The organism is Bradyrhizobium sp. GW821-FHT13H06 (assembly GCF_058803975.1).
Genome location: NZ_JBXAPN010000002.1, coordinates 899812 through 956489, shown reverse-complemented (window position 1 = coordinate 956489; position 56678 = coordinate 899812). Strand labels below are relative to the sequence as shown.

Genomic DNA, 56678 nt, shown 5'->3' with positions numbered 1-56678 from the left:
TCGGCCGGCCCGATGCGACCGATGTCGAGGTCGAGCGCGCCGCCGAGCTCGCGCATGCCGCCGAGTTCATCCGCCGCCTGCCCGAAGGTTTCGAGACGGCGCTCGGCGAGCGCGGCGTGACGCTTTCCGGCGGCCAGCGCCAGCGCATCGCGATCGCGCGCGCCATCCTGCGCGATGCGCCGCTGCTGCTGCTGGACGAGGCCACCTCCGCGCTCGACGCCGAAAGCGAGACGCTGGTGCAGACCGCGCTGGAAGAGCTGATGCGCCACCGCACCACGCTGGTGATCGCGCATCGCCTCGCAACCGTGCTGTCCTGCGACCGCATTCTGGTGATGGACCAGGGCCGGATCGTCGAGCAGGGCACGCATGCCGAGCTCGTGGCGGCGAACGGACTCTATGCGAGGCTGGCGCGGTTGCAGTTCGAGGGGGCGTAGAGGGTCAACGCTGGAGAGAACGCCTACGGCTTCCATTCCATCTTCAGCACCGGCCGGCCCGAGGTCGGGTTCACGTCGTCGCCGGCATGGGCAAAGCCGTTGCGCTCGTAGAAGCGGATGGCGCGGGCATTGTCCTTGTTGACGAGCAGCGTGATTCCTCCCGGCGAGAGGCGCTTGGCCTCATCCACCAGCAGCCGCGCTGCATCCGAGCCCCAATGCTCCGGATCGACCACGAGCTGGTCGAGATAGCCTTCGCCATCGATCGTGACGAAACCGGTCAACGCACCGTCCTGCTCCGCCACCGCGATCGAGGCCTTCGGCACCAGGTCCTTGCGCCAGCGCTCGCGCCACCATTCCAACCGGGCCGCGAAGTCGATCTGCGGATAGGCCTGCTGCCAGGTGCGATGCCAGAGCTCGATCGCAGCGGCCTCGTCCTCGGGGCGGTAGGGGCGAAGGTGGATCATGAGGTCGTCATGCCCGGGCTTGTCCCGGGCATCCACGAGCGGCGGCGCACGCGGAAGCAAATACGTGGATGGCCGGGACAAGCCCGGCCATGACGGTGTGGTAAGTATCGCGCGGCCCTCACCACTACCGCTCCGTCAGCTTCAGCTCGATGCGGCGGTTGCGCTTGTAGGCCTCCTCGGTGTTGCCGGGATCGAGCGGCTGGAATTCGCCGAAGCCGGCCGCGACGAGACGCTGGGCGGGCACGCCGAGCGAGATCAGATACTGCACCACCGAGATCGAGCGGGCCGCGGACAGGTCCCAGTTCGACTTGAAGTTCGGGCCGTTGACCGGACGCACATCGGTATGGCCGTCGACGCGCAGCACCCAGGGGATCTCGCTCGGGATCTTCTTGTCGAGCTCGATCAGCGCAGTCGCCAGCGTGTCGAGCTCGGCGCGGCCCTCGGGCAGCAGCGTCGCCTGGCCGGTATCGAAGAACACTTCGGACTGGAACACGAAACGGTCGCCGACGATGCGGATGTCGGGGCGGTTGCCGAGGATGGCGCGCAGGCGGCCGAAGAATTCGGAGCGGTAGCGCGACAATTCCTGCACGCGCTGCGCCAGGGCAACGTTCAGGCGAGAGCCCAGATCGGCAATTCGATTTTGCGATTCCTTGTCGCGCTTCTCGCTGGCATCCAGCGCCTCTTCCAGGGCCGCCAATTGCCGGCGCAGCGCGCTGATCTGCTGGTTCAAGACCTCGATCTGCGCCAGGGCCCGCGCCGAGACAGCCTTCTCCGAGTCCAGCGCCTTGCCGAGTTCGGCGGACTTGCCTTGCGCGTCGTTGCCGGCGGCGGCAAGGCCGTCATAGAGACCCTTGATGCGGTCGCGCTCGGACTCGGCCGAGGCGAGGCCCGCCTTCAATTGCGAGACCTGGTCGTCGAGGCTGAGCTTGCCGAGCTTTTCCAGCGACAGGAGCTCGTTGAGCTGGGCGATCTTGGCGTTGAGCTGCTCCAGCGCCTTGTCCTTGCCGGTGACCTCCTGCGACAGGAAGAACTGTACGACCAGAAACACCGACAGCAGGAACACGATCGACAGCACCAGCGTCGACAGCGCATCGACGAAGCCGGGCCAGTAGTTGAAAGCGCCTTCGCTGCGGCGGCCGCGCGCTAGAGCCATGTCCGTTGATCTCCACTCTCGTGTCCCGGACGCGCTGCGTGCAACGCTGCTGCGCAGAGCCGGGACCCACTATCGTTCAGAGGATTCTGGGCCCGGGCTCAGCAGCGCATCACTGCGTGCTGCGCCGCGTCCGGGGCACGAGACCCTCCACTTTACTCTCAACTCTTCTCGGGCTGACGCGCGATGCGCTCCAGCAGGCGCCGGATCTCGCGGTTCTGCTCGCCCTGGCCGTCGGCCCATTCGCGGATCATCTGCTGCTCGGTGCGCATGTGCGAGACCAGCGCCTGGATCGCTTCGGCAAGGCTCGCCATCGCCGCCGTTGTGCCGCGGCTGGCGCTGCCTTCCTCGAACACGGAGCGCAGCCGTTCGACCGCGGCCTGGAGCTCGCCGCTGGCGACGCCGCCGCCGCCTGCCGCAACGGGCGCTTCGCCGCTGCCATATTCGCGCACGGTGGTGGCGAGCCAGTCTTCGAGGTCCGTGTAGAAGCGGTTCTGCGCCTGGCTCGATTGCAGGTCGAGGAAGCCGAGGATCAGGGAGCCGGCGAGGCCGAACAGCGAGCTGGAGAACGAGATCCCCATGCCGCTGAGCGGGGCGGCGAGGCCCTCCTTGAGCGTGTCGAACAGCGAGCCGGCATCGCCGCCGACCTTGAGCCCGTCGATCACCTTGCCGACCGAGCCGACCGTCTCGATCAGGCCCCAGAAGGTGCCGAGCAGGCCGAGGAAGACAAGGAGGCCGGTCATGTAGCGCGAGATGTCGCGGGCCTCGTCGAGGCGCGTCGCGATGGAATCGAGCAAATGCCGCATCGTGGTCTGGGTGATGGTCATCCGCCCGGAGCGCTCGCCGCCGAGGATCGCCGCCATCGGCGCCAGCAGCTTCGGGTGCCGGGCCGGCGCCAGGCCGGGGTCGGCGATGCGGAAATTGTTGACCCAGGAGACTTCGGGATAGAGCCGGATGACCTGGCGGAAGGCCAGCACGATGCCGATGAACAGCACCGCCCCGATCAGCGCATTGAGCCCGGGATTGGCGAAGAAAGCCTGGATGATCTGCTTGTAGAGCACCACGCCAACCAGCGTGCACAGCACCAGGAAGACCAGCATCCGCACCAGGAAGACGCTGGGCGAGGACAGTTTCGTGTACTCGATATCCAAGGTGGAGCGGGAAGTGCCAGACGGCATGGCCGGTATCATCCGTTACGTAAGCTTGCTTGCGGTGCGCACTATGGCACAGCGCCCGCCCAAAAAAAGCGCCGGATGCGCCAATTTCGGGGACAGCTCGGGGAACCCGGACCGTAAGCGGCGCTTTGATGAGCAGGTATCTGCAGAAGCTCGCCATTCGGGAGGTGCATGAGCGTCGTTTCCGCGATCATCGGGAGTGCCGAACACGTGCCGCTGCCGGACGTGGTCGTCCGTGCCGCGATCCAGCGCTTGTGCTCCCGCACGGCGAGCCGCCTGTCCGCGCTGGGCGCCGCCGATGACGCCGCCTTCGCCGGGCGGATGATGCTGCGGCCGATTGCCGAGGGCGCGGGGCCCCGGCATGACGAGGCGCCTGCTTGCTTCTTCGCCGAAGTGCTCGGCCCCAACCGCAAATTCTCCTCCTGCTTCTACAAGACCGACGCGAGCACCTTGCGGGAGGCGGAGGAGGAGGCGCTGCGCCAAACCGTCGAGCATGCCGGTCTTGCCGACGGCCAGACCATCCTCGAGCTCGGTTGCGGCTGGGGCTCGCTGTCGCTGTGGATGGCGCGGCAGTTTCCCCATGCAAAGGTGACGGTGGTGTCGGGCTCGCAGGCGCAGCGCGCTCATGTCGAGGAGGAGGCGCGGCGCCGCGGACTCCTGAACCTGCGCGCGGTCACCGCGGACATGAACGTGTTCGCGCCCGAAGGCCAGTTCGACCGCATCGTCTCAGTCGAGATGTTCGGGCAGATAACGAACTGGCGCAAGCTGATGACACGGGTGCGGTCATGGCTGGCGTCGGAGGGGCGGTTCTTCATGCAGGTCGCCACCCATCGCTCGGGCTCGCAGCTGTTCGACCGGCTCGATCGCAACGACTGGATCGCGCAGCACGTCTTCACGGGCGGGCTGATGCCGAGCCATCACCTCGTCAGGCAATTCGACGATATCCTTGCGATCGAGAAGGAATGGTGCTGGAGCGGTACGCATTACCAGCGCACCGCCAACGACTGGCTCGCCAATTTCGATGCGCATCGCGGCCCCATCGAGGCGTCCTCGCGCAGGGTCTACGGCGAGGAGACTGCTCCTTGCATGCGTCGCTGGCGCTGGTTCCTCCTCGCAACATCCGGCCTGTTCGGCTACGCCGGTGGAACCGAATGGGGAATCAGCCATTATCGGATGAAGGCCGCGGAGTGATTGCGGTGTTCGGTCGCAGCACGCGGCGGTGGAACTGGATTCACAATCAGGTGAGTCGCTAAAAGGCAGCTGAAGTCAACGGGTTACGTCGTGTGACAATGAGCCGCCTGCAACACGCGTTGCGTCGCAGCAAGTCCATTCTATTTTGAGGCCATCGGCGCGCGAAAGGAGTCCAGGACGGGCCCACGGAGCGTGATCAGTATCAACAACATCGGGGCACCACATTTCATGTCAGGACTTCGCGCGCGATCGGCATGCGTTGCATTGATGCTCGCGGCCCTTGCGCCGCTCCTTGGTGCTTGCGACGAATCCAGCTCCGCCGTATCCGCCGCCCAGCCGGCCGCCCCTGACGTGAGCGTCGTCGTCGTCAAGCCGCAGCCGCGCGCCGTGGTGCGCGAACTGCCGGGCCGCATCGCGCCGACGCGTGTCTCCGACGTGCGGCCGCGCGTGTCCGGCATCGTGGTCCAGCGTCTGTTCCGCCAGGGCAGCGAGGTGAAGGCAGGCGATCCGCTCTACCGCATCGATCCGCGTCCGTTCGAGGTCGAGGTGATGGCCAACGAGGCCGCGCTTGCCAAGGCCGACGCGGCATTGATGCAGGCCAAACAGCAGGCGCATCGCATCGCCACCCTCACCAAGGATCGCGCTGCCCCGGAAGCCGAGAACGAGAAGGCGATCGCGGCCGAACGCCAGGCCCATGCCGAGGTCGAGGGCCGCAAGGCCGAGCTCGCGCGGGCCAAGCTCAATCTCGACTATGCCACCGTGCGCGCGCCGATCGACGGCGTGGTCGGTGCGGCGCTGGTCAGCGAGGGCGCGCTCGCCGTGCAGAACGAGACCAATCTCGCCACCATCCAGCAGCTCGATCCGATCTATGCCGACTTCACCCAGTCGGTGAATGAACTCAACCAGCTCCGCCGTGCCTTCGAGACCGGCGACCTCGATCGCATCGCCGCCGATGCCGCCAAGGTGCGCCTGGTGCTCGACGACAACACCATCTATTCGCTCGACGGCAAGCTGCTGTTCTCCGACGCCAAGGTCGACGCCCACACCGGGCAGGTGACGTTGCGCGGCGAGTTCCCCAATCCCAGGCGCGAACTGCTGCCGGGCATGTATGTCCGGGTCCGCATCGACCAGGGTCTCGATTCCGACGCGATCGCGGTGCCGCAGCAGGCGGTCCAGCGCAATGGCGGCGGCGGCAGCGAGGTGTTCGTCGTCAAGGACGACAACCACATCGTGGTCCAGCCGGTGCGCACGGGATCGGTGCAGGACGGACTCTGGTTCGTCACCGAAGGCCTGAAGGCCGGTGACAAGGTCGTGGTCGAAGGCTTCCAGAAGTTCGCGGCCGGCGACAAGGTCAAGCCGCAACCCTGGTCGGAGGTGGAAGCGACCGCGGACAACCGGCACGCCCAGCAGCTCACGCGGTAACGCGCTATGCCGAGCTTTTTCATCGACAGGCCGATCTTCGCCTGGGTGGTCGCGCTGTTCATCTGCCTGATCGGCGCGATCGCGGTGCCGCTGCTGCCGATCGCGCAATATCCGATCATCGCGCCGCCCTCGATCTCGATCTCGACCAGTTATCCCGGTGCGTCGCCCGAAAACCTCTACAACAGCGTCACGCGGCTGATCGAGGAGGAGCTCAACGGCGCCTCCGGCATTCTCAATTTCGAATCGACCAGCGACTCGCTCGGCCAGGTCGAGATCATCGCCAATTTCCAGCCCGGCACCGATACCAACGACGCCTCGGTGGAAGTCCAGAACCGCATCAAGCGCGTCGAGGCGCGCCTGCCGCGCGCGGTGATGCAGCAGGGCATCCTGATCGAGGAAGCCTCCAGCGCGGTGCTTCAGATCATCACGCTGAGTTCGACCGACGGCAGCCTGGATGAGGTCGGCCTCGGCGACTTCATGATCCGCAACGTGCTGGGTGAGATCCGCCGCATTCCCGGCGTCGGTCGCGCCACGCTGTACTCGACCGAGCGCAGCTTGCGCGTCTGGGTCGATCCGGCCAGGCTCGTCGGCTACGGGCTGACCGCCGACGACGTCAACAAGGCGATCTCCGCGCAGAACGCGCAGGTCGCCTCGGGCAGCATCGGCGCCGAGCCGTCGACGTCCAGCCAGCGCACCTCGACGCTGGTGCTGGTCAAGGGGCAACTCTCCTCGCCTGACGAATTCGGCGCCATCATCCTGCGCGCCAATGCCGACGGCTCGACCGTGCGCCTGCGCGATGTCGCGCGCGTCGAGGTCGGCGGGCTCAGCTACCAGTTCAACACGCGCCTCAACGGCAAGCCGACTGCGGGTCTGTCGGTGCTGATGTCGCCGACCGGCAATGCGCTGGCGACCGCGAGCGCGGTCGAAGCGAAGATGAAGGAGCTGTCGCGCTTCTTCCCGGCCAACATCACCTACGAGATCCCCTACAACATCACGCCCGTGGTCGAGGCCTCGATCAAGAAGGTGCTGACGACGCTGGTGGAAGCCGTGGTGCTGGTGTTCGTGGTGATGTTCCTGTTTCTGCAGAACATCCGCTACACCATCATTCCGACCATCGTGGTGCCGGTGGCGCTCTTAGGCGCCTGTTCCACGCTGCTGCTCGCCGGCTACTCCATCAACATGCTGTCGATGTTCGGCATGGTACTTGCGGTCGGCATCCTCGTCGACGACGCCATCGTCGTGGTCGAGAACGTCGAACGCATCATGGCCGAGGAAGGCCTGCCGCCGAAGGAAGCCACGCGCAAGGCGATGTCGCAGATCACCGGCGCCATCATCGGCATCACCTTGGTGCTCATGGCGGTGTTCGTGCCGATGGCGTTCTTCCCGGGCTCGGTCGGCATCATCTACCGCCAGTTCTCCGTCACCATGGTCGCCGCGATCGGCTTCTCCGCCTTCCTCGCGCTGTCGCTGACGCCGGCGCTGTGTGCGACCCTGCTCAAGCCTGTCGCCAAGGGGCACGGTCATTCCAGCAATTTCGTGTTCGGCTGGTTCAATCACATGCTGGAGGCCGCGCGGTTCCGCTACGCGAATACGGTCGGCTTCTCGCTGAAGCGCACCGGACGCCTGATGCTGGTCTATGCCGCGCTGCTGGTCGGCCTGTCCTGGGCCTTCGTCAGCCTGCCCGGTGGCTTCCTGCCCGTCGACGACCAGGGCTTCGTCACCACCGACGTGCAGACGCCGTCGGATTCGTCCTACGCCCGCACCGAGGCCGTGATCGAGAAGGTCGAGAAATATCTTGCCGCGCGGCCGGGAGTCAAAGACGTCACCTTCCTCACGGGCTTCAGCTTCTCCGGCCAGGGCATGAACACCGCGCAGGCCTTCATCACGCTGAAGGACTGGTCGGAGCGCGGTCCCAAGGATTCCGCCGCGGCGATCGTCAACGACATCAACCGCGACCTCTCATCGATCCGCGACGCAAAGATCTCGGCGCTGCAGCCGCCGCCGATCGACAATCTCGGCAACTCCTCCGGCTTCTCGTTCCGCCTTCAGGACCGCGGCCAGAAGGGCTATTCGGCCTTGATGCGCGCTGCCGACCAGCTGATCGCGGCGGCCAATGCGAGCCCGGTGCTTCAGAAGGTCTACATCGAAGGCCTGCCCGAGGCAGGCGTGGTCAATCTCATGATCGACCGCGAGAAGGCCGGCGCCTTCGGCGTCACCTTCGAGGACATCAACAACACGATCTCGACCAATCTCGGCTCGAACTACATCAACGACTTCCCGAACCGCGGCCGCATGCAGCGCGTCGTCGTGCAGGCCGACGCGCGCGACCGCATGCGGACCGAGGACATCCTCAACTACAACGTCAAGAACAGCCGCGGCCAGCTGGTGCCGTTCTCGTCCTTTGCCACGGTGGAATGGGCACGCGGTCCGACGCAGATCGCCGGCTTCAACTATTATCCGGCGGTGCGCATCTCCGGCGAAGCGAAACCCGGCTTCACCTCGGGCGATGCGATCGCCGAGATGGAGCGGCTCGCCGACAGATTGCCGCGCGGCTTCGGCTATGAATGGACCGGACAATCGCTCCAGGAAAAGCTGTCGGGCTCGCAGGCGCCGTTCCTGCTGGCGCTCTCGGTGTTCGTGGTGTTCCTGTGTCTGGCTGCGCTGTACGAGAGCTGGACCATTCCGCTCGCGGTGCTGCTGACCGTGCCGCTCGGCATCGTCGGCGCCGTGGTCGCCGCCATGCTGCGCGGCCTGCCCAACGACGTCTACTTCACCGTCGGCCTCATCACCATCATCGGCCTCGCCGCGAAGGACGCGATCCTGATCATCGAGTTCGCGAAGGATCTGCGGAAGGAAGGCAAGCCGCTGGTGGAAGCCACCATCGAGGCCTGCCGCCTGCGCTTCCGCCCGATCCTGATGACCGGCCTCGCCTTCATCTGCGGCGTGCTGCCGATGGCGATCGCGCATGGCGCCGGCGGCGCCAGCCAGCAGGCGCTGGGCAGCATCGTGATGGGCGGCATGATCGCGGTGGTGATCCTGGCGCTCCTGATGGTGCCGGTGTTCTTCGTCTCGGTGCAGCGCGTGCTGGGCGGGGACCGGGAGCCGGCGGCGGCGAAGGAACATGAGGCCTACGGCCCGCCGGCGCGGGCGCATACCGGGCACTGACAGTTCTTTCCGTCATTCCGGGGCGCGCGTAGCGCGAACTATGATGCGCAATTGCGCATCTGAGAATCCATCGGGCCGCAATCACAGTCGATGAATGGATTCCGGGCTCGCCCCCAGTGGCGCGTCCCGGAATGACGGCGGAGTGTGGAGCGCGAGCTCCCGCCTTACGCCGCCTTCCTCAAGATCTTCACCAGCTCCCCGTGCACGAACTCATTGCCGCACACCACGTGCCCGGTCACCAGCGGATCGCCAGGGGTCTCGATGTCGCTCACCGTACCGCCCGCCTCGCGCACCATGATCTGGCCGGCGGCGATGTCCCAGGATTGCAGGTTGCGCTCCCAATAGCCGTCGAGGCGGCCGGCGGCGACGAAGGCGAGGTCGAGCGAAGCGGCGCCGAAGCGGCGCAGGCCCGCGACGCGATTCTGGATCGCGGTCATCTCGCGGCGGAATTCCTCATGGTCGCCGCGGCCGATATGGGGCAGGCCGCAGGCCACCACGCATTCGTTGAGCTGGCGGCGGCCGGCCACGCGCAGGCGCTGGTCGTTGAGGAAGGCGCCCTTGCCGCGCTCGGCGATGTAGAGCTCGTCATTGGCGGGGTTGTAGATCACGCCGGCGATGATCGTGCCCTCACGCGCGAGGCCGATCGAGATCGCGAATTGCGGGATGCCGTGCAGGAAGTTGGTGGTGCCGTCGAGCGGATCGACGATCCAGGTGTGGCTCTTGTCGGTGCCTTCGCGGGTGCCGCCCTCTTCGCCGATGAAGCCGTAGCCGGGCCTTGCCTTGGCGAGGTCCTGATAGAGGATCTCCTCGGCGCGCTTGTCGGCGAGCGAGACGAAATTCGCCGGCCCCTTCAGCGAGACCTGGAGATGCTCGATCTCGCCGAGATCGCGCTTGAGGCTGCGGCCGGCGCGGCGCGCGGCCTTGACCATGACGTTGATAGTGGCGGAATACAGCATGAGCTCTGGACTTGATCGGGGGCGGGGATCAGGGGCAGGGACGGAACGTCGCGCCTGTTTGAGGGATTGGGTGCCCTGCGAGGGCGCTTGCGTCAAGTCATTGCGTCAAGTCATTTGGTCCCGAGCCATTTCTTGGCGGCGGCCTCAGCCTTGGCCCGCTCCTCGGCCGGCAGATCGGATAGTTGCTTGTCGAGATCGGGGTCGCCCTTGCCGGCCGTTTTGGCCACCAGGTGCCATTTGAAGCCCTCGACCTTGTCCATGGGCGTACCCACGCCGTTGATCAGCACCCATGCCAGCCGGTTCTGCGCGATCGCGCTTCCCTGGCGGGACGCCTTGCGGAGCAACGCGACGGCCGCCGGCTGGTTCTTCGGCGTGCCGGTGCCGTTGAACATCGCGATCGCATATTCGACCTCGGCATCGACATTGTCGGCGAGCGAGGCGGCCTGGAGCAGCCGCACCGCGCGTTCCGGGTCCTTCGGCACACCGTTGCCTTCCTTGTAGAAGGTCGCGAGCGCGTATTGGGCCTCGGGCAGGCCTGCATCGGCGGCCTGGCGCAGCAGCTCCGCCGAGCGCTTGACGTCCTGCGGCAGTGTCTGGCCGTCCAGATAGAGCAAGGCGAGGTTATAGGCGGCCTTGGGCTCGCCGAGCTTGGCGGCGGAGGCCATCAGCTTGACCGCCTCGCCCTTGTCGACCGGGCCACCGCGGCCCGACATGCGCAGCATGGCGAGCGCGAACATCGCCTCGCGATCGCCGGAATCGGCGGCGCGCTTGTACCATTCGGCCGCCTTGGCGTAGTCGCGCCGGATGCCCATGGCGTTGGAATAGAGCTCGCCGAGCATGGTCATCGCCTTGGGATCGCCGGCTTGTGCACGGGTGGTGGCGAGCTCGAACGCGGTCTTGTACTGGCCGCGCTGGTAGGCGCCGTAGACCAGATCGACGTTGGGATCGTCGGTCGGCGGTGCGGGGATCACGGTCGCGGCCGGCTTGGGCGAGGGGGACGGCTTGGGGGAGGCCGAAGGTTTCGGCGCGGGAGCGGCCTCCTTCTTCTTGGTGATCGTGTGCGGCTTGGGCTTCTGCTTTTCGGCGGGAGCGCTCGGCGTTGCGGCCGGCGGCGTGATCTGGAGCTGCGCGGCCGCGGGCGCCGTGAGCAGCAGCGCGGCCAGCATGGTGATGTGCGGAAGCTTCATGTCGGGCGCTGGCCGTGCTCCTGACCCGCAGGATCCTGGCCCGCCGGCGCCGTCGCATGGGCCTTCTTGATCGCAGCGTCGGCCTCGACCAGCGCGGCCTTGGGCCCGCGCGGATCGTCCCAGATGAAGTCGCCGACCAGCACGAAATCGGCGCCGCTGGCGGCGAAATCGCGGGCCTCTTCCAGCGAATTGGCAAAGCCGACGCAGGGCGGCTCGAACAGCTCGGCCCACCAGTCCAGCCGTTCGGCGATGGCCTGGGATGACGGGCGCTGGCCTTTCTCGTCGGGCTCGCCGAACAGCACATAGTCGGCGCCCATCTCGCCCGCGCTCATGGAATCGTGCCGCGTGGCGAGCCCGCCGACGCCGGCGATGCGATCGGGCTTGAGCGAGGGCGCCGCCTCTTCCAGCGCGGCAAGACCGGTGAGGTGCGCGCCGTCGGCGCCGCCGCGCGCGACGATGTCAGGATGACCGTCGACGAGGAGGGCTGCGCCTGCCTTCTGCACCGGCGGTGCCAACGCCTTGATGCGCGAGATCATGGTGCGCTGGTCGGTCTCCTTCAGCCGCAGCAGCACGGCCGCGACATCGGCCGAAGCGAGCAGGCCCGGCAAATCGGCGACGAGCCTCGCAGGGTCCTCGACAATAGGCGTCGCGAGGTAGAGACGCGGCGCCGGGCGCGGCGGAGGCGGTTTGTTCGACAAGATCTACGCTGCCTTCTGTTCCAGGCTGCTTTGCCATTCGCCCTTGGAAGCAAGGCCGTTCATCCGCGCGCGATGGCTGAAGGCGCGCTGTCCGGCCGCGACGTTCCCGGCCTTGCCGGACCAGGCCTTCTGCGGCGCGGCCTGGAGCGCGCGGCCATAGGAGAAGGTCAGGCCCCAGGGCAGCGGGCCGAGCTTGTGCATGGCATTGAGATGCGCGGTCGCCTCTTCATCCGACTGGCCGCCGGAGAGGAAAGCGATGCCGGGCACGGCTGCGGGCACGCAGGCCTTGAGCAGCCGGATCGTCTTCTCCGCGACCTCCTCGACGGAGGCCTGATTCGGACACTTCTTGCCCGAGATTGCCATGTTCGGCTTCAGCACCATGCCTTCGAGCGCGACGCGCTGCACGCGCAACTCCTGGAACGTCTTGTTGAGGACGCGTTGCGTCACCTCATAGCAGCGGTCGATGTCGTGATCGCCGTCCATCAGCACTTCCGGCTCGACGATCGGCACGATCTGCGCGGCCTGGCACAGCGCGGCATAGCGCGCCAGCGCATGGGCGTTGACGCTGATCGCGGTCATCGAGGGGATGCCGCTGCCGATGTCGATCACTGCGCGCCATTTGGCAAAGCGCGCGCCGCGCGCGTAATATTTCTTCAGCCGCTCGGCGAGCTTGTCGAGCCCGACCGTGACGAGCTCGCCGGGGCACATCGGCAGGGCTTGCGTGCCCTCGTCGACCTTGATCCCCGGGATGGCGCCGCTCTGCTCGATCAGCCTGACCAGCGGCGTGCCGTCCTTGGCATCCTGCCAGATCGTCTCGTCATAGAGGATCACCCCGGAGATGTACTGGCTCATGGCGTCCTTGGCGCGAAACAGCATCTCGCGATAGTCGCGGCGGTTCTCTTCCGTCGATTCCACGCCGATGGCGTCGAAGCGCTTCTTGATGGTGCCGGAGGATTCGTCCGCGGCAAGGATGCCCTTGCCTGATACGACCATGGCGGTGGCGATCCTGTTGAGCTCAGTCAGATTCATCGAGAGGTCCTCCCAAATCGATTCTGCCCTTGCCCGCAAAAATAGACCGTTCTCGGGCAATTGCCGAGTTAACGTTCGTCGCAGGGCAAAAGCGGGGAGGCTGGGTCTTCGCCTCGCCCCGCTTGCGGGGAGAGGCCGGATCTTGCGCGTAGCGTGAAATCCGGGTGAGGGGGCTCTCCGCGAGTTCGACTGCTACCGTTCCCGGGGAGACGCCCCCTCACCCCGACCCTCTCCCCGCAAGCGGGGCGAGGGGGAAGATGGGGCGGCGTCTGCCTTACGCCACCTTCGCGATCGCTTACGCCACCTTGGGGTCGAGCTCGCCCTTGGCGTAGCGCTTGGCCATCTCGGCGGTGGTCAGCACCTTCTTGACCTTGGAGGCCTGGCCGGCGGTATTGAACTCCTGAAGGCGCTGCTTGCACAGCTTGGTCATCGCTTCCATCGCCGGCTTCAAATATTTGCGCGGATCGAACTCTTCCGGATTGTCCTTGAGCACCTTGCGGATCTGGCCGGTCATCGCCATGCGGTTGTCGGTGTCGATGTTGATCTTGCGTACGCCGTTCTTGATGCCGCGCTGGATCTCGGCAACAGGCACGCCCCAGGTCGGCTTCATCTTGCCGCCATAGGCGTTGATGATGTCCTGGAGATCCTGAGGCACCGACGAGGAGCCGTGCATGACGAGATGGGTGTTCGGCAGCTTGCGGTGGATCTCCTCGATCACGTTCATGGCGAGGATGTCGCCATCGGGCTTGCGGGTAAATTTGTAGGCACCGTGAGAAGTCCCCATCGCGATCGCGAGCGCGTCGACCTTGGTCTCCTGGACGAACTTCACGGCCTCGTCCGGATTGGTCAGGAGCTGGTCGTGGCTGAGCTTGCCTTCGGCGCCGTGGCCGTCTTCCTTGTCGCCCATGCCGGTTTCGAGCGAGCCGAGCACGCCTAGCTCGCCTTCGACCGAGATGCCGCCGAGATGGGCCATGTCGGTCACGGTCTTGGTGACGCCGACATTGTAGCCCCAGTCGCCGGGGGTCTTGCCGTCGGCCTTGAGCGAGCCGTCCATCATGACCGAGGTGAAGCCCGCCTGGATCGCGGTCATGCAGGTCGCGGGCTCGTTGCCGTGGTCGAGATGCACGCAGACCGGAATGTGCGGATAGATCTCGGTCACCGCGTCCATCATGTGCTTGAGCATGACGTCGTTGGCGTAGGAGCGGGCGCCGCGCGAGGCCTGGATGATGACGGGCGCGTCGACCTGGTTGGCCGCGTCCATGATCGCCAGCGCCTGCTCCATGTTGTTGATGTTGAAGGCCGGTACGCCGTAATCGTTCTCCGCCGCGTGGTCGAGCAGTTGACGTAACGTGATCCGAGCCATCTGTGTCTTTCTCCCGTTGGGGCCTGCAAGGCCGCTTGATTACTTGATACGCAGAACTTCGACGCCGGGCAGCGGCTTGCCTTCCATCCATTCGAGGAACGCGCCACCGGCGGTCGACACATAGGTGAAGTCACCGGCCACATGGGCCTGGTTGAGCGCAGCGACAGTGTCGCCGCCGCCCGCGATCGAGACCAGCTTCCTGGCCTTGGTGCGCTCGGCGGCATGCTTGGCGGCCGCGACGGTGCCGCGGTCGAACGGCTGCATCTCGAAGGCGCCCAGCGGTCCGTTCCAGACCAGGGTTGCCGCATCGTCGATCGCCGCGTGGACCCGCGCGACCGATTGCGGGCCGACATCGAGGATCATGCCGTCGGCCGGGATCGCATCGAGCCCATAGGCATGCGACGGCGCGTTGGCCGCGAAATGATAGGCGACGGTCGCATCCACGGGGAGGATGATCGCGCAGTTGGCGGCGTCCGCCTTCTCCATGATGCGCAGCGCGGTCGGCGCGAGGTCCTTCTCGGCCAGCGACTTGCCGATCGCGACGCCCTGGGCGTGCAGGAAGGTGTTGGCCATGCCGCCGCCGATCACGAGCGCGTCGACCTTGGTCACGAGATTTTCGAGCAGGTCGATCTTGGTCGAGACCTTGGCGCCGCCGATGATCGCGATCACCGGCTTGGTCGGGGATCCCAGCGCCTTCTCCAGCGCATTGAGCTCGGCCTGCATGGTGCGGCCGGCATAGGCCGGCAGCTTGTGGCCGAGGCCTTCGGTCGAGGCATGGGCGCGGTGCGCCGCCGAGAAGGCGTCATTGACCCAGATGTCGCCGAGCTTGGCGAGCTCCGCGACGAAGGCGGGATCGTTCTTTTCCTCTTCCTTGTGGAAGCGGGTGTTTTCGAGACAGAGGATGTCGCCGTCCTCTAGGCCGGCCACGGCCTTGGCCGCGGGCTCGCCGATGCAGTCATCGGCAAAGCCGACCGGCTTCTTCACCACCTTCGACAGCGCCTCGGCGACCGGCTTGAGCGAGTCCTTGGCATCGCGCCCCTTCGGCCGGCCGAAATGCGCGAGCAGGATGACCTTGCCGCCCTTGTCGGCGAGCTCGGTGATGGTCGGCGCCACGCGCTCGAGCCGGGTCGCGTCGGTGACGCGCCCGTTCTCCATGGGCACGTTGAGGTCGACGCGCAGCAGCACGCGCTTGCCCTTCACGTCGACGTCGTCGAGGGTGCGGAATTTGTTGGTCATCGGACGCTTCCTTGTCCCGGGCGCATTGCGGCGCAAGGCGCCGCTGTGCAGAACCGGGACCCACGTTGCGGCGAGTCCCGCGGTTAAGATGGGTCCCGGATCTGCGACGCAGCGCTTCACGCTGCATCGCGTCCGGGACGCGAGAGCGGAGTCAGATCACCTTCGCCAACGCGACGGCGGTGTCCGCCATTCGGTTCGAGAAGCCCCACTCGTTGTCGTACCAGGACATCACGCGCACCAGCGTGCCGTTCTGCACCTTGGTCTGGTCCTCGTGGAAGGTCGAGGAGTGCGGATCGTGGTTGAAGTCGATCGAGACGTTCGGCGCACTGGTGTAGCCGAGGATGCCCTTGAGTTGCTGCTCGCTCGCGCGCTTCATCGCCGCGTTGATCTCCTTGGCGTCGGTGGCACGCTTGGCGACGATCTTGAGGTCGACCACCGAGACGTTCGGGGTCGGCACGCGGATCGCGACGCCGTCGAGCTTGCCCTTCAGCTCGGGCAGCACGAGACCGATCGCTTTCGCGGCACCGGTCGAGGTCGGGATCATCGACATCGCAGCGGCGCGGCCGCGGTAGAGATCCTTGTGCAGCGTGTCCAGCGTCGGCTGGTCGCCGGTATAGGCGTGGATCGTGGTCATGAAGCCGGTCTCGATGCCGACGAGATCGTTCAGCACCTTGGCGACCGGCGCGAGGCAATTGGTGGTGCAGGAGCCGTTGGAGACGACCAGATGATCCTTGGTCAGGGTGTCGTGGTTGACGCCGTAGACGATGGTGGCATCGGCGCCGTCGGCGGGCGCGGAGACCAGCACGCGCTTGGCGCCGGCGGTCAGATGCGCGGAGGCCTTGTCCTTCGAGGTGAAGATGCCGGTGCATTCCAGCGCGATGTCGACGCCGAGATCCTTCCAGGGCAGCTTCGAGGGATCGCGCTCGGCGGTCACCTTGATCTTGCCGTTGCCGAAGCTGATGGAGTCGCCATCGACGGTGACGGTGCCGGGGAAGCGGCCATGGACGCTGTCGAAACGGAGCAGATGGGCGTTGGTCTCGACCGGGCCGAGATCGTTGATGCCCACGACCTCGATGTCCTTGCGGCCTGACTCGGCGATAGCCCGCAGGACGTTGCGGCCGATGCGGCCAAAACCGTTGATTCCGACGCGGACTGCCATGTTTCGTCTCCTTCAATGACCGTTGTCATCCCGCACAACGCGCTTTCGTGCGCCTGCGAGGGTTTTTTTAGGGGCGGGCGCCCGGTTCGGCCGGGCGGTGCTTGATCATATGGAAGACTACGTAGTCCTTTTTTGGGGCAAGCTCAACTCTCAGGAAATGCGCTTCAGCACAGCGTTAACCGCGGCCTCGGCGGTAATGCCGAAATGCTTGTAAAGCTCCTTGGCGGGACCGCTTTCGCCGAAGGAATGCATGCCGATGAATTCGCCGTCCTGGCCGATCACGGCATCCCAGCCCCAGCGCACGGCGGCCTCGATAGCGATCTTGACCGGCGCGTTGCCGATGATTGCGGCACGCTTGGCCTCTGGTTGCGCTAACAACAGCTCGAGCGAGGGAACAGAGACAACGCGTGACGCGATGCCGCGTTCCGCGAGCTGCTTCTGGGCCGCGACCGCGATCTCGACTTCGGAGCCGGAGGCAAACAGCGTCGCCTTGGCTTCGCCCTGGGCCGCGACCAGCTCATAGGCGCCGGCTGCGCAGGGATTGTCGTTCGGTGCGGTGGTCCGCAGCTGCGGCAGGTTCTGCCGCGTCAGCGCCAGCACGGTCGGACCGTCGATGCGGTTGAGCGCGAGCTCCCAGCACTCGGCGACCTCGATGGAATCGCATGGGCGGAACACGCGCATGTTCGGAATGGCGCGAAGCGCGGCGAGATGCTCGACCGGCTGATGCGTCGGGCCGTCCTCGCCGAGGCCGATGGAGTCGTGCGTCATCACATAGACGACGCCGGTGCCCATCAGTGCGGCGAGGCGCATCGCGGGACGTGCGTAATCGGTGAACACCAGGAAGGTCGCGCCGTTCGGCGCGAAGCCGCCATGCAGGAAGATGCCGTTCATCGCGGCGCACATGCCGTGCTCGCGGATGCCGTAATGGATGAAGCGGCCCTTCGGCGTCTTGGCCGAGAACGCGGTCGCCGACTTCGCCTTGTTGTTGTTGGAGCCGGTGAGATCGGCCGAGCCGGCCAGAAATTCCATCGGCATGGCCGCGGCGATCACCTCGATCGCAGCCTCCGACGATTTGCGCGTCGCCGCCGTCAGCGGCTTCTCCAGCAGCTCCTTCTTGTGTGCCTTCAGCGCCTTGGCCAGCGAGGCCGGACGCTCATGGCGCAGGCGGCGCTCGAACTCGGCGCGCTTGCGGCTGCCGAGCTCGCTGATCCGTGCTTCCCATTCCTGGCGTGCCGCGGCGCCGCGGCTGCCGGCCGCGCGCCATGCCTTCAGCACGTCGTCGGGCACCGAGAACGGCTCGAGCGAGATGCCGAGATTTTCCTTGGCGGCCTTGAGCTCGTCGGCGCCGAGCGCCTCGCCATGCACCTTCGAGGTGCCGGCCTTGTGCGGCGCGCCGAAGCCGATGGTGGTGCGGCAGGCGATCAGCGTCGGCTTGTTGGATTTTTGCGCGCGGGTGATGGCGGCGGCAATGGCGGCCTGATCCTGGCCGTCGATCTTCTCGGCGGCCCAGCCCGCCGACTTGAAGCGCTTCACCTGGTCGACGGAATCGGAGATCGAGGTCGGGCCGTCGATCGAGATGCCGTTGTCGTCGTAGAGCACGATCAGCTTGTTGAGCTTCCAGTGCCCGGCCATCGCGATCGCTTCCTGCGACACGCCTTCCATTAGATCGCCGTCGGAGACGAGCACATAGGTGTGGTGGTCGACAATCTTCTTGCCGAACTCGGCGGCCAGCATCTTCTCCGCGAGCGCCATTCCGACTGCGGTCGAGATGCCCTGGCCAAGCGGGCCGGTGGTGGTCTCGATGCCCTTGGTGCGGAAATTCTCGGGGTGCCCTGGGGTGAGCGAATCGACCTGGCGGAACTGCTTGATCTGGTCCAGCGTCATCTCGGCATTGCCGGTGAGGTACAGCAGCGAGTAGAGCAGCATCGAGCCGTGGCCGGCCGAGAGCACGAAGCGGTCGCGGTCCGGCCAGGCGGGCGCTGCGGCGTCGAATTTCAGGAACTGCGTGAACAGCACCGTGGCGATGTCGGCGGCACCCATCGGCAGGCCGGGATGGCCCGATTTCGCCTTCTCGACAGCGTCCATCGAAAGGCCGCGGATCGCGTTGGCCATACGGGTGTGATCGACCTGCGTCATGTCTGAAATCCGTCTGAAATGAGGCGCTTGGCGATGTACGCCCGCGCGGGAGGAGCCTGGCGGCCACTGAAGGTCGGGGCTGGGATAGCACCTCGGTTCCGGGAGTCCAAGGCGGTCAAACGCCGGTTTGGCCGTAAAAGTTGCCGGTCGAGATCAGTTTTCCGCCGGGATCGTGCCGGAAGGAATCGATCGATCGCAACCGCGTCCCGATTGATCGGTGCATAGTTTTGCGGCGGCGTTGCGCTGGGCTAGCTTGCCACGTAAATTTCTGCTTCTAACCGCTTGCCGAACCGAGTCTTTTGCCGGACGGCAAGCTCCAGGGAAAGGCCACTGGGCAAAGGCCGCCAGGTTCCGCCGCTGACTGCATGAACGATCGCGTGTCCAATAGCTCCGCCATGACGGAATCATCCGCCGTCGAGATCGAGATTGCGACCCGCAGGCTCACGGCGGCGCTCGACGCACTCGAAAGCGCGGTCGAGCGGCGACGCGATGCCGATCGCGACGAGAACGAGCTCGCGGCGCGGATCCAGGCGCTCGGCGCGGATCGCTCGCGACTCGCCGACGAGCTCGACGGCGCGCTGGTGAAGGCGCGCAAGCTCGAGCGCACCAATCGCGAGATTTCCGACCGGCTGGATTCCGCAATCGTCACGATACGCTCGGTGCTCGATACCGGAGAGGACGGATGAGCCACATCAACGTCACCATCAACGGCCGGCAATACCGCATGGCCTGCGAGGAGGGCCAGGAGGTGCGGCTGCTCAAGCTCGCCGAGAGCCTGGAGACACGCATCCAGTCGCTGCGCGGAAAATTCGGCGAGATCGGCGATGCGCGCCTCACGGTGATGGCGGCGCTGACCGTGTGCGACGAGTTGATCGACGCCGGCAACCGCATCCGCACCATGGAGCAGGAGCTGGTCGAGCTCCGGGACTTCCGCAACGCCGCCGTCGAGCGCGCCCGGATGACGCAGACCGCGGTGGTGAATGCGCTGAATGCCGCAGCCGAACGCATCGAGAAGTCGACCCAGGTCCTGAACCGCACGGTCGGAGGCGGGATCGCGATCGGGTAGGGGCCGCAGAAGAGGTTGCCTATTGTTGTAGTCGGTTTGGCCGCGGGCGACGCGCCTCTCCCGCTTGCGGGAGAGGTCGGCGCATCCGGGCGAAGCGAAGCTTCGTCCCGTGCGCCGGGTGAGGGTTCTCTCCTCTAGGGGATTGTCCCGTCGCGGAGACACCCTCTCCCCAACCCTCCCCCGCAAACGGGGGAGGGAGCGCACTTCCGCCGTGGCTCGGCCGAAGCTCGCTTTTCACCGCACTGGCACTTCGTCAGTACAGTTGTTACATTGCTCAAGCGAGGCTGCGACGTGCGTCAGGAGCCATATATCCCCGGGGCCTTATCGATCCTTTAGGGAACTGTCCCTGGCCGGGCCCGTGGGCCCGGACATATGGTGCCCACCTACTTTCGTAGGGAACTCCGGGATCGAGTGCTTCAACGGCGTTCGCGGCTTCGTACTGTTTTCTTCGTGTCTGTCGAATTGCGTCCCCGACACGCTTGCGGTTCAGCTCAAGGTTCGGTGTCATGCCCCGCCTGGTGCGCAATTGCGCACGGAGGGCCGGGGCATCCGGTACGCCGCGGCGTCGAGGTTCTAGCACTGGCGTCTCTGGAATACTGGATCACCCGCATTCGCGAGTGATGACGTTGGGGGACCAAAGCGCATGTCCGCTTCCAAAGCCGAGCTCCGTGCCAAAGCCCTCGCCAGGCGTGACGCGCTGAGCGACAAGAAGCGCATCGCTGCGGCCGCAAAGCTCGCCAAGCGCGGGTTGCCGTTCGAGCTGCTGCCCGGCAGCATCGTCTCCGGCTATTCGCCGATCCGCAACGAGATCGATCCCCTGCCGCTGATGAAGCGGCTCGCCGAGCAGGGCGCAAAGCTGGCGCTGCCTTGCGTCGCCGCGCGCGGCCAGTCGCTGATCTTCCGCATCTTCCATCCGAACGACCGCCTGACGCTCGGCCCGCTCGGCATTCCCGAGCCGTCGCCGGCGGCAAGCGAAGTGATCCCCGACATCATGCTGACGCCGCTTGCGGCCTTCGACCGTCTCGGCCATCGCATCGGCTATGGTGCCGGCCATTACGATTTCACCTTCGCGCATTTGCGCAAGACCAAGCAAATCATCGGCATCGGGCTTGCCTTTGCGGCGCAGGAGATCGAGGCGGTTCCGGCACTATCCCACGACGTCGCGCTGGATTATGTGCTAACGGAATCGGACGTGTTCGATTTCCGGAGTTCTGAAGTTGCGCATTCTCTTCGTGGGTGATGTCGTCGGCCGTAGCGGGCGCGAGGCCATCGCCGAATATCTGCCCGGCATGGTCAAGGACTGGTCGCTCGATTTCGTCGTCGTCAACGGCGAGAATTCCGCCGGCGGGTTCGGCATCACGGAAGCGATCTACCAGGAATTCCTCGAGGCCGGCGCCGATGCGGTGACGCTCGGCAATCATTCCTGGGACCAGCGCGAGGCGCTGGTGTTCATCGAGCGCGCCGATCGCCTGGTGCGACCGGCGAACTATCCGCGCGGCACGCCCGGCCGCGGCGCCGCACTGGTCGAGACCAAGAACGGCAAGCACGCCCTCGTCGTCAACGCCTTGGGCCGCGTCTTCATGACCCCGTTCGACGACCCCTTCGCGGCGCTCGAGCGCGAGCTCGGCGCGTGCCCGCTCGGCGTTGCCGCCGACGCCATCGTCGTCGATTTCCATTGCGAGGCGAGCAGCGAGAAGCAGGGCATCGGCTTCTTCTGCGACGGCCGCGCCAGCCTCGTCGTCGGCACGCACACCCATGTGCCGACCGCCGACCACCAGATCCTCGCAGGCGGCACCGCCTACATGACCGATGCCGGCATGACCGGCGACTACGACTCCATCATCGGCATGCAGAAGGAAGAACCGCTGCGCCGGTTCACGTCGGGAATACCGTCAGCCCGCTTCGAGCCGGCTGCGGGCGCGGCGACGCTCAGCGGCGTCGCGGTGGAGACGGATGACGCCACGGGGCTTGCGCTACGCGTTGCGCCCGTGCGTGTGGGCGGCCGGCTGGAGCCGGCGACGCCGAAGTTCTGGTTGAGCTGAGTAGACTGCCACCCTGCCCCTCCAGGCAGGGCAATCGCATATGATGTGCAGAACGGCAGTGGGCTCCCTCCCCCGCTTGCGGGGGAGGGTTGGGGAGAGGGTGTCTCCGCGCTGGGACTATTGAGATTAACTGAGGACGTCCCTGTGCGGCGAGAGCCCTCACCCGCCGCGCTCTGCGAGCGCGTCGGCCTCTCCCGCAAGCGGGAGAGGCGGAGCAAGCCTGCAGACAGTCCCCGTGTCATTCATATGCGATAGCCCTGCCCCTCCAGGGGAGGAGAGAAGCCTACTCCGCCGTCTGCTCCCGCAACTCCGCGACGTCCTTCGCCGTCAGCTTCGAGCCCTTCGTGCCGAACCGCGCCGTGACATAGTTCGCCACCGCCGCGATCTCGTCGTCGGTATACGCGTTGCCGAACGCGGGCATCGACAGCGCGCCGTCGGGCGTGTGGCGCTTGGTGCCCGAGAGCACGATCTGCGCGACGTTGGTGGCGGCGGGGTCGTTGACGGCCCAGGTGCCGGTGAGCGTTGCCATCGGCGAGACCGGGCTCTCGCCGCTCCAGCCGTGGCAGCTGGCGCAGGCGCTGGCGAACACCTGCTTGCCGCGGGCGTTCGCCGTGACCCCGTCGCGGTGCGAGGCGGGGGCGACCGGCGCCGTGGTGGCGGGCAGGTCGGGCGAGGGCTGCGGCGGCACGCTGCGCAGGTAAGCAACGATGCTGCTGATGTCTTCGGGGGCGAGCTTGCTCAAGCTGTGGTCGACCGCCTCACCCATCGGGCCCGAGGCCGAGCCATGACCCGGCGCATGGCCGAGCGACAGATACGAGATCAGATCCTGGTCGCTCCAGTTGCCGAGACCTGTCGCCTTGTCGGAGGAGATGTTGAAGGCGCGCCAGCCCGCCGTGATGGCGCCGGCGAACTTCCTGCGGTTGTCCAGCGCGAAGCCGAGATTGCGCGGGGTGTGGCACTCGCCGCAATGCGCCAAGGCCTCCGCAAGATACGCGCCCCTGTTCCATTCCGGGCTCTTCGACGTGTCGGGCGCAAAGCGCGTGTCCGGATTGAACACGGCCGACCAGAACATCATCGCCCAGCGCTGGTTGAACGGGAACGACAGCGTGTTGTCGGGCGCCTTGGCGCGCACCGCCGGCAGGCTGAACAGATAGGCCTTCACCGCCAGCACGTCCTCGTCGGTCATGAAGGTGTAGGACGTGTAGGGCATCGCCGGATAGAGCCGCGCGCCGTCACGGCGCTTGCCGTGCTGGACCGCGTTCAGGAAATCCTGGTCGCTGTAATTGCCGATGCCGGTGTCCTTGTCCGGCGTGATGTTGGTCGAATAGAGCGTGCCGAACGGCAGCTTGAAGGCAAGCCCGCCGGAATACTCCTTCTCGCCCGGCTTGGTGTGGCACACCATGCAGTCGGCGGCCTTGGTGAGATATTCGCCGCGCTCGACGATGCCGGCTTTCTCCAGCTTCGCCGGCACGCCGGTCGGCTTGCCGGCGCGGTAATCCGCCAGCGCCACTTTCGTGCCGCCGGCGAAGTCGAGCGGGCCGGGCCCGCGGATGATGAAGACGCCGACCGCTGCCGCGACGATGGCGATCGCGACGACGCTTGTGAGGATACGCATCTTGCCGCTCATGCCTTCTTCCCCGCAGCCAGCAGTGTCCGGTCGATCGGCAGGCGCCGCAGCGCCACGCCGGTTGCGGCATAAATCGCATTGCGCAGCGCCGGCGGTCCGGCCGTCGTGCCGGTCTCGCCAATCCCGCCGGGTGCCTCGCCGCTCTTGACGACGTGAACCTCGATCTTCGGCGTCTGGTTGATCCGCAACATCCGGTAGTCATTGAAGTTGGATTGCTGGACGCGCCCCTTCTCGATGGTGATCTCGCCATAGAGCGCGGCGGTCAGGCCGAAGATCAGCCCGCCCTCGACCTGAGCCACGATGGTATCCGGATTGACGGCGATGCCGGTATCGACCACCGAGGTCGCACGGCGCAGATTGATCTCGCCTTGCTCGTCGACCTCAGCCTCCACGACGGTTGCAATGAAACTCCCGAACGACGGCTGCAAGCACACCCCGCGTCCGACGCGCGCGGGCAAGGGTTGACCCCAATTGGCTTTCTCTGCCGCGAGATTGAGGACGGACAGGAAACGCGGCTGATTGGCCAGCATGCCACGGCGAAACTCGACCGGGTCCTTGCCCGCCTTGCGCGCCAGTTCGTCGATGAAGCATTCGACGGCAAATACATTGTTGTTGGGACCGACCCCGCGCCAGAACCCCGTTGGTATCGCCGGCGGTTCGGCCCGCACATATTCGACGTGGACATTCGGGATCTCGTAGGGCACGTCGGTGGCGCTATCGATCGCATCGATATCGATGCCCTTCTGGAACGCTGGCGGCAGCCAGCGCGCGATGATCGCCGCGCCGGCGATCTTGTATTTCCAGCCGACGATCTTGCCGCCCGACAAGGTCGCTGCGATCGTATCGCGATACACGGGACGATAGATATCGTGCTGAATGTCTTCCTCGCGGGTCCACACCACCTTGACCGGCCCGTCGACCTGTTTGGCGATGCGAACCGCCGCGACCACCATGTCGGGCTCGAGCTTGCGGCCGAAGCCGCCGCCCAGCAGGTGGTTGTTGACGATCACCTTCTCGACCGGAAGCCCGGCGGCCTTCGCCGCCTCGGACTGCACACGCGCCATGATCTGCGTTCCGGTCCAGATCTCGCATGAATCGGGCTTGCAATGCACCGTGGCGTTCAACGGCTCCATCGTTGCGTGGGCGAGAAACGGCAGCTCGAACGAAGCTTCGAATTTCTCGCCGCTCGCGAGACCCTTGGCGATGTCGCCGGTTGATTTGGCGACCACGCCGTCCTTTGCGCTGGCGGCGCGCAAATCGTCCCAGATCGCTTTCGAATTGATCTTTGCGTTCGGTCCCTCGTTCCACTCGATGTCGAGCGCGTCCAGGCCTTTTTTCGCCGCCCACATATGATCGCCGACGACGGCGACGAGATCGTCGAGCACGACGATCTTTCGCACGCCCGGAATCTTCTTCGCGGCACGGTCATCGACCTTGCCGACCTTGCCGCCGAACACCGGGCACTGCGCCAGCGTCGCGAATTTCATGTCCGGCACGATGGCGTCGATGCCGTAGACGGCCTTGCCGTTGACCTTGTCGGGGGTGTCGAGCCGCTTGAACGGCTGGCCGATATAAACGAAATCCTTGGGGTCCTTGAGCGTGGGAGTCTTGGGCGGCGTCTGGCCTGCTGCTGCGGCGGCCAGCGCACCGTAGGAGACGGTCCGACCGCTCGCCTTGTGGGTCACCTCGCCTTTCGATGTCGTGCAACTGGCGGGATCGACGCCCCATTGTGCAGCCGCGGCCTGCACCAGCATGGCGCGCGCGCTGGCGCCGGCTTCACGTAGCGGCTTCCAGAACGCCCTGACCGATGTCGAGCCTCCGGTCGCCTGAATGATGAAAATGGGATTGCCGTACAGTTTCTCGTTGGCGGGTGCGTGCAGCAATTGGACCTTTGACCAGTCGGCGTCGAGCTCCTCTGCCAGGATCATCGAGATCGCGGTATAGATTCCTTGTCCCATCTCGACTTGCGGCATCACCAGCGTCGTCGCACCTTCCGGGTCGATCCGGATGAAGGCATTCGGCGCGAACTTGCCGTCGGTCTTGTCCTCCGGCTGCACCGGCTCGTTGACGGCGGCGCGCAGCGGCAGGTGGAAGGCGAGCAGGAATCCGGTGGCGAGGCCGCCGGTCAGAAGCGCGCGGCGGGAGACGTTGTTATGTGCGTTCATGGCGGACCTCAGGACTGACGGCCGTTGGCGGCCTGCTTGATGGCCTCGCGGATGCGCACATAGGTGCCGCAGCGGCAGATGTTGCCGGCCATCGCGGCGTCGATGTCGGAATCGTCGGGGTTCGGCGTTGCCGCCAGCAGCGCGGCGGCCGACATGATCTGGCCGGACTGGCAGTAACCGCACTGGATCACTTCGGCATCGAGCCAGGCCTTCTGCACCTTCGCGCCCGCAGGCGTGCTGCCGACGTGCTCGATGGTGGTGACAGCGCGGTTCGCGACCGCGCTGACCGGCAGCACGCAGGAGCGCACCGCCTTGCCGTCGACATGCACCGTGCAGGCGCCACATTGCGCGATGCCGCAGCCGAACTTGGTGCCGGTCATTCCGAGGATGTCGCGCAGCACCCACAGCAGCGGCATTTCCGGTGGCGCGTCGAACGATTTCGTTTCGCCGTTGATGGTGAGAACAGTTGCCATATGCATTCCCTTGCTCGGCGATCGCGTGCGGCGATCACGTCGACGAATTTTGCGCGACCATAATCATACCGATGCGAAACGATGAAGCGTCGAAATTTCCGGCAATGCATATTTGCGCGAACGAGGCGTGAGGCCATGACATTCACGAATTTGTGCGACGATCGCTGCAAAGTTTTTGGGCCAATTGATATGATAATCGTCATGTTTTGACCCATTTTCGTCGCGTGCGACATCGGCCGCCGCAGATGATCGTGCGAACGCGCAAAATCATGCAAAGACGAAACTCGTGCGATTGGGAAAGTGGGGCGGCGGGGAACGGCCGACATTGTTGTGCCCTCTCCCCTTGTGGGAGAGGGCGGCGACGTCAGTCAACGCGAATACGTTTGGGGTGAGGGGTCTCTATCCGCGTAGGACCCTCGTCATTATCGAGCAGTTCTGCCCGCGGAGACAGACCCCTCATCCGGCGCTTCGCGCCACCTTCTCCCACAAGGGGAGAAGGGAAGAGGGGGTCAATTTCGGAATAGTCGCATTATGCCCCTGTTTTGCCTGACGGGTCAAGTGTGGGGCGCATCCCGCCCAGCACTCGAATCATCTCCACGTGGGGGAAGAGGTGACCCGCGACCAGGTCTGATTTGATCGCCCTCTTGGCGCACGCCTAAGCCATTGATTCCGCACAACCCGGCTACTGTGCATGGGGTTGTTTTCGAACTTTTTGTTTTGGCGAGAACGGAGCGCGGTCGCGCAGCAACCGTCAGCTCTGCCGAAAGCCCATCCGGAAGGCGCCCCAATGTTTGCCGCGGACCACGATCGGCGAGGACAGATCCTTCATCAGCACGAATTGCCCGCCGCCCATGTCGCGGCGGTAGGTCTGCAGCAGGAACGGCTTCGTGTTGCCTGCGACCTTCTTCACCGTGCGGTCGGTGAACAGGCGGCGGTTGCGGCAGTTGGCGTTGTTCCAGACCGGGTCCTTGCCCTGCGGCAGCCGGTAGTTCGGATTGTGGGTCGGCAGATAGCCGCCCCTGGCCCAGGCGACGCAGAACACGATGCGGGGATCGGATTTCTGGATCGGGTCCTGGATCGCGGGCAGCACGCGGTCGGTGAACTCGACGTAGTCGGTGAGGTACTGTCTTGGATCGGTGCCGGGGATCTCGCGGTAGTTCTCGTCCATGAGCTGGTCGAGCGTGATCTCGCCGCGATCGATCGCAGCTTCGAACTCCGCCGAAATCCGCTTCGCGGTGTCGACGACGACGCGGATCAGCGGCGCGTCCGACGTCTCCACGCCGCTGTCGGCGATCAGCGCGATCAGACCTTCGGAGGCGTCGAGCAGCTTCGCCACCCGCTCGTCGGCGTTCTTGAGATCGCGCGAGGACAGGTCGACGCCCCTTGCGAGCTCGTTGAGCTCGCTGATGACGGTGTCGCAATGTCCGAGATTGGAGGTCGCCGCGCGCGTGACGCTGCCAATCTCCGCCTCCACGGAGGCGAAGCCCTGCTGGACGCGTGAGATGATGCCGGAGATCGCTTGCGCGCCTTCGCCGGCGGTCTTGGCGCGCTGCGAAGCGTCGCTGCTCTCGCCGATCAGGCCTTCGATCTGGCCGTCGAGATCGCGCACGGTGTCGGAGATCTGGTGCGTGGCCTGGCGGGTGGCTTCCGCGAGATTCTTGACCTCGCTCGCGACCACCGCGAAGCCGCGGCCGGCATTGCCGGCGCGCGCCGCTTCGATGGTCGCGTTCAGCGCGAGCAGATTGGTCTGCTTCGCGATCGCCTCGATCGAGCCGGAGACCTTCGCCACCTGCGCCAGCGCCGAGCCGACGGCGCTGAGGCGCGCCTCGATCCGCTCCACGGCTGCGACCAGCTCGGAGATATGGCTGACCGCGGTGTCGACGGCGCTGCGCGATTGCGCGATCTCGCCGACTGCCGCGGACGTCGTCGTCTGTACGGCCTGCGATGCGTTGGCGATGTCGTGGTTGGCCGACACCATCGTCTCGGCCGTCTTCTGCAGGTGGTGGAAGCGTTCCGACTGGCTCGCGACGCGGCTTGCGACCTCCTGAACGTTGCCGGCGATGTCGGCGAGTTCCACGCCGAGGCCGCCGATGCGGTCGGCGAGCTGGTCGATCAGCCGCTCGGCGAGGGTGCGGTTGGAGCCGGTGTCCATGACGGCAAGGTGTGCGACGGACATGTTCGATGAGTCCTCCAGTCAGAGCCGTTCACCGGCTCACGGCGGCATTCCCATTCCAAATTCGACCTTAGAGGATGATTCGCCGCGGCCGTCTTGCCTGAGCGTGCACTACAGCTTGTAGGCAGTGCGAAATCCGCCCCAGTGCCGGCCTTGCACGCGGATCGGGACGTCGATCTCGCGCATCATCACCGTGTTGCCGTTGCCCATGTCCCGCGCATAGCTCTGGACCAGGTACGAGCGCAGGTTGCGCGCGGCAGCGAGCCCCGCCGGATCGTTGAACATCCGCCGGTTGCGGCTGTTGGCCGTGTTCCAGGCGACGTCGCCCGGCCGCTGCGTGTGCGAATAGATCTTGTTGTGGACCGGCAGGAAGCCGTTGCGGTCGACCATGGCGCAGAACGCCATCCGCGGCTCCCTCGCCAGAAAGGCTTCCTGGAACGGCGGCAGGGCGCGGTCGGCCCAGTCCAGATATTTCGTGCGGAATTGCTGCGGATTGGTGCCCGCAATTTCCACGTAGTCCGTGTCGAACAGGTCCTCCAGCTTGACCTCGCCGCGCGCGACCGCCTGCTCGAATATCTTGGTCAGCGCATTGCCCGCCTCCATGGCACGGGTGACCAGCTCCGTGTTCTCCTCATGGATCGACCAGAGCTTGTCCTCGATCTTCTCGTTGAGCGCGGCGCTGGCACCAACGAATTGCGCGCGGGCGCCTGCCTTGGATTGCTCGACCACGCGCAGGCGGCAGGCGCCGATGTCTTCGAGGGTGCCTTCGATCATCGCTTGCGGTGCAAGCCTGGCTGCATCCGCGCCGCCGATCAGAACGCCGTCCATCGCGATTTCGTAGACCGGCATGACCCCGCGCGTGGTCTCGAACCTGAGATGGCAGGGCAGCCGCTCGGTCTTGCGGCGGTCGGCGTGCTCGCTCTGGCCGAGCAGCACGGCGCAGCGCGATTTCAGCTTTTGAGCAAAAGTGGTAACGGCCTTGCCGGCGCTGGCGACGCTCTCGCCATGGGTCTCGGCCGCCTTGGTCGCGGCATCGATCTCGGCCGCGCTCTCGCCGACCGAGATGATGAACTCCGAGGCGCTGGCGGCATTTCCGGAAACTTCGCTGGTCGTGGCGTTCTGCTCGGCGACGGCGCCGTTGACGGTGTCGAAGACCGGGCGGATCGCCTCGATCGCCTGCGAAATACGGTGCACGGCATCGGCGGAGCCGGCGGCGTCGCGCTGGAGCGCGTCGATCTTCCTGGTGATCTCTTCCGTCGCGCCCTGGGTCTGCACCGCGAGCGCCTTGACCTCGGTGGCGACGACCGCAAAGCCTCTGCCCGCATCGCCGGCGCGTGCGGCCTCGATGGTGGAGTTGAGCGCGAGCAGCGTCGTCTGCCGCGCGATCTGTGCGATCAGATTGACGACATTGCCGATGGCGGCGGAGGATTCGCGCAGGCGCTCGACATTGGCGCGGGCTTCCTGCGCCGCGGCGCTGGCCTCGTCGGCGAGCTTGCCGGCATTGCGGACCTGCGCGCCGATTCCTTGCGCGGACTGGGTGAACTTGTCGGCGGCATGGGCGAAGGTGGAGGCGGTCGACTGCGCCGCGTTGGTCCGGCCGGTCAGGGCGTCCGTGCGGTCGCGAATGGCGGCAAGCGTCGCGGCGGTCGCCTCGGCGCCGCCGGCCACCGAATTGGCGGCCCGTTCGAGCTGGCGGATCATGGCGCCCAGCTCGAGTTCCAGCAGTTCCAGGATTTCCCGGGCCGAATCACTTTCGGCGGCCGGGGCCGGCGCGGAATGGGCCGCCGGCTGCGGAGCCTCCAGGGCTGTCGCAGGCGCAGCCGGGTCCGGCAGACGCTTCCGAAATAATCCGAACGCCATCGGGCCTCTCTTGTCGGAGAACGGTCGGGCGCTATTTTCGCAGCCCGGAATGAAATCAGGGTTAACGGTGCCTGACCTCTAGGCACGGGCGAGTACGGTGTTACCTTAAAGTCGTAGAGCCTCTTTCATTTCGGTGGGTTGGCGGCCTATAAGGCCGCGCTTCCCACGTTCACCTTGGCGCACGATTCCTTAACGAGACCACGCATGGCCGGACATTCCCAATTCAAGAACATCATGCACCGCAAGGGGCGGCAGGATGCCCAGAAGTCGAAATTGTTCGGCAAGCTGGCGCGGGAAATCACCGTCGCGGCCAAGCTCGGCACGCCCGACCCTGCCATGAACCCGCGCCTGCGCGCCGCCGTGATCGCCGCGCGCCAGGAGAATATGCCGAAGGACAACATCGAGCGCGCCATCAAGAAGGCGCTCGGCAGCGATGGCGAAAACTATGACGAGATCCGCTACGAGGGCTACGGCCCGGGCGGCGTCGCCGTCATCGTCGAGGCGCTGACCGACAACCGCAACCGCGCCGCTTCCGACATCCGTTCCTTCTTCACCAAATCCGGCGGCAATCTCGGCGAAACCGGCTCGGTGTCCTTCATGTTCGACCGCACGGGTGTCATCGAATACGACCGCAGCGTCGCTTCCGACGACGCCGTGCTCGATGCCGCGATCGAGGCCGGCGCCGACGACGTCGTCTCCGGCGAAGGCGGTCATGAGATCTACGCCTCGACCGAAGGCTACCGCGACGTCGCCAAGGCGCTGGAAGCCAAGTTCGGCGAGCCGCGCAAGGCCGCGCTGATCTGGAAGCCGCAGAACACGGTCACCGTCGATGACGAGACCGGCGAGAAGCTGCTCAAGCTGATGGACCTGCTCAACGAGCATGACGACGTGCAGCAGGTCTACGCCAATTTCGAGATATCGGACGCGCTGGTCGCGAAGATGGGCGGCTAGGGCTCGCGTGTCCCGGACGCGCTGCAGCGTGAAACGCTGCTGCGCAGAGCCGGGACCCATCGTTCTCCGGGTCCAGACGCCTTCTGGGCCCCGGTTCAGCGTCGCGGCACTGCGTGCCGCGCTACGCCCCGGGGCACGAGACCGCCTTTCCCCTGTTACTTCCGTTCTGTTTCTGTTTCCCCCGCGGCGGCCAGCCGCTATCACTGGCCCATGACCGCGCTCCCGATTCGTGGCCCCGTTCGCATCATCGGCATCGACCCCGGCCTGCGCCGCACCGGCTGGGGCGTGATCGAGGCCGAAGGCAATCGCCTGATCTACGTCGCCTGCGGTTCGGTGGAGCCGCCGGACGATCTGCCGCTGTCGAGCCGCCTGCTCGCGATCCATGAAGGGCTCGCGGCCGTTCTCTCCAACCACCAGCCGATGGAAGCGGCGGTCGAGCAGACCTTCGTCAACAAGGACGGCGTTGCCACGCTGAAACTCGGCCAGGCCCGCGGCGTCGCCATGCTGGCGCCCGCAATGTTCGGCATCTCTGTCGCCGAATATGCGCCGAACCAGGTCAAGAAGACCGTGGTCGGCGCCGGTCATGCCGACAAGCAACAGATCGCGATGATGCTGAAGATATTGCTGCCCAAGGCCGAGCCGCCGTCCGCGGACGCCGCCGACGCGCTCGCCATCGCCATCACCCACGCCCATCACCGCCAGAGCACGGCGCTGCGGCTGAAGGTGGCGGGTCTCTAATGCGCGTTGTGAGGCACAGATGAGCCGCATAGACGGTGTGCTCCCTCCCCCCTTGTGGGGGAGGGGCGGGGAGAGGGGTAGCCGCAGCGGCGGTGCCGCCGTCATTGACGAGCCTGGCGCGCAGTCCTCACGCCTTCGAGACAATCCCCGTGTGGCACCCCCCTCCCTGACCCTCCCCCACAAGGGGGGAGGGAACGGACAGACGATGCCGTGCGTCCTTCAAGCGATGGGTGCGCAGCGATGATCGGCAAGCTCAAGGGCCTGATCGATTCCTACGGCGAGGATTTCGTCATCCTCGACGTCGGCGGCGTCGGCTACCAGGTGCACTGCTCCTCGCGCACGCTGCAGCATCTGCCCTCGCCCGGCGAGGCCGCCGTGCTGTCGATCGAGACCTACGTCCGCGAGGACCAGATCAAGCTGTTCGGCTTCCGCACCGACCAGGAGCGCGAATGGTTTCGCCTGCTCCAGACCGTGCAGGGCGTCGGCGCCAAGGTCGCGCTCGCCGTGCTCGGCACGCTGGCGCCGGCCGATCTCGCCAATGCCATTGCGCTGCGCGACAAGGCCGCGGTGGCACGCACGCCCGGCGTCGGCCCCAAGGTCGCCGAGCGTATCGTCACCGAGTTGAAGGACAAGGCGCCGGCCTTTGCCAATGTCGACCCGGCCGTGGTTCATCTCGCCGGCGCCGTCGACGACCAGCGCGCGCCGCGCCCCGTGGCGGATGCGATCTCCGCACTGGTCAATCTCGGCTATGGTCAGCCGCAGGCCGCCGCGGCCATCGCATCGGCCTCGCGTAGTGCGGGCGAGAATGCCGAGACCGCGCAGCTCATTCGTCTTGGCCTGAAGGAGCTCGCGAAGTGAGCGATCCCAAGGCCAGCCGCATGGTTTCTCCCGAGCGCCGCAGCGACGATGTCGGCGATACCGCGCTGCGCCCGCAATCGCTGTCCGACTTCGTCGGCCAGCAGCAGGCGCGCAAGAACCTGTCGATCTTCATCGAGGCGGCGCGCAAGCGCGGCGAGGCGCTGGATCACGTGCTGTTCGTCGGGCCGCCCGGCCTCGGCAAGACCACGCTGGCGCAGATCGTGGCCAAGGAGCTCGGCGTCGGCTTTCGCGCCACCTCGGGGCCTGTCATCGCCAAGGCCGGCGATCTCGCCGCCCTCCTCACCAATCTCGAAGAGCGCGACGTGCTCTTCATCGACGAGATCCATCGCCTCAGCCCGGCCGTGGAAGAAGTGCTCTATCCCGCGATGGAGGATTTTCAGCTCGACCTCATCATCGGTGAGGGGCCCGCCGCGCGCTCGGTGAAGATCGAGCTGTCCAAGTTCACGCTCGTCGGCGCGACCACGCGCGCTGGCCTTTTGACCAATCCGCTGCGCGACCGCTTCGGCATCCCGGTGCGGCTGAATTTCTACACGATCGAGGAGTTGGAGAGCATCGTCAGCCGCGGCGCGCGCGTGCTCAATGTCGGCATGAGCGCGGACGGCGCCAACGAGATCGCGCGCCGGGCCCGTGGCACGCCGCGCATCGCCGGCCGCCTGCTGCGGCGCGTCCGCGATTTCGCCTCGGCGGCCGATGCCGACAAGATCGACCGCAAGATCGCCGATCACGCGCTGAGCGCGCTCGAAGTCGACGCCGCGGGGCTCGACGCGATGGACCGCCGCTATCTCACGACCATCGCGCTCAACTATGGCGGCGGCCCGGTCGGTGTCGAGACCATGGCCGCCGCGCTGTCTGAGCCGCGCGATGCGATCGAGGACATCATCGAGCCCTATCTGATCCAGTGCGGCTATCTGCAGCGCACTCCGCGCGGCCGGCTGCTCACCTCGCACGCCTTCCGCCATCTCGGTCTCGCCGAGCCCAGCCGCGATCCGTCTCAGTTCGGCCTGTTCGGCACCGATCCGTCCGAAGACGACTGACTGCCGCAACCGGTGAACCCGCCGGTTCAATCCCATCACTAATCCGATGCGCGGCGTACGGCATCGCCGCTCTCGCACACGGATTGGAGTGGGAAGAATGGGGCTGACGGACGACGCTGGATTGCTCGAGGTCATTGCGGCTGCGCCGCAGCTGCAGACGCCTGATGAGACCGAGGCGTTCCTGGACCCGATGCCGCTCGGCGAGCTGGCGTCGATGTGGTGCGCGCTTCAACGCGTCAGCCGGCGCGACCAGGTCGGCAGCATCTGGGCCTTGAAACTCTATTTCGATCGTCTGCCGCACCGCCGGCCGCAACAGGCGCTCGATCTCGTGCTGGAAGTGCTCAAGTCCGAGGCCGACAAGCCGACCGTGATGCAGCTCAACGACAAGTTCCTGCTGTCGCTGCTCTACGCACACGGCGAGGAGGTGATCGCGCGCATCGAGCACGAGGCCGGGCACAATGACCGGCTGCGCTGGCTGCTCGGTGGCGTGCATGTCGATCCCGACGACCCCTTGATGTCGCGTATTGCAGGACTTGCCGACAGCAAGGCCTGGCAGACCGATCATCTGGCGCAGCGCACGCCGCGCGAGCCGCTCGATTTCGCCAACATGTCGACCGCCAGGCTCGCGCGTGCCTGGGTCGAGCAATATTCCAGATCCGAGCGCGACCGGGACGACAATCTGTTCGCGATCATGGATTTCGAGCGCGACCTGCGCGAGGACGATCCCGATAGAATGATCGATCTGATCCTGGAAATCCTGAAGATCGAGGCCAATCCGGTGTTGCTGTCGCTGCTGGCCGCAGGTCCCCTCGAAGATGTGATCAGCGTCGGCACGATCGACCGCATCGAGCGCGAGGCGCGTGTCAATGAACGTTTTCGCGATCTGCTCGGCGGTGTCTGGTACTACCGGGTGTCGGACGAATTGAAGACGCGGCTGGATGCGCTGGTTGGCGAAAGCCATTGGTGATGCCCGTGCAGGCGTCTGCACGAGGATGCAGACGATCTGCACGAGCGCATCCCAATTCTGCTTCAATCGCGTCGCATCGAGAAGCTGCATCAGAAACGGGCTTCCATGATCACGCGCCGTCATCTCATCCGTTCCATCGGCGGTCTGTCCGCCCTCGGCGTCTCGACGGCCGCCTATGGCGTCGGCGTCGAGCCGATGCTGCGGCTCCGCGTCACCCGCTATCATCCGACGCCGCGGCAATGGCCGGCGGATCTTCCGTTGAAGATCGCCGTCATCGCCGACCTCCATGCCTGCGATCCCTGGATGCCGCTCGACCGGGTCGAGGCCATCGTCGACCGCACCAACGCGCTGAACGCCGACCTCATCGTGCTGCTCGGCGACTATGTCGCCGGCCTGCATCAGGTCACGCGCATCATTCCGTGCAGCGAATGGGCACGCGTGCTGGCCGGCCTCAAGGCGCCGCTCGGGGTCCACGCCGTCATGGGCAACCACGACTATTGGGATGACAGGACGGTGCAGCGGGCCGGGCAGGGGCCGACCGTCGCGCACCGTGCACTGGAAGCGGCCGGCATCCCCGTCTACGAGAACGACGTCGTGCGCCTCACCAAGGACGGCCGCCCGTTCTGGCTCGCCGGTCTCGGCGATCAACTTGCGTTCCTGCCCGCGCGCCGGTTTCGCGGCATGGCGCGGTTCGGCGCTGACGATCTCAGTGCGACGCTCGCCAAGGTCACGGACGATGCGCCCATCATCCTGCTCGCGCATGAGCCCAACATCGCGCCGCGCGTGCCGGCGCGTGTCGCGCTGCAACTGTCCGGCCACACCCATGGCGGCCAGGTCCGCCTGCTCGGCTGGTCCCCCGCGGTGCCGCCGCAGGACGGCGTCCGCCTCGCCTATGGTCATGTCAGGCTGAAATGCGACGTCATCATCTCCGGTGGCCTCGGTTGCAGCATCATGCCGCTCCGCGTCGGGGTGCCGCCGGAGATCGTCGAGGTGAGGCTGGGGCGGGCCGCGCCGGTTGTGTCGTAACACGCTTGCGCGGACCGCGGTTTTTGCGCAAAACGGGCCGGCAGCGACAAGCGAAGAGGCTCACGACGTGACTGCCCATCTGGACGGCGAGATCCGCGACGGCCGCCACCACATGCAGGTCCGCGTCTATTACGAGGACACGGATTTCCCTGACTGGACGTTGTCGTAGTAGGCAGTACTGATCGTTCCCGTTTTGTCGCGGTCTTCTGAGAAAAGCTTCATGCTGAAAAGGGCAGCGGCGTTCAGGTACGGTGTGTACTCGTAGGGCATCCGCTTGCGCACCGGATGCACTATAATGCAGTCAACCAGGTTGCGGAAAGCGATGCGGGTTTCGATCGCCTTCGGATTTATTTTGAGCGCGGTGACCAGTCTCTTAGCCTCCGAGCGATATCGGTCACCGAACTTTGGATGATCGAACGGGATCACGTTTTCGCCGCCATTGCCCAGCAGTCGCAAGCGCTCCTCGACGGTTTCCCGTTCCACGTCGCATTCATCTATCCGCTTGACCAACTCATCCGGCTTGCGACGGCTGTTTGCGATCGCATATGATAAACGTTCGATCTCAGTGTTCAGCGCATGACGTCGACGCTCTAGGTTAGAGCGTTCGCTGTCCTTTCGCTGATCGCTCTTCCGCTCCTCCTTCCAAGCACGCATCGCCTCTTCAATGGCTTTCGGCGAAAGCAATCTTACTTTCATTTTTTCGGCAACATCGTTCAGTAGAACGTCCATATCAAAGCTGCGGGTATGCTCGCAGGTGCCTCGCTGATGCGCGTTGGCGCATGCGGCACGCGGGCCGCCATTCCGGGAGGATTGAGCGATTCGCATGCGGCCGTTGCAGACGCCGCACCGAAGAACTCCCGCAAGCGGGTGCTCGTTGTTGCGCGGGACCACGGGCCGGCGCCGCGGCTTACCGGTCGGCCCGAACATATGGATAGCGCGTTCACTGCGAACCTTCTGCGCGCTATCCCAGAGCGCTTGCGGAATAATCCGCAGCTCAGCGTTTTTGACGATGATGTGGCGCTCTTCCGGATTGCGGCGCTTCTGCTTTTTCTGCGTTTCCGGATTGAGAATTGTTGAGCGAACATTCCAATGTATCTCGCCGATATACAGCTCGTTGCCAATAATACCGCGACCATGACGACCGCCAGTAATGCATTGATGATTCCAGGTCGTGCGACCAACCTTGTTCTTGTGACGCGTGGCCCCAGGGGAGAGCACGCCTTCGCGGGTGAGATCGGCGGCAATATCTCGAGTTGAACGGCCCGACGTATACTCGATGAAGATACGGCGCACGATCTTCGCTTCGCTCTCATCGATCATCCGCTCGCCAGGCGCGCCCGGCTTCGGCCGATAACCATAGGCGTATGAGCCGGGAATTCTTCCGTTGTTGACAGCGTTATCATGCCCGCGCCGAACCTTGTCGGCGAGCTGCGGCTTGTAGATCGTATTGTAGAGGCTTGCGATGCTGATGTCGGTTGCGGTCGCATAAACGCCTTTCTGATCCATCAGCTCAACGCGGTTAAACTCAAGCACCTGCTTGAGTCGCTGGATGGTGGCGGGATCGCGCGACAGGCGGTCAAAATGCTCGACGATGATCACGTCAAAGTCATGCTTTCGCACACCGTTAAGCAATAGCTGATAGCCGTCGCGCGCATCTTCGGTAAGGCCCGACTTTGCAGCGTCAACAAATTCACCAACAACATCTAGGTCATTTCGTGCGGCGACCTTCCGGCAGAGTAATAGCTGACCGTCAATCGACGTCGCTTTTTGCATGTCGCTCGAATAGCGGGCGTATATCACGGCCCTCTTTTTTGGTGACGATGTCGCCATCCCGTTCCTCTATCGGCTGCCCTTTTTCATCCCGCGCAAGCTGCCGTCCGATGGCACGCGCCAGCTCAAGCCAAATTTCCTCATTGTCGGGATTGTCCCAACTTTGAGGATGGGAAGGATCAAGCGGTCGGATGATCGCCTTTTGCCCCCGAGGCGATCGGATTCGGGTACGCATTACAGAAAAGCCTTCACAACCTAACGCAAATTTCCATCGTGCGCTACGGCTAGGTGGCAAGGATCACGTGCGGCGTTCGCATCTTCCATTCCGAGATTTGATCGAAGCTTCTCTGTGAGTTTTTCGGCCGATCTAGATCGTCGTCCAGCAGCAGCTTGCGTCGGCAAGCGCGGTGACCCGATCACGACAAGGCTACAGATGACTTTTGCTTTTGTGCCGCTCATGGAGGTCTCGATCTGCAATGGCCAGTCCATTCATGTTGACTGCTGCAGTCGAGAATGAAAATGAGAGTTTTCAAGTGTCAGGCGCTAGCGTGTAGCTGCGAAGATTATCGTAGGTTGGAGGGGATTTGCTAAATAAGGCGGAGTAAGGATACTTGCGGGTGGGTGCCAAAAATGCGGTTGGGTCCAGTCCGGTGGAATGAAAGGCCGCCCGACCTCAGGAGATGAACGCAATGAAAAAAGTGAAGCGGAAAAGATGATCCCGCACTTGCTCGACAAGTGGGTTGCAGAGATAAAAGCTCCGTGGCCGCCCAACGGGCTGCACCATTACAGCTTCGGTTCGTTTTGGACGTGGATGGAAAACAACCATCGTCTCTACACGGAGTTTCGGGCGGTTCCGAATGCCCGCTACGTTACGGAGATGTGGTTCGACAAGCTCACCAAGCAGACGTGGCGCAATTAGCTTCCGCCTTCGCCCTCTTTCTTGGCGCGGGCCGCAGCGAGTTGTTCTTTGTATTTCGCCGCTTTCTCTTCGAGCTTTTTAATTTCCTGTTTGATGTGCTCGCTGCCTTCCAGTCCCGGCGAGACTTCAAGGATATCGTGCACTTCATAGACCACGACCGCCTCGCTTCTGGCCGTGCGTCCCGGAAGGGTTATGGTGTGGTCGTAGGTTCGCATATCCGGCCACATGCGTGACATCCGCACCGTGCCGCTCTTTCGGTATACGGAAATTCTAGCGACCTCGCCGTGCCGATCGATGCCGTAGATGCACCCGTCGTACTGCTCGACCACTTTCTTCCTCTTTGCCATCGTCAGTCCTCCAGCTCAGTCAGTTTGACGATCTTACGCTGGTCGTAGATCACGTACTGCCGGTCAAGGCGCTCGCACAAAGCGCCTTCACCTCGGCGGCGGTATTGAACCGGCCAGCGACCTCGATGCCCTGCTTCACCGCGAAACGCTCAATGTCGATCCAATGGGAGGATCAGTTCCGGTCATAGAATAGGATGGGGCTGGGCGCGCGCGGCCACATCATCTTGTGGACGAGGACGCGGAGCTGGTCGTTGTTGCCGACCTCGGAGAGTTCGCTGCCATAGCGCTTCTCGGCAGCTTCTTTCGCGGTGCTGGCCTCGACCTTCTGGTAGTCCCCTTCGGACAAAAGCCGCACTTGAAACGTAGACATGAGCTCCCCCTGGATCGTGGTATCCCTCTGTATGTAGGGAGCCGGAATACGAATGGGTAGGAAGCCCGTAGATTCCTGCGTGGCGACGGTCGTCAGCCTTTATGCGCCGTTGATTGTTTTCTCTAGGACGGCGATCCGCTTTAGAACGTCGTCGAAGGTCGGCGGTGGATCGTCAAACATCATCGGCGCCATCTTGCGATAATCAGCGCGTAGATCCGCGATTCGATCCGGATGCGGCGAGAGCCGCAGAGTACCGGCGCGGGCGGTATCATAGCTCGCCCATGCAGAGCGGAAAAATACCGACTTGTGATCGGCGACCTGTTTCAACAGATTGCCATCCTTCATCGCTTTCTTGCCCTCATCCGCGTCTGCCAACATCGCGAGGTCGTAGTAGTGCCGAGAAAAATATGGCGGAGTGGGAGATTGAAGGTCGCGGTGGTGTTCGGCATGAAGCGCCGTCGCTTTCTCCCAGAACGTGCGACGCAAGGATAGGACATCGACCGAACAAGAGGGAGCTTCGAAGAAGTCGGGAAACTCCTCCGAGGCGTAGGACATGATTTCCCGCTTTTCGGTCGGCCAGGGATCACCCCGGGCGCCAAACTCCAGCTTAACCCTTCTGCTCATATACGCGAAGCCGGCATAATCCTGCTCGGGCAAGCTCCTTGGATATTCAAAGATCAAGTTTTGCTGGTTACCGGGCTCTATACTCAGGGTCCAGGCCGCCTCTCCGGGGGGACCGAGCTCGCTTGCAATGACAGCAGTTAAGCGCGGCAGCACGACGGTGGCGATGTGCTTCTCGACGTCGGCGACCAGGTCGTCGATCAGTTTGTCCGCCTTCTTTCTCGACGATGCAGTCTCCGGATTGCGGTCACCCGCGTATCCGAGGTCAGCGCGATCGAATGAAAGGTCGATATCTTCCGAAAATCTACGGATCGCGCCGTAGACCTTCGAGAGAGAAGTGCCGCCTTTGAAGACGAGGCCTGGCGAACTTTCGCCCTGCATTCCGAAGAGCCGCTTCAGCGTCCAGCAGACCCAAAAATCCTTTTCGATGATGGCATTCGCTAGGCCGCGGGCCGCGCCCGTCTCGTTGAAGAGAGCGGCGCGGTCCGCTGCGGATAGAGTGGCGACCTTGTCCATGAGTTAGGCAGCCGTTCGCTCCAGGATCTGATCAAGTGCGGGTCGCATCCAGGCAGGTGCCTGCTTGATGCCGCTAGCGAGCGCACGCCGATCCGGCCCCTTCAAACGCGCAGCCGCTGCGTCGACCACGGCCGCGGCCGAGTCGGGTCCCAGATGGCGTAGCGCCTGAACGACGGTACCGGCCATGCTGCCGGGCGCGATAAGATGCTTGGGCGAAGCATGGCGGATGTCGACGGTTCGCTTACCGAGTACCACGCGCCGCGACGGACCGTCAGTCAGATACACGCTGCGCGCCGGTACTTGCGTGGACAATCCAAGCGCATTAGCCGCCTGAGCGCCCGTCATCTGGAGCTTCGATCCAGTCTCGCGCGCGAAGGCTCTGGCGACCGCATCGGGAGCCGGTGCCAAGTCGCCCAATCGCGCATGGACGCGGGGATAGTCGTAGAGACCATGAGCGATACGCCGAAGGCGCTTGTCCTTGCACAATCGGGACAGCGCCTGATCCACCGCAGCGCGGTTGCCGAAGCCAATGAAATCCGAAGGCGTGAACACGCTGCCCGGGCCTCTGGCCCGAACGTGTCTCAAGATTCTATTCGCTACCGAAATCATGGATCGTACTCCTTACCGTCAGAAAATAGACTAGATTTTTCTGACATGCAAGTCCTGTCGTATAGAGCAATCAATCAGCAAATTCAATTAGGTAAATAACCTACTTCCATGCAAGGGGTTCCAATTCAAATCGGCACCCCATGAACCGAACGTAACAAGAACAAATACCGCGCCCGTTCCAGGCGAAAAATGGGTTGTTGGCAGGCAGCGTTGTCGGAACCGTGGTGATCCGTTCGCTTGAAGCCGGCCACCCTCGTTTTCGGAACACCGCGATGTTCATGGCCCAGCTCGTCGGCGACGATTGCCTCCTGAGTGTCTTGATCCGGAAGAAGTCGGAAATGCCTGAGTTCGGCCACGAGCAGGAGCACACCCCGAGCCCCGAGCAGACCGACGTAGAACGTGACGAACCAGAAGTATCCCACGGCGTGTGTGGCCGCGGCCGACAAGGCATGTGACATGAAATAGAACGGCGCGACGGTGAGGATGAGATAGTCGGTCGCGAATCCCACGGGATGGGCCCCGACAGCGGGTGCTTCGTGTAGCGGATCTCTATAAATTTCGCGCTCTCGAAATAGAAGACGCCCGCGGTCACGACGAAGACGCCGGTCATTCCAGATTCAGAGGCCACAGCCAGAGAGGAGGCGTTCGCCGCGCCTGGGCCGTCATCAGCGTACGCAGATTCTCGATAGAGCCGTTGGCGACTACTCCGAAGCTCAATGCGAAGACCACGGCGAGCAGTCGCTTGAGGTTGGCGATGGTCCGCTCGCCTTGCCTGATCAGGTCGGCTTCGACCTTGGCCTTCTCCGTCGCTTCAGTCATTCCGCTCTCCGCGGCTCCGGCACCGGTCTATTTCGCTGGATTTTCAGATGCGGATGACCGTTTTGCGAAAAAAGTTGTTCTGATCACGAAATCTCGATCGCTATTGCGGCCGGACCGTGTAAACTGCTCCCCGCGCAGGGGAGCGGTATGGCGAATAAGCGTATCTTATTGATCGAACCGGGCTACAAGAACAAGTATCCGCCTTTAGGATTGATGAAGATAGCCCAGTATCATGGGCCCCGCGGCAAGCGCGACAACGTCAAGTTCATCAAAGGTGTCGACCGCTCCGTGATGCTCGAGCATTGGGACCGGATCTACGTCACGACCCTGTTTTCGTTCGAGTTCCCGAAGATCGCCGAAACCATCGATTTCGCCATCGACGTGGCGCATGGGCAGACGCAACGGATATTCGTCGGGGGCATCGCGGCATCGCTGATGCACGAGATGTTCCTGAAAGAGCCGCGATGGCGCGGCATAAGGTTCATCAAGGGATTGCTGGACCAGGTGCCCGCGCGCGCTCTCGGACTGAACGAGGAGGACGGCGACTTCTACGCGAACGACCTCGACGGAACGCCCATCGAGGACCTGATTCCCGACTACGACATCCTGGGGCAGATATCGAAGTACTACGTGTATCCGGTGCGCGACGCCTATTTCGCCTACGCGTCCCGCGGCTGCATCCGCAAATGCCACTTCTGCGGCGTGCCCAAGCTCGAGGGCGCGCAGCGCGACGCGACGCCGTTGACGAAATTCGTGCAGGACGTGGACGCGGTCTACGGTCCGCAACGCGACATGATCCTCATGGACAACAACGTGGTCGCCTCCTCGCGCTTCAAGGAGATCATCGCGGAGATACGCGATCTCGGATTCACGCCGGGCGCGAAGCTGGTCCGCGGCAACGACAGGGGTGTCCTGCGGCGGGTCGACTTCAACCAGGGCGTCGACGCGCGGATCCTGTCGAAAGACAGGATGTACCTCCGCGAGCTCTCCTCGATCTGCCTCAGTCCGCTGAGAATCGCGTTCGACCATCTCGGACTGAAGGGGCCCTACGAGACTTCGATACGCTACGCGCACGAGTTCGGGCTCAACGATCTCTCCAACTACATGCTCTACAATTTCCACGATTCACCGACCGATCTCTTCGAGCGCATGTATCTGAACGTACGTCTGAACGAGGAGCTCGGGATCCGCATCTATTCGTTCCCGATGCGCTATCAGCCGACAAATCTTCCCAATCGGACGTTCGTCGGAGAAAAGTGGAACAGGTACTATCTGAGATCCGTCCAACTCGTCCTGCAGGCCACGCACGGCGTCGTGTCCGGAGAGCCGGAGTTCTACAAGGCGGCGTTCGGCTCGACCGCCGCCGAGTTCGACAACATCCTAAGCCGGCCGCATCACATGATCTTCAATCGGCAATGGTTCGAGCGCTATGAGGGTCGCGGCGAGTTCGACGACTATCAGGCGGCGATGGCCCGCCTATCGACGTCGGAGAAGGCCGAGCTTCTGGCGTTCTTGTCGTCGCGCGGGCCGTCCCAATTCGAGCAGTCGCTGGGCGAATTGCCGAAGAACCTGCAGCGCGTCGCGCGCTTCTACGTACCGATGGAGCGCGCGACGGAATTGAAGGTCCGCAGCCTGCAGCAGGGAAGGAGAAAAACCGAGATCCTCGCCGACATCCGGCTGTCCAACGAGGAGATCGTCGAGGACGCGGGGCTCGACGAGCCGGATGCGGACGAATCCCGTCCCGCGCCGAAGCGCAAGCGCGCAAAGGAAGCAGCATGAACCAGATTCCGGCCTTGAAGGGTCAAGCCGCCAAGGGCGGAAACGAAGTTGCCGCCCACCATGTGCGCGTGGGAAAGGACGTGGTCGAACTGCTCACGTCCGGCATGTACGTGTCGCCCGTCTCGATCTTCCGCGAGTACGTCCAGAACGCCGCCGACTCCGTCGACGCTCTGCCGGGTGGTGCGGACAGGACGGTTTCGATAGAGTTCGACCACCAGGCCCGGTCCGTGACGATCCGCGACGGCGGCGCCGGCATCCGCTCGGCGGACGTGCTACCGGTGCTGCTCGCGGTCGGCGGATCGGCCAAGCGGGGAACGTCCGCGCGCGGATTCCGCGGGGTCGGACGTCTCTCTGGGCTGGCGTACTGCCGAGAGCTCGAATTCCGCACGAAGGCTGCGGGCGAAGGCATGATCACGTCCCTGAAATGGGATTGCCGGCGTCTGCGCGAGCTGTTGTCGCAGCAGTCCGGCATATCAGGTCTTCAGGAAATCATCTCAGCCGTAGTCTCGGTCTCGAGCGAGGCCACCGACGACCGCGCGGCACACTTCTTCGAGGTGCACCTGAGGGAAGTGTCGCGTCTGCGCAACGACATGCTTCTCAACGAGCATCTGTTGTCGCACTATCTTTCCCAAGTCGCCCCCGTTTCCTTCGCTCCCGAATTCTCGCTCGCCGCTACGATACAGAAGCGGCTTTCGGAACACGGTGCTAGGCGTCCGATCCGGCTCGTGGTCGCCGGCGAACAGGTGTTCAGGCCCTTCCGCGACGTCGTCGAGCAGCCAGGAAGCGACAAGTCGCTGAAGATCTCCGACATCGAATTCTTCACCATCGCCGACGTCGACGGCGAGGTGGGCGGCGTGGGCTGGCTCGGCCATCACGAATACGTCCGCAGCATATCGTCGACGTTGGGCGTCAGAGGCCTGCGCGCGCGCGTAGGCGACCTGCAGGTCGGAGAGGCGAATCTTTTCGACGAATGCTTCAAGGAGGCGCGGTTCAACGGCTGGACCGTCGGCGAAATCCACATCCTCGACCGCCGCGTCGTTCCCAATGCGCGACGCGACAACTTCGAGGCCAACCATCACTTCGCGAATCTTCTGGTCCAACTCGGCCCCGTTACGGCCAGGATCGCGTCGCGCTGCCGGATCTCCTCGGTGTCGCGCACGGCCGCGCAAATCGTGCAGAACGTGGTCGACGAGGTCGAAGGACGCCTGAAGGATAAGCGCCGCATCGACCGCAGCGACCTTTCGAAGCTGAAGGCCTCGCTGCTGCGCGCGCACGGCAAGTCCAAGCACATCGACGACGAGACCACGCGCGTCCGCCTCGTTACCAAGCTTACCAAGCTGCAGGCAAAGCTGTCGAAGGTCACGCCGCGGCGCGGACCGGCCGTGATGGCTCTCTCGGAGGCGTCACGACTCGTCACCAAGCTGGTCACCAACCGCGCCCAGGCCGAGAAACTGCTGCAGGAGCTCAAGAAGCTCTGCGACTGAAGGCGCCGGAACGCCTCCGGCTGAACGATCTGCGATTCTCCCGAGACGACCGAACGCCTCCTGCCGGAAGCGGCCGTACTTTCTTGCGTGCGCCGGCTTTATTGTGGCTGGCGCGACCATGCGAATCCACCTCCGACGCCGCATGAGGAAAGGCGCGCCTTGGCGAGCGGCAGTGCGCACTTGGCCGAATGCGATCGAGCTTCTCCGCGACCAAGGGTACATTGGCATCATCGATAGCCCGCTGTGGTTCCGCACGCCGGTTCCATGGAACAACTTGACTCCAGGCGCGCGTCTGGTACTGCTGGTTCAGTTCAGTATTGACATATATTTTGATACTGGGAGATTTAATGAATACCACGACGCACTTTTCTCTGATCGTGGCCGGCACCAAGGTACCGGTCACGCACGAATGGGTTCCCATCGGCGACATCCGTCTCAACCCGGACAATCCCCGCATCCGCTTCCTGATTAAACATCGGAAGAAGGGGAAGCCAATGACCCAGGCCCAAGTCCTCGATCTCATCCGGGAACAGGCCGCTTATCCCGGCCTCCAGAAGGCGATCCGCAAGGCGGGCGGTCTGCACGATCCGATCATCGTCGAGAACGGCGGCACGGTCGTCGAGGGCAATACCCGGGCGACCGTGATCATGACGTTGCACGACGGAAACCGCTCGGACGTTCGCTGGCAAGCGATTCCGATCGTCCGGCTTCCGCCCGACGTTCCAGAGCGGGCGACCGCGATGCTGATGGCGGCCTACCACGTGGGCGGGAAGACCGTCTGGCGTCCCTACGCGCAGGCCGATCAGCTCTTCCAGCTCCGCAACGTCCATGGCTGGACCATCGAGCAAATTTCGGACGAGACGCGGCTGTCGAAAGGAGAAGTGCAGCAGCATCTGGACGCCTACTCTTATCTCGTCGACGAGGTGCTGCCCCACGTCACAGACGGCGACGGCAGCGAGATTCTCGAATCGAAGTTCAGCCATGCCCTGGAATTCGTGAAGCGCAAGAACCTCGAGACGCTTCGAAAGGATCCGGAGGTCAGGAAGCGCGTCGCCAAGCTGCTGGTGGAGGACAAGATCAAAGGCATGGAGATGCGGGATCTCGACAAGGTCCTGACGAACAAGAAGGCGTCGACCGCGCTCAAAAAGAACGGCTTCGGCGCCGCCCGGAAGGTCCTGACCGAAAGCGATCCCGTGGCGGCCTCAAAACTGCTCAAGCAGGTGAAGGGGCTCGCGGTCGCGCTCTCGAAGATGGGCCAGGCCGACATCGCTCTGCTGAAGAAGTCGGCGAAGGCCCGGGCGGTGCTCACCGAATTAAACGAGGCGCTGCGGAGCGTCGCCTCGGTCGCCGGCGTGAAGGTTGGAGGCCGCAATGGCTAGAACGGAGCCGCGCCCGCCGGCGCCGGCGGCTGAGGTCGTCGTCGAGCGCATCGACGAGATCGTTCTCGACGGCGCGAAGGTCCAGGTCCGGGGTCAGGATCTCGATCTCGACAGCATACAGCTCGACCCGTCCAATCCTCGCGTCGCCAACACCGTCGCGGTGGGGAATTTCGGCTCGGGCGACGCCATGCAGCAAGGCCTGCGGGACATCCTCTGGTCCGATTCGGACGTCCACGACCTCTACCGGTCGGTGTTGGCGAACAGGGGCCTCATCGAGCGGATCATCGTCCGAAGCAACCACGTCGTGGCCGAAGGCAATTGCCGGACCGTGGTCTACCGAAAGCTGCGTGAGAACTTTCCCGACGATCCGGCCTGGCGGACGATCCCCGCACGCGTTCTTCCGGCCGACATCACCGACCGCCAGGTGGCCATGCTGCTCGGCGAGCTTCACGTCGGCGGCAAGAACGAATGGTCGCCCTTTGAGAAGGCCGGTCACATCCACAAACTCTTCACCCAGTTCGGAATGGTGCAGGAGGAGATCGCCAAGCTGCTCAAGACTTCCAAGACGGCGATCAACCACAACATCCGCGCCTTCGAGGCGATGAAGAACAGATATCTGCGCGCGTTTCCGGGGCCCGGCGCCGTGCGCAAATTCAGCTACTTCCTCGAACTCTACAAGAAGCCGGAACTCAGGGACTGGGTCGGCAAGTCGCCCGAGGCATTGGACGAATTCGTGCAATGGGTGGGCAAGAACAAGATCGCGCGGGGCGAGCACGTCCGCGAGCTCTGCGACATCGTGACCAACACGCGCGCCTTGGCGGCATTCGGCGAGCAGGGACGCGAGGCGGCCCTGAAGATCCTGAAGCACGACCGGCCGGAACTGAGTTCGCCGCTGTTCAAGCTGATGGTCGAGATGACCGCCGCGCTCGAAGACGCCCGTCTCGACGACATACAGCGCGTGCGCAAGGACAAGACCGGCGGGGCCCGGGCGATCGTGAAGAGCTTGGACCAGTCGCTGGCCCGTTTCGTGGACCTGTGCGACGGACTCGATTGAGAGGAGTGACCGACATGGCGACCTATACACGGAACATCCAAGGCCAGCGCGTGACGCTCACGCTGCTTGAGATCGATCCGGACGAGGTCAAGCTCGATCCCGGCAATCCGCGCGTCGGCTTCGCAATGCGCCAGCTCGATGGAGAGTTTCGCGGCGACGAGGCCTGCACGCTGCTCCTGACCAGCCAAGAAGATACCGAAGGACTGAAGCGTTCGATCATCCTGTCGGGCGGCGTCCAGGAACCGATCTATCTCAGGCACGACCTCAGCGTGGCGGAAGGAAACCGCCGCGTAGTCGCCATGCGGGCGGCCAAGGAGGAGCATCCGGACAATCCGGATTTCCGCAGGATGCCCGCCTGGCTGATTCCGGAGGACGTTCCGGAAGACGTGGTCCAGGATCTTCTCAACGAGATCCATCTCGGCTCCGTCCGGGGCTGGGCGCCCTACGAGAAGGCGCTGCAGATGCGGGCTTTGGTGAAGGGCGGTCTGATCGAGGCCGAAGTCGCCGAGCGATATCGGATGACGGCCAACGAGGTGCGCCAGCAGATCGACGCCGCGGAGATGATGGACCGGCTCTACTTCCCGATCACCGACGATCCCACCGCCGGCGAGCACCGCAGCAAATTCTCCTACTTCCTCGAATTCATCCGGAATGGACGCCTGCAGAAGCATTGCGATGCCCAGCCCGCTCTTCCCGGCCGTTTCGCCGAATGGGTGCGCGACGGCCGCATCGATACCGGCATGCGAGTTCGGCGCCTGCCGCGGATCCTCGACACCAAGGAGGCGGCCCGGCTTCTGGAGGTGGAAGGGTTCGACGCCGCCGAACAGTATCTGTCGGAAGTCGACCCGCGCGAGCAGGAGCTCTATCTGGTGCTGGAGCGGGCAGGTGCCCGGCTGCGCGACATGACCGTCGCCGAACTGGTGCAGGTCGGCGATTCTCCGGAGCGGCTTTCGATCCTCGTCGACCTGCGCTCCGCGCTCGAGGACGTCCTGGCCAACGTCGACCGAGTGATGCGTCCCAAGTCCGCCGCCGCGCCGGCGCGCAAGGCGTCGAGGTCACGCTGATGGCGCCCGGATCCGCCCACCAATCCCTGCTGCTGTGGGCCGCGCGACGCATGTCCGCCGATGGATTCAACTTGGGGGGCTTCGACTGCGAGGCCGAGCAGGCAGGTCATTGGAACGCGCTCCCGCCGCCCTTCCGGCTGCACGGCGTGCGCGCGGACGCCTGGGGGACCCGGGCGAGCGACGGGTTGATGGCGTTCGCGGAAGCCAAGACTGCGGGCGACATCGACAACTCGCATACGCGCGGCCAGCTCCGCGTTCTCGGCTTCGCGAGAACGCGGAAGTCGAAGCTGCGCTGTCCGCTGTATCTCGCCGTCCCGCGTTCCTGCGCCTACGCTCTCGACCGCGTGCTCGCCGACGTCGGCCTGCTCGGCGCGCGGCATCTGGTCCGGCTGCACGTTCCCGAAGCCATGATCGCGGGAAGGCGTATCCATGCCGCGTAAGGAGGACAAGAATCTCTCGCTGCCCCACCAGGCGGAAGGCACGGCGTTCCTCAGGGCGAACGAGCGGGCGGCTCTGTTCGACGAGCAGGGATTGGGGAAGAGCAAGCAGTTGATCGACGCCATCGCCGCCGAGATCGCGCACGGCGGACTGGCGGGCGCGCTGATCGTCTGTCCCAACGGATTAAAGTCCAATTGGGGCGCCGAGATCGAGGACTTCTGCAGCCTGCCCTATGCGATCTTCGGGTCCGGCCGCACGGCGAGGAGGACGGCGTTCGGCAGCCTGCGTTCCGCCTTCTACGTCATAAACTACGAGGCCGTCGACGCCGAACTGCCCTCGCTGCGCGCCCTGCTGCGCTTCAAGCCGATGGCGCTGGTCCTCGACGAGAGCCATCGCATCAAGACGCCCGATGCGCGCGTCACGAAGGCGGTGCTGCAGCTCCGCGCCGAAGCGAAGCGGCGGTACATTCTAACCGGCACGCCGGTGGCGAACAAGCCGGAGGATCTCTGGAGTCAGTTCCTGTTTCTGGACGACGGGAATTCGCTCGGCGCCACGTTCGAGGAGTTCAAGGCGCGCTATTGCGCGGCCGGCGGCGGCTACAAGGCGGTGTCGGACCTCAGGGACCGGGTGTCGTCCCTCTCCATAAGGCGCGTCAAGGAGGGCACGGTCGACCTGCCGCCAAAGCAGGTCCACCGCGTCTTCGTCGACATGGAGCCGCGGCAGGCGGCTATGTATGACGAACTGCGCAACGAACTCGCGCTCTGGGTGAGCGCGCTGGACGGCACCCAGGTGCTGAAGCAGGCCGAGGCGATTCTGGCGCGGCTGGTGCGCTTGGCCCAGTTGGCGTCGAATCCCGCCCTGATCGATGCGGCTTATGGAGGAGATCCATGCAAGCTGGTGGCACTCGACGCGCTGATGGAGACCCACCTGAAATCTTCACGACAGAAGGTGATCGTCTGGACCTCGTTCACCGACAACGTCGTGGCGCTGAAGCAGCGATATCGCGACCATTCCCCGGTGACGTTGTACGGAGCGATGTCCACGCCCGAACGTGACGACGCGGTGCGCCGGTTCAGGCGCGATCCCGAAGTCAGGATCATGATCGCGAATCCGGCCGCCGCCCGCGAGGGCCTGACGCTCACGGAGGCCAACGTCGCCATCTACGTCGACCGCACGTTCAATCTCGTCGACTACCTGCAGTCCCAGGACCGGATCCACCGGATTTCTCAGGCTCGACCCTGCGAGATCATCCTGCTCATCGCCAACGCGAGCGTCGACGCGTTCATCGATTTCAGCCTTGAGCAGAAACATCGGCTCGCGAAATACGCCCAGAGCGATTCGCACGAAATCGCACCCGCCGATCTCTCGCTGGAGAAGCCGGACGTGCTGAAAGCGCTGATGTGGCCAGAAAGCGACGTTCACGAAGGGACCGGCTGACCCGCCGGCAATCGCATGCTGACGTTCGACAACAACTGGCGTTTCGATAGCCCGGGCGCGATCGAGCCCGGCGTGTCGAACGCTTTCTCCGATCTGATCAACCGGATCTGCGGTCAGGGCGACCGTCACTCCATCCTGGAGCATTTCAAGTCGAGGTTCGCCGCAGCGGCAGGCGTTCCGCACCACAGGAGCAGCAACGAGAGCTGGGCGGCGACCGACCTCGAGCGCGTCATGGACGAGGCGGCCGCGAACGCGCCGTTGTTCATCGAAGCTTTCTACGACGCCTGCCAGGACCTCGGCCGTCGGCACGAGAGCATGGTCGTCCCCGACGCCGCGCGTATCAATCGCGTACTTGGGGAGAATGGCGCGGGCTACGAAATACGTCTGCCCGATCTCGTCGCCACTGCGCATCACGAAGCGATTCCGGTGCCCGAAAGGCCTCTCGCCCTCGAGGCAGAGGCGCAGAGGCTGATCGAGGAATCTCTAAGGACTTCCGACCGGGCGCTGGCCGAGGGCAGGGGCCGTCAGGCCGTCCAGGAGCTGTTATGGCTCCTGGAGACGATCTCCACTGCGTTTCGCGGCAACGAGACGCCGGACGGTTCGGTGCAGGGCCGGTACTTCAACAAGATCGTCGGCGAACTCCGCCGAAGCGGGCGCGGCAGCCATCAAGAACAGATCCTGACCTGGATGGTCGGCCTCCACGGCTTCCTCTCGTCGCCGACCGGCGGCGGCGTGCGCCACGGGGTCGATCTCAGGGAGGGCGCCGCAGTCAAGATCAACGAAGGCAGGCTGTATTGCAATCTCATCAGGAGTTACATTTCGTATCTGATCTCCGAGCACGAACGGATGGCCCAGGAGGCGGGCCGGTCGCGCTCGCGATGACGAAGGTACGGTGTTGCGATGCACGAGCTTCCGGACCATATCCCGACGGCGCAGATCCTCCTCGACCTCTCGACCGAGGAGCTTGGCGCCCGCCTGCTCTTCCTGATGAGGGAGCGGAAGCGCGGAGCCTATTGGCATCTCGGGGCCTTTAAGATCGAGGAACTCGAAGATGAATTGAGGGAGCGTCCGGCGCACGAACGGCCGGGCTATCCCGACGAGACGCATCGGGACGTCGTGATCGCGCTCCGCGAGGCCTGGTCATGGCTTGAGGCGAACGGCCTGATCATTCCCGATCCCAACGGCGCGCTTGCGGGGATGAAGCGTCTGAGCAGGCGTGCGCGCGCGATCGAGGATTCTTCGGCGCTCGCGAACTATGTTCTGGCGCGTCGCGTACCGAAGGAGTGGTTGCATCCGAGCATGGCGGACGTCGTCTGGGGCGCGCTCATGCGCAGAGAATTCGACAGTGCGGTCTTTCACGCGATGAAGGCTGTCGAGGTCGCAGTGCGCGACGCCGCGGGCCTTTCGCCGGCCGATATCGGCGTCAAGCTCATGCGTGAGGCGTTCGCCCCGGAGAGAGGCAGGCTCACGGATCTGCAGAGCGAACGGGCCGAGCAGACTGCGCGCATGGAGATGTTCGCGGGCGCTGTCGGCTCCTACAAGAATCCGCTTTCTCATCGCGACGTACAGCTCGCCGACGCCTCCGAAGCCGTGGAGATAATCCTTTTCGCCAATCACCTGCTTCGGATCGTCGACCGACGCGTCAAGGCCACGGCCCCCAATCCGCCCAACTGATCCGGCGGATAGATCGGCCCCTGCGGGAGCTGACGAAGGAAAGCGTCTTCCTCACGAATTTTTGCCGGATCGCGTCCCGGCGCGTGGCGCCCTTCGTCATTGCAGGTCGTCTTCCGCCGGCCCGTTCGCCGGCCATCGTCAATCGGGCAGGTACCGATGGTTCGGGATCACGGGATTTCGCTCCTCGATATGCTCCCGAACCAACTCGTGCACGCGGCGAACGAATTCGACTTGGTCTCTCGAAAGAGGGCCTTTTTCGGCGTGATGGGTGATCTGCCGAGCCTTGTTGATCTTCATTATCCACCGGACGAGATCGGCCTTCTTTCCCTTACCGTAGAAATTATAGAAGTCTTTGAACATTTCCCAGTTGTCGTCGTACTGGATGATTTCGCTGTAGTTTATCAGGTAGAGATACCGCCACCGCTCGCGTTCGCCGTCGCTCTCGTTGTATTGCTTGTCGCACTCGTTGCGCACGTTCTTTGGAACGCCTTTCAGCCACCAAGCATCGCTGGCTTCGCCGAACTTGTCCTTGAGCGCTCCCAGCACGTCGTCGAAGAGTATCCGGTTGATCTGATCGATCATTTCTCGGGCTTGTTTCGTGCCCTCGGCATCCTGGCTTTCGATATAGCTTCTCACCTCCGCGACATCGAACGCAGGCAGCGCGTCGTGGATGATCGCCATCATCTGCAGACAGTTCTGATCGACGCTTTGCAGGGAGCTGCCTCGATTCCGGAAACGTGTGATGTCCGCCGCGTCCGCGGACGCGAAGTACTTGATAAGCGGCGCGACGTACCGGCCGACCCGCTCGACGATGTCTTCGGCGTCAAGTGTCGGGGCACGAACGTCGTCGGTGCGTTCGACGAACGCGATGAGCCTGCGGAAGAGTTGCGTCAGCGCCCGCAACCCGAGGTTCGTGCAGATGTATCCGCCCTTGTCGTCGCCCAGTGCCCATTGAGCTTCGAGGCCGGACGCGAACAGGGAGAAATACGCCGCGAGAGCCTCGGTCGCCTTGTTCATGGTAAGCTTGGGATCCACCGACGGCTCGGCCAGGGGACCGGCCAGGATCATCGCCGGACTACCCTTCGTTCCCTTGTGAATGGAGCCCAGCAGGTTGTTCTCCGCGATGCCGTCGGCGAGTGAAGTCAACGTCAGACAGCGGTAGTGGCTCTTCTCCTGCGCGACGGTGAGGATCCGCTCCTTGATCGGCGAATTGGAGTACGAATCCAGCCTGAGAGCCACGCGGGCGCAGAGCGCGTCGAGCCGCTTCTTCGGATCCGGATCGTCCACGTTGAGGCTGGAGACGATTTCGTTGACGAGGTTGCGCGAGACCTTCACCTGTTGCGTGTTGATGTCGACGAACATCTCGATCTCGTCGCGGACGGGCAGGTTCTCGTAGGCCAGGACTGACACCACCGACCGGTCTTCTTCTGCGGCGCGCTGGGCGTGCGCGTAGCCGTACAACCGATGCTGGCCGTCGATGACCCAGGCCGAGCCGTATTGTCCGGGCAGGCTGAGCGTGCCGAAAGACGTATCGTCGAACGATTCCTTGCGGTCGAACTGAAGGTTCTCTCGTTTGAAATTGACGACTATGTTGGTGGGAAAGGTCCCGCCCTCGTCGATGTAGCGGCCTATCGCATTGAGCCGGGACGGCTTCACCATGCGCTGATAGGTGTCGAGGTCGTCGTTGGAGGCCTTCGCCATGTGGCTGACGTAGCAGATGCGCAGCAGGTCGTGGGGAGAGATGAGGAAATTGTAAAATGTCCTGCGGCCCACGCGGCCCTGCGTAGCGGGCACTTTGAGCTTCAGTCCCTCGACCTTTTCCCCCTCGAAGTAACGTCCGAGGAACTGATAGCGGGCGGCCGTCTTCAGGATGTCCGTGAGGCGGTTGAAGTACGAAAGGTCGTCCTCCGTGATGATCGGTATTCCGGCGTTTCCCGCCCTTGTCCTGTCCGACTCCCGCCACTCCATATTGCGGGTGGCGATCGCGAACTTCACCTTCAGCTTCTTGGTGCGGCCGTAATGGGATTGCACCGCTTTCAGGACCTCCTCGCGGATCGCAGCGATCTTGTCGAGAAGCGATTTCACCGACTTGGATCCGCCAATCTGGGAATGGGTGCATTCGACGATGAAGACGGTCTCGTCATCCTTTGCGAAGACATCCAACTGCCGCGGGGGCGTGTTAGGACCGGCCTGGATCGCGAAATTCCGGTCGAAATTGAGTTCCTTGAACCCCATTCGATAGAGCAGCGACCAGACGTCGTCCTCGAGCTGCCGGTCGGCGGGTTTGTCCTTGGCCAACCGGACCGACCTTTGGTTTCTCCGAACGACGCGCCAGCCGTCGGCCTCTTCTCCGACTACCTTCATGTCGAGCGATTCCTTGCTCGAAGCGGAAACGGTCTTTTCATCGAAAGTTTTGGATTTCGCGGCGTAGACGGGTTTCAGAGCTTCGCCGTTCAACAAGCCGGTCAGAACTTGAGGCATATTTAGGTGCCACCCCTAGTGTCGGAAATGCATTGTAAAACGGTAGCAGGATGCGATCGAGATCAAGTATCGGTTGTGCCGCCGTCCACAGCCAATTCGTCGGATGCTTCTGGCGCCGAGCGTTGGACTAAAGGCGTTTGCTCGTCAGCGGAGAGGCATTGGCACGAGGAAGCCGATGCTGGCCGCAACTACGAGAGATTGGGCTCGCGCGCCTGGAGGCCCCGCCGCTTGCGCGCTTGAGAAGCGGGCGTCTCCCTTCGGGACCGGGCTGTCGGCTTCGCTGAAACCCCGGCTTCCGCCGGGTTTTCCCCCTTTCGGGCTTCGATCCCTGACGCGGTGTTTGCGGCTTCGCTCAGCCGCTTCGTAACCCGTCATCGGCGCTGAGGCAGCGCCAAGCGAGAGGAAGAGTGCGGGCCGATCTGGCCATGACGGGTTGAGGGCCGGAGGAGAGTCTTCCGGCGCCCGTCATGGAGATTGCTCCCATGAACACGCAGATTCTTGATGCCCACCGTGACGCCAGCGGCGGTTACAGGGTGGACGTGAGCCGCGGCGAGCGCGTCGGCCGGGTATCCTCCGAGTGGTTTTCTCGTCCGGCAGACCAGCGCTATCTGTCGCTCAACGAACTGGCAAGCACGGTGCGTGATCGCACGGACCGCAGCCGGACGCGCGTGGTCGAAAGTGCGCTCATTCATGTCGAGGCGAGCCGCGGCGATCCCGAGCGGCTGGCCCTGATGCTGCCCGGCTCGGACAAGCCCGTCGCGCCGACCCATTGGAGCTTCGGCCAGCTTGCAAGCCAGGTTGGCGCTCCGGCAGCCTACCTCCGACAACTGCCCGCAGCACTCGCAGGCATCAACCTGCAATATGGCCTGACTTCCAATCGTGCCGAACAAATCAAGACGCTTGAGACGGACGATGGCCGCGTTGAGCTTCGTGCCGTCACCAGCCCAGACTATGGCAGGATCTTTGACCATGAACTCGTTGAGGCCGTGCAGCGCATCGCCGGCAATGGCACAGGTGATACACGCTGGAAGGTGCCCGGGGTGCTCGACTGGTCAACCGGAATCTACAATCCCAGAGTCGACATCTCCAAGGATACGACGACCCTCTATGCATCGGATAGAGATGTTTTCCTTTTCCTGGTCGATGACCTGAACCCGATCGAGGCTGGTCGTCTCCTGGACGGCTCGCCCGATCTCTATTTCCGCGGCTTCTATTGCTGGAATTCGGAGGTCGGGGCGAAGACACTCGGCATGGCGAGCTTCTATCTCCGCGCAGTCTGCCAAAATCGCAATCTGTGGGGTGTCGAAGATTTCGAGGAGATCATTATTCGCCATTCCAAATACGCCTCGTCCCGCTTTGCTCACGAAGCGGCGCCGGCGCTGCTGAACTTCGCCAATTCGTCACCTATGCCCTTCGTCAACGGTATCAAGGCCGCGCGCGAACGGATCGTGGCACATAGTGACGAGGATCGCACCGAGTTCCTGCGTCGCCGCGGCTTCTCCAAGGCTGAGACAGCCAAGGTGATAGAAACGGTGCTGGCGGAGGAGAACCGCCCACCTGAAAGCATCTTCGATTTCGTGCAGGGCATCACGGCCGTCGCGCGCGACAAGCTGCATCAGGATGCTCGCCTCGACATGGAGGCAAAGGCGAAGAAGCTCTTGGATCGCGCCGCCTGACTCGCGCGAATCCGCAGAAGCCAATTTCGCGTGTCTCTGGCACATGTCAGTTTCGTCATTTCCGCGGCGCTGCCCTCTTAGAGCAAGAGGGCGGCGCTTCGCTCCTTGAACGGGTTGGAGGTCGAGAGAAGGTCTCGGCCGCCCGTTCTCGGAGAAACTGACATGGCAAAGGCCGTTCAGAAGATCAAGCTGTCGCCATCGTGCGACATCGCGTTCAACAAGCTGGTGCTCTCGCAGTCCAACGTCCGCCGGATCAAGGCCGGCATCTCGATCGAGGATCTCGCCGAGGACATTGCCCATCGAGAAAAGCTGTTACAAAGTCTATATGTGTTGCCCATCCTCGACGGCGATGGGCAGGATACCGGTGTGTTCGAAGTGCCGGCCGGCGGCCGCCGCTATCGGGCGCTTGAACTATTGGTGCGCCAGAAGCGTCTCGCGAAGACCACGCCGATTCCCTGCATCGTCGGCGAAGCCG

At 64.2% G+C, this 56678-nt stretch carries 51 protein-coding genes and 1 other RNA gene (2 of these 52 only partly in view); 27 read left to right on the top strand and 25 right to left on the bottom strand.

Annotated elements, in window-relative coordinates:
* Positions 1-434: the end of an ABC transporter ATP-binding protein/permease gene (locus AC1RQP_RS11430; RefSeq protein ID WP_492936995.1), read on the top strand. 1417 nt of this gene lie to the left of the window's left edge; only the last 434 of its 1851 coding nucleotides appear in the window; its start codon lies beyond the left edge, outside the window; the stop codon is at positions 432-434.
* Between the two features lie 23 nt (positions 435-457).
* Here the strand turns inward: AC1RQP_RS11430 and AC1RQP_RS11425 are convergent, their stop codons facing one another.
* The 3 genes from AC1RQP_RS11425 to AC1RQP_RS11415 form a co-directional block, all read right to left on the bottom strand.
* Positions 458-898, bottom strand: coding sequence for a GNAT family N-acetyltransferase (locus tag AC1RQP_RS11425; protein ID WP_492936994.1), 441 nt, complete (start codon positions 896-898; stop codon positions 458-460).
* A 124-nt stretch (positions 899-1022) separates the two neighbouring features.
* Entirely contained in the window at positions 1023-2051 is a 1029-nt protein-coding gene (locus tag AC1RQP_RS11420; RefSeq protein WP_239627242.1) for a peptidoglycan -binding protein, read from the bottom strand.
* Positions 2052-2209: 158 nt separating this feature from the next.
* Positions 2210-3226: a flagellar motor protein MotA gene (locus AC1RQP_RS11415; protein ID WP_492936993.1), complete on the bottom strand. Its 1017-nt coding sequence runs from the start codon at positions 3224-3226 to the stop codon at positions 2210-2212.
* Positions 3227-3394: 168 nt separating this feature from the next.
* On the opposite strand from AC1RQP_RS11415, the gene AC1RQP_RS11410 reads away from it, so the two are divergent.
* The 3 genes from AC1RQP_RS11410 (at position 3395) to AC1RQP_RS11400 (ending at position 9001) form a co-directional block, all read left to right on the top strand.
* Positions 3395-4414, top strand: a complete 1020-nt coding sequence (locus AC1RQP_RS11410) for an SAM-dependent methyltransferase (protein WP_492936992.1) — start codon at positions 3395-3397, stop codon at positions 4412-4414.
* A gap of 228 nt (positions 4415-4642) precedes the next feature.
* The gene (locus tag AC1RQP_RS11405; protein ID WP_239627238.1) at positions 4643-5836 is read left to right on the top strand and encodes an efflux RND transporter periplasmic adaptor subunit; all 1194 of its coding nucleotides are present in this window, start codon (positions 4643-4645) and stop codon (positions 5834-5836) included.
* A 6-nt stretch (positions 5837-5842) separates the two neighbouring features.
* Positions 5843-9001: a multidrug efflux RND transporter permease subunit gene (locus AC1RQP_RS11400; RefSeq protein ID WP_492936991.1), complete on the top strand. Its 3159-nt coding sequence runs from the start codon at positions 5843-5845 to the stop codon at positions 8999-9001.
* Between the two features lie 164 nt (positions 9002-9165).
* Here AC1RQP_RS11400 and AC1RQP_RS11395 read toward each other — a convergent pair whose 3' ends face one another.
* The 8 genes from AC1RQP_RS11395 to tkt all read right to left on the bottom strand — a co-directional run bounded on the left by AC1RQP_RS11395 (position 9166) and on the right by tkt (position 18765).
* Complete coding sequence (locus tag AC1RQP_RS11395) at positions 9166-9957, bottom strand: inositol monophosphatase family protein (RefSeq protein ID WP_239627234.1); 792 nt, start codon at positions 9955-9957, stop codon at positions 9166-9168.
* Between the two features lie 110 nt (positions 9958-10067).
* Positions 10068-11144 carry a tetratricopeptide repeat protein gene (locus AC1RQP_RS11390; protein ID WP_492936990.1) on the bottom strand — a complete coding sequence of 359 codons (1077 nt, stop codon included), beginning with the start codon at positions 11142-11144 and terminating at the stop codon, positions 10068-10070.
* A complete protein-coding gene (locus AC1RQP_RS11385; RefSeq protein ID WP_492936989.1) occupies positions 11141-11842 on the bottom strand; it encodes a thiamine phosphate synthase in 702 nt (233 codons plus the stop codon). The genes AC1RQP_RS11390 and AC1RQP_RS11385 overlap by 4 nt, the downstream gene beginning before the upstream one ends.
* Before the next feature lie 3 nt (positions 11843-11845).
* On the bottom strand, positions 11846-12871 hold the full coding sequence (locus tag AC1RQP_RS11380) for a class I fructose-bisphosphate aldolase (protein ID WP_492936988.1): 1026 nt from the start codon (positions 12869-12871) through the stop codon (positions 11846-11848).
* Between the two features lie 295 nt (positions 12872-13166).
* The gene (fba, locus tag AC1RQP_RS11375; protein ID WP_492936987.1) at positions 13167-14234 is read right to left on the bottom strand and encodes a class II fructose-bisphosphate aldolase; all 1068 of its coding nucleotides are present in this window, start codon (positions 14232-14234) and stop codon (positions 13167-13169) included.
* A gap of 39 nt (positions 14235-14273) precedes the next feature.
* The gene (locus AC1RQP_RS11370; RefSeq protein ID WP_492936986.1) at positions 14274-15470 is read right to left on the bottom strand and encodes a phosphoglycerate kinase; all 1197 of its coding nucleotides are present in this window, start codon (positions 15468-15470) and stop codon (positions 14274-14276) included.
* 151 nt (positions 15471-15621) lie between these two features.
* Positions 15622-16629 carry a type I glyceraldehyde-3-phosphate dehydrogenase gene (gene gap / locus AC1RQP_RS11365; RefSeq protein ID WP_448034591.1) on the bottom strand — a complete coding sequence of 336 codons (1008 nt, stop codon included), beginning with the start codon at positions 16627-16629 and terminating at the stop codon, positions 15622-15624.
* A 150-nt stretch (positions 16630-16779) separates the two neighbouring features.
* Positions 16780-18765 carry a transketolase gene (gene tkt, locus AC1RQP_RS11360; protein ID WP_492936985.1) on the bottom strand — a complete coding sequence of 662 codons (1986 nt, stop codon included), beginning with the start codon at positions 18763-18765 and terminating at the stop codon, positions 16780-16782.
* Between the two features lie 365 nt (positions 18766-19130).
* Between tkt and AC1RQP_RS11355 the strand changes: the two genes are divergently transcribed.
* The 5 genes from AC1RQP_RS11355 (at position 19131) to AC1RQP_RS11335 (ending at position 21873) form a co-directional block, all read left to right on the top strand.
* On the top strand, positions 19131-19451 hold the full coding sequence (locus AC1RQP_RS11355) for a DUF4164 domain-containing protein (RefSeq protein ID WP_014439722.1): 321 nt from the start codon (positions 19131-19133) through the stop codon (positions 19449-19451).
* A complete protein-coding gene (locus AC1RQP_RS11350) occupies positions 19448-19831 on the top strand; it encodes a cell division protein ZapA (protein WP_028182480.1) in 384 nt (127 codons plus the stop codon). Before AC1RQP_RS11355 ends, AC1RQP_RS11350 begins: the two co-directional genes overlap by 4 nt.
* A 278-nt stretch (positions 19832-20109) precedes the next feature.
* A non-coding RNA gene (gene ssrS / locus AC1RQP_RS11345) (6S RNA) lies at positions 20110-20270 on the top strand.
* Positions 20271-20474: 204 nt separating this feature from the next.
* The gene (locus tag AC1RQP_RS11340) at positions 20475-21071 is read left to right on the top strand and encodes a 5-formyltetrahydrofolate cyclo-ligase (RefSeq protein WP_239627220.1); all 597 of its coding nucleotides are present in this window, start codon (positions 20475-20477) and stop codon (positions 21069-21071) included.
* On the top strand, positions 21049-21873 hold the full coding sequence (locus AC1RQP_RS11335) for a TIGR00282 family metallophosphoesterase (protein ID WP_492936984.1): 825 nt from the start codon (positions 21049-21051) through the stop codon (positions 21871-21873). Before AC1RQP_RS11340 ends, AC1RQP_RS11335 begins: the two co-directional genes overlap by 23 nt.
* Before the next feature lie 283 nt (positions 21874-22156).
* Here AC1RQP_RS11335 and AC1RQP_RS11330 read toward each other — a convergent pair whose 3' ends face one another.
* From AC1RQP_RS11330 to AC1RQP_RS11310, 5 genes are all read right to left on the bottom strand, one after another.
* Positions 22157-23500 (bottom strand): c-type cytochrome, encoded by a 1344-nt coding sequence (locus tag AC1RQP_RS11330; protein WP_492936983.1) that lies wholly within the window; start codon positions 23498-23500, stop codon positions 22157-22159.
* The gene (locus tag AC1RQP_RS11325) at positions 23497-25665 is read right to left on the bottom strand and encodes a xanthine dehydrogenase family protein molybdopterin-binding subunit (RefSeq protein ID WP_492936982.1); all 2169 of its coding nucleotides are present in this window, start codon (positions 25663-25665) and stop codon (positions 23497-23499) included. The genes AC1RQP_RS11330 and AC1RQP_RS11325 overlap by 4 nt, the downstream gene beginning before the upstream one ends.
* A gap of 8 nt (positions 25666-25673) precedes the next feature.
* Entirely contained in the window at positions 25674-26138 is a 465-nt protein-coding gene (locus AC1RQP_RS11320) for a (2Fe-2S)-binding protein (RefSeq protein ID WP_239627214.1), read from the bottom strand.
* 751 nt (positions 26139-26889) lie between these two features.
* Positions 26890-28314, bottom strand: a complete 1425-nt coding sequence (locus AC1RQP_RS11315) for a methyl-accepting chemotaxis protein (RefSeq protein ID WP_492936981.1) — start codon at positions 28312-28314, stop codon at positions 26890-26892.
* Positions 28315-28422: 108 nt separating this feature from the next.
* Positions 28423-30171 (bottom strand): methyl-accepting chemotaxis protein, encoded by a 1749-nt coding sequence (locus AC1RQP_RS11310; protein ID WP_492936980.1) that lies wholly within the window; start codon positions 30169-30171, stop codon positions 28423-28425.
* A gap of 204 nt (positions 30172-30375) precedes the next feature.
* Between AC1RQP_RS11310 and AC1RQP_RS11305 the strand changes: the two genes are divergently transcribed.
* From AC1RQP_RS11305 to AC1RQP_RS11280, 6 genes are all read left to right on the top strand, one after another.
* On the top strand, positions 30376-31122 hold the full coding sequence (locus AC1RQP_RS11305) for a YebC/PmpR family DNA-binding transcriptional regulator (RefSeq protein ID WP_492936979.1): 747 nt from the start codon (positions 30376-30378) through the stop codon (positions 31120-31122).
* Between the two features lie 210 nt (positions 31123-31332).
* Entirely contained in the window at positions 31333-31860 is a 528-nt protein-coding gene (ruvC, locus tag AC1RQP_RS11300) for a crossover junction endodeoxyribonuclease RuvC (protein WP_239627207.1), read from the top strand.
* Positions 31861-32100: 240 nt separating this feature from the next.
* A complete protein-coding gene (ruvA, locus tag AC1RQP_RS11295) occupies positions 32101-32718 on the top strand; it encodes a Holliday junction branch migration protein RuvA (protein ID WP_131871891.1) in 618 nt (205 codons plus the stop codon).
* A gap of 20 nt (positions 32719-32738) precedes the next feature.
* Entirely contained in the window at positions 32739-33773 is a 1035-nt protein-coding gene (ruvB, locus tag AC1RQP_RS11290) for a Holliday junction branch migration DNA helicase RuvB (protein ID WP_492937144.1), read from the top strand.
* A 97-nt stretch (positions 33774-33870) separates the two neighbouring features.
* Positions 33871-34740, top strand: a complete 870-nt coding sequence (locus AC1RQP_RS11285) for a DUF6869 domain-containing protein (RefSeq protein WP_492936978.1) — start codon at positions 33871-33873, stop codon at positions 34738-34740.
* A 105-nt stretch (positions 34741-34845) separates the two neighbouring features.
* Positions 34846-35766, top strand: coding sequence for a metallophosphoesterase (locus AC1RQP_RS11280; protein WP_239627201.1), 921 nt, complete (start codon positions 34846-34848; stop codon positions 35764-35766).
* A gap of 129 nt (positions 35767-35895) precedes the next feature.
* On the opposite strand, the gene AC1RQP_RS11275 is transcribed toward AC1RQP_RS11280, so the two are convergent.
* Positions 35896-37539 (bottom strand): recombinase family protein, encoded by a 1644-nt coding sequence (locus AC1RQP_RS11275; protein ID WP_492936977.1) that lies wholly within the window; start codon positions 37537-37539, stop codon positions 35896-35898.
* Positions 37517-37771, bottom strand: a complete 255-nt coding sequence (locus AC1RQP_RS11270) for a hypothetical protein (protein ID WP_492936976.1) — start codon at positions 37769-37771, stop codon at positions 37517-37519. The genes AC1RQP_RS11275 and AC1RQP_RS11270 overlap by 23 nt, the downstream gene beginning before the upstream one ends.
* A 420-nt stretch (positions 37772-38191) precedes the next feature.
* Here AC1RQP_RS11270 and AC1RQP_RS11265 point away from each other — a divergent pair, with 420 nt between their 5' ends.
* Positions 38192-38455 (top strand): hypothetical protein, encoded by a 264-nt coding sequence (locus AC1RQP_RS11265; protein WP_492936975.1) that lies wholly within the window; start codon positions 38192-38194, stop codon positions 38453-38455.
* Here AC1RQP_RS11265 and AC1RQP_RS11260 read toward each other — a convergent pair.
* From AC1RQP_RS11260 to AC1RQP_RS11235, 6 genes are all read right to left on the bottom strand, one after another.
* Positions 38452-38802 (bottom strand): hypothetical protein, encoded by a 351-nt coding sequence (locus AC1RQP_RS11260; RefSeq protein WP_492936974.1) that lies wholly within the window; start codon positions 38800-38802, stop codon positions 38452-38454. The two genes, AC1RQP_RS11265 and AC1RQP_RS11260, sit on opposite strands and share 4 nt — an antisense overlap.
* A 172-nt stretch (positions 38803-38974) precedes the next feature.
* Complete coding sequence (locus AC1RQP_RS11255; RefSeq protein WP_492936973.1) at positions 38975-39172, bottom strand: hypothetical protein; 198 nt, start codon at positions 39170-39172, stop codon at positions 38975-38977.
* Positions 39173-39271: 99 nt separating this feature from the next.
* Positions 39272-40309, bottom strand: a complete 1038-nt coding sequence (locus tag AC1RQP_RS11250; RefSeq protein ID WP_492936972.1) for a nucleotidyl transferase AbiEii/AbiGii toxin family protein — start codon at positions 40307-40309, stop codon at positions 39272-39274.
* Between the two features lie 3 nt (positions 40310-40312).
* A complete protein-coding gene (locus AC1RQP_RS11245; protein WP_492936971.1) occupies positions 40313-40918 on the bottom strand; it encodes a DUF6088 family protein in 606 nt (201 codons plus the stop codon).
* Positions 40919-41043: 125 nt separating this feature from the next.
* Positions 41044-41427, bottom strand: a complete 384-nt coding sequence (locus tag AC1RQP_RS11240) for a hypothetical protein (RefSeq protein ID WP_492936970.1) — start codon at positions 41425-41427, stop codon at positions 41044-41046.
* A 97-nt stretch (positions 41428-41524) separates the two neighbouring features.
* Complete coding sequence (locus AC1RQP_RS11235; RefSeq protein ID WP_492936969.1) at positions 41525-41737, bottom strand: hypothetical protein; 213 nt, start codon at positions 41735-41737, stop codon at positions 41525-41527.
* Positions 41738-41950: 213 nt separating this feature from the next.
* Here AC1RQP_RS11235 and AC1RQP_RS11230 point away from each other — a divergent pair, with 213 nt between their 5' ends.
* The 9 genes from AC1RQP_RS11230 to AC1RQP_RS11190 all read left to right on the top strand — a co-directional run bounded on the left by AC1RQP_RS11230 (position 41951) and on the right by AC1RQP_RS11190 (position 52046).
* The gene (locus AC1RQP_RS11230; protein ID WP_492936968.1) at positions 41951-43516 is read left to right on the top strand and encodes a radical SAM protein; all 1566 of its coding nucleotides are present in this window, start codon (positions 41951-41953) and stop codon (positions 43514-43516) included.
* Positions 43513-45000, top strand: coding sequence for an ATP-binding protein (locus tag AC1RQP_RS11225; protein ID WP_492936967.1), 1488 nt, complete (start codon positions 43513-43515; stop codon positions 44998-45000). The genes AC1RQP_RS11230 and AC1RQP_RS11225 overlap by 4 nt, the downstream gene beginning before the upstream one ends.
* A gap of 347 nt (positions 45001-45347) precedes the next feature.
* The gene (locus tag AC1RQP_RS11220; RefSeq protein WP_492936966.1) at positions 45348-46379 is read left to right on the top strand and encodes a hypothetical protein; all 1032 of its coding nucleotides are present in this window, start codon (positions 45348-45350) and stop codon (positions 46377-46379) included.
* Positions 46372-47433, top strand: coding sequence for a hypothetical protein (locus AC1RQP_RS11215; RefSeq protein ID WP_492936965.1), 1062 nt, complete (start codon positions 46372-46374; stop codon positions 47431-47433). Before AC1RQP_RS11220 ends, AC1RQP_RS11215 begins: the two co-directional genes overlap by 8 nt.
* A gap of 14 nt (positions 47434-47447) precedes the next feature.
* Positions 47448-48497 carry a hypothetical protein gene (locus tag AC1RQP_RS11210; RefSeq protein WP_492936964.1) on the top strand — a complete coding sequence of 350 codons (1050 nt, stop codon included), beginning with the start codon at positions 47448-47450 and terminating at the stop codon, positions 48495-48497.
* Positions 48497-48937, top strand: a complete 441-nt coding sequence (locus AC1RQP_RS11205; protein WP_492936963.1) for a hypothetical protein — start codon at positions 48497-48499, stop codon at positions 48935-48937. Before AC1RQP_RS11210 ends, AC1RQP_RS11205 begins: the two co-directional genes overlap by 1 nt.
* The gene (locus AC1RQP_RS11200; RefSeq protein WP_492936962.1) at positions 48927-50372 is read left to right on the top strand and encodes a DEAD/DEAH box helicase; all 1446 of its coding nucleotides are present in this window, start codon (positions 48927-48929) and stop codon (positions 50370-50372) included. The genes AC1RQP_RS11205 and AC1RQP_RS11200 overlap by 11 nt, the downstream gene beginning before the upstream one ends.
* Positions 50373-50387: 15 nt before the next feature.
* Positions 50388-51254 carry a hypothetical protein gene (locus AC1RQP_RS11195; protein ID WP_492936961.1) on the top strand — a complete coding sequence of 289 codons (867 nt, stop codon included), beginning with the start codon at positions 50388-50390 and terminating at the stop codon, positions 51252-51254.
* Between the two features lie 234 nt (positions 51255-51488).
* Positions 51489-52046 (top strand): TIGR02391 family protein, encoded by a 558-nt coding sequence (locus tag AC1RQP_RS11190; RefSeq protein WP_492936960.1) that lies wholly within the window; start codon positions 51489-51491, stop codon positions 52044-52046.
* Positions 52047-52184: 138 nt separating this feature from the next.
* Here AC1RQP_RS11190 and AC1RQP_RS11185 read toward each other — a convergent pair whose 3' ends face one another.
* Positions 52185-54506 (bottom strand): DGQHR domain-containing protein, encoded by a 2322-nt coding sequence (locus AC1RQP_RS11185; protein ID WP_492936959.1) that lies wholly within the window; start codon positions 54504-54506, stop codon positions 52185-52187.
* A gap of 503 nt (positions 54507-55009) precedes the next feature.
* Here AC1RQP_RS11185 and AC1RQP_RS11180 point away from each other — a divergent pair.
* Entirely contained in the window at positions 55010-56203 is a 1194-nt protein-coding gene (locus AC1RQP_RS11180) for a DUF932 domain-containing protein (RefSeq protein ID WP_492936958.1), read from the top strand.
* A gap of 162 nt (positions 56204-56365) precedes the next feature.
* Positions 56366-56678, top strand: partial view of a ParB/RepB/Spo0J family partition protein gene (locus AC1RQP_RS11175; protein ID WP_492936957.1) — the 5' portion only. The gene runs 1829 nt beyond the window's last position; the window shows 313 of its 2142 coding nt (coding positions 1-313); its start codon is at positions 56366-56368; the stop codon falls past the right edge of the window.

What these genes read in the sequence shown, in the direction of transcription:
- AC1RQP_RS11425 (WP_492936994.1), bottom strand. Translation starts at nt 898, where the DNA reads ATGATCCACCTTCGCCCCTACCGCCCCGAGGACGAGGCCGCTGCGATC.
- AC1RQP_RS11420 (WP_239627242.1), bottom strand. Translation starts at nt 2,051, where the DNA reads ATGGCTCTAGCGCGCGGCCGCCGCAGCGAAGGCGCTTTCAACTACTGG.
- AC1RQP_RS11415 (WP_492936993.1), bottom strand. Translation starts at nt 3,226, where the DNA reads ATGCCGTCTGGCACTTCCCGCTCCACCTTGGATATCGAGTACACGAAA.
- AC1RQP_RS11410 (WP_492936992.1), top strand. Translation starts at nt 3,395, where the DNA reads ATGAGCGTCGTTTCCGCGATCATCGGGAGTGCCGAACACGTGCCGCTG.
- AC1RQP_RS11405 (WP_239627238.1), top strand. Translation starts at nt 4,643, where the DNA reads ATGTCAGGACTTCGCGCGCGATCGGCATGCGTTGCATTGATGCTCGCG.
- AC1RQP_RS11400 (WP_492936991.1), top strand. Translation starts at nt 5,843, where the DNA reads ATGCCGAGCTTTTTCATCGACAGGCCGATCTTCGCCTGGGTGGTCGCG.
- AC1RQP_RS11395 (WP_239627234.1), bottom strand. Translation starts at nt 9,957, where the DNA reads ATGCTGTATTCCGCCACTATCAACGTCATGGTCAAGGCCGCGCGCCGC.
- AC1RQP_RS11390 (WP_492936990.1), bottom strand. Translation starts at nt 11,144, where the DNA reads ATGAAGCTTCCGCACATCACCATGCTGGCCGCGCTGCTGCTCACGGCG.
- AC1RQP_RS11380 (WP_492936988.1), bottom strand. Translation starts at nt 12,871, where the DNA reads ATGAATCTGACTGAGCTCAACAGGATCGCCACCGCCATGGTCGTATCA.
- fba (WP_492936987.1), bottom strand. Translation starts at nt 14,234, where the DNA reads ATGGCTCGGATCACGTTACGTCAACTGCTCGACCACGCGGCGGAGAAC.
- AC1RQP_RS11370 (WP_492936986.1), bottom strand. Translation starts at nt 15,470, where the DNA reads ATGACCAACAAATTCCGCACCCTCGACGACGTCGACGTGAAGGGCAAG.
- gap (WP_448034591.1), bottom strand. Translation starts at nt 16,629, where the DNA reads ATGGCAGTCCGCGTCGGAATCAACGGTTTTGGCCGCATCGGCCGCAAC.
- tkt (WP_492936985.1), bottom strand. Translation starts at nt 18,765, where the DNA reads ATGACGCAGGTCGATCACACCCGTATGGCCAACGCGATCCGCGGCCTT.
- AC1RQP_RS11355 (WP_014439722.1), top strand. Translation starts at nt 19,131, where the DNA reads ATGAACGATCGCGTGTCCAATAGCTCCGCCATGACGGAATCATCCGCC.
- AC1RQP_RS11350 (WP_028182480.1), top strand. Translation starts at nt 19,448, where the DNA reads ATGAGCCACATCAACGTCACCATCAACGGCCGGCAATACCGCATGGCC.
- AC1RQP_RS11340 (WP_239627220.1), top strand. Translation starts at nt 20,475, where the DNA reads ATGTCCGCTTCCAAAGCCGAGCTCCGTGCCAAAGCCCTCGCCAGGCGT.
- AC1RQP_RS11330 (WP_492936983.1), bottom strand. Translation starts at nt 23,500, where the DNA reads ATGAGCGGCAAGATGCGTATCCTCACAAGCGTCGTCGCGATCGCCATC.
- AC1RQP_RS11325 (WP_492936982.1), bottom strand. Translation starts at nt 25,665, where the DNA reads ATGAACGCACATAACAACGTCTCCCGCCGCGCGCTTCTGACCGGCGGC.
- AC1RQP_RS11320 (WP_239627214.1), bottom strand. Translation starts at nt 26,138, where the DNA reads ATGGCAACTGTTCTCACCATCAACGGCGAAACGAAATCGTTCGACGCG.
- AC1RQP_RS11315 (WP_492936981.1), bottom strand. Translation starts at nt 28,314, where the DNA reads ATGTCCGTCGCACACCTTGCCGTCATGGACACCGGCTCCAACCGCACC.
- AC1RQP_RS11310 (WP_492936980.1), bottom strand. Translation starts at nt 30,171, where the DNA reads ATGGCGTTCGGATTATTTCGGAAGCGTCTGCCGGACCCGGCTGCGCCT.
- AC1RQP_RS11305 (WP_492936979.1), top strand. Translation starts at nt 30,376, where the DNA reads ATGGCCGGACATTCCCAATTCAAGAACATCATGCACCGCAAGGGGCGG.
- ruvC (WP_239627207.1), top strand. Translation starts at nt 31,333, where the DNA reads ATGACCGCGCTCCCGATTCGTGGCCCCGTTCGCATCATCGGCATCGAC.
- ruvA (WP_131871891.1), top strand. Translation starts at nt 32,101, where the DNA reads ATGATCGGCAAGCTCAAGGGCCTGATCGATTCCTACGGCGAGGATTTC.
- ruvB (WP_492937144.1), top strand. Translation starts at nt 32,739, where the DNA reads ATGGTTTCTCCCGAGCGCCGCAGCGACGATGTCGGCGATACCGCGCTG.
- AC1RQP_RS11285 (WP_492936978.1), top strand. Translation starts at nt 33,871, where the DNA reads ATGGGGCTGACGGACGACGCTGGATTGCTCGAGGTCATTGCGGCTGCG.
- AC1RQP_RS11280 (WP_239627201.1), top strand. Translation starts at nt 34,846, where the DNA reads ATGATCACGCGCCGTCATCTCATCCGTTCCATCGGCGGTCTGTCCGCC.
- AC1RQP_RS11275 (WP_492936977.1), bottom strand. Translation starts at nt 37,539, where the DNA reads ATGCAAAAAGCGACGTCGATTGACGGTCAGCTATTACTCTGCCGGAAG.
- AC1RQP_RS11270 (WP_492936976.1), bottom strand. Translation starts at nt 37,771, where the DNA reads ATGCGTACCCGAATCCGATCGCCTCGGGGGCAAAAGGCGATCATCCGA.
- AC1RQP_RS11265 (WP_492936975.1), top strand. Translation starts at nt 38,192, where the DNA reads ATGAAAGGCCGCCCGACCTCAGGAGATGAACGCAATGAAAAAAGTGAA.
- AC1RQP_RS11260 (WP_492936974.1), bottom strand. Translation starts at nt 38,802, where the DNA reads ATGGCAAAGAGGAAGAAAGTGGTCGAGCAGTACGACGGGTGCATCTAC.
- AC1RQP_RS11255 (WP_492936973.1), bottom strand. Translation starts at nt 39,172, where the DNA reads ATGTCTACGTTTCAAGTGCGGCTTTTGTCCGAAGGGGACTACCAGAAG.
- AC1RQP_RS11250 (WP_492936972.1), bottom strand. Translation starts at nt 40,309, where the DNA reads ATGGACAAGGTCGCCACTCTATCCGCAGCGGACCGCGCCGCTCTCTTC.
- AC1RQP_RS11245 (WP_492936971.1), bottom strand. Translation starts at nt 40,918, where the DNA reads ATGATTTCGGTAGCGAATAGAATCTTGAGACACGTTCGGGCCAGAGGC.
- AC1RQP_RS11235 (WP_492936969.1), bottom strand. Translation starts at nt 41,737, where the DNA reads ATGACTGAAGCGACGGAGAAGGCCAAGGTCGAAGCCGACCTGATCAGG.
- AC1RQP_RS11230 (WP_492936968.1), top strand. Translation starts at nt 41,951, where the DNA reads ATGAAGATAGCCCAGTATCATGGGCCCCGCGGCAAGCGCGACAACGTC.
- AC1RQP_RS11225 (WP_492936967.1), top strand. Translation starts at nt 43,513, where the DNA reads ATGAACCAGATTCCGGCCTTGAAGGGTCAAGCCGCCAAGGGCGGAAAC.
- AC1RQP_RS11220 (WP_492936966.1), top strand. Translation starts at nt 45,348, where the DNA reads ATGAATACCACGACGCACTTTTCTCTGATCGTGGCCGGCACCAAGGTA.
- AC1RQP_RS11215 (WP_492936965.1), top strand. Translation starts at nt 46,372, where the DNA reads ATGGCTAGAACGGAGCCGCGCCCGCCGGCGCCGGCGGCTGAGGTCGTC.
- AC1RQP_RS11210 (WP_492936964.1), top strand. Translation starts at nt 47,448, where the DNA reads ATGGCGACCTATACACGGAACATCCAAGGCCAGCGCGTGACGCTCACG.
- AC1RQP_RS11205 (WP_492936963.1), top strand. Translation starts at nt 48,497, where the DNA reads ATGGCGCCCGGATCCGCCCACCAATCCCTGCTGCTGTGGGCCGCGCGA.
- AC1RQP_RS11200 (WP_492936962.1), top strand. Translation starts at nt 48,927, where the DNA reads ATGCCGCGTAAGGAGGACAAGAATCTCTCGCTGCCCCACCAGGCGGAA.
- AC1RQP_RS11195 (WP_492936961.1), top strand. Translation starts at nt 50,388, where the DNA reads ATGCTGACGTTCGACAACAACTGGCGTTTCGATAGCCCGGGCGCGATC.
- AC1RQP_RS11180 (WP_492936958.1), top strand. Translation starts at nt 55,010, where the DNA reads ATGAACACGCAGATTCTTGATGCCCACCGTGACGCCAGCGGCGGTTAC.